Source organism: Caenispirillum bisanense (assembly GCF_039523075.1).
Classification (GTDB): Bacteria; Pseudomonadota; Alphaproteobacteria; order Rhodospirillales; family Rhodospirillaceae; genus Caenispirillum; species Caenispirillum bisanense.
The window spans coordinates 1-49,187 of the sequence record NZ_BAAAEP010000035.1 but is presented as its reverse complement, the minus strand read 5'-3'; the positions used below and the strand labels follow the sequence as shown (position 1 = coordinate 49,187).

At 68.8% G+C, this 49,187-nt stretch carries 37 protein-coding genes and 1 pseudogene; 18 read left to right on the top strand and 20 right to left on the bottom strand.

Annotated elements, in window-relative coordinates; genetic code table 11:
* The 4 genes from ABD056_RS15375 to ABD056_RS15360 form a co-directional block, all read right to left on the bottom strand.
* On the bottom strand, positions 1-576 hold a 576-nt coding region (locus tag ABD056_RS15375), incomplete at its 3' end, for a helix-turn-helix domain-containing protein (protein ID WP_343868013.1).
* Between the two features lie 154 nt (positions 577-730).
* Positions 731-3,055 carry a phosphoenolpyruvate--protein phosphotransferase gene (gene ptsP / locus ABD056_RS15370; RefSeq protein WP_343868009.1) on the bottom strand — a complete coding sequence of 775 codons (2,325 nt, stop codon included), beginning with the start codon at positions 3,053-3,055 and terminating at the stop codon, positions 731-733.
* A gap of 69 nt (positions 3,056-3,124) precedes the next feature.
* On the bottom strand, positions 3,125-4,141 hold the full coding sequence (locus tag ABD056_RS15365) for an NAD(P)H-dependent flavin oxidoreductase (protein ID WP_343868011.1): 1,017 nt from the start codon (positions 4,139-4,141) through the stop codon (positions 3,125-3,127).
* 44 nt (positions 4,142-4,185) lie between these two features.
* Positions 4,186-5,409: an aspartate kinase gene (locus ABD056_RS15360; RefSeq protein WP_343868007.1), complete on the bottom strand. Its 1,224-nt coding sequence runs from the start codon at positions 5,407-5,409 to the stop codon at positions 4,186-4,188.
* Between the two features lie 226 nt (positions 5,410-5,635).
* On the opposite strand from ABD056_RS15360, the gene ubiG reads away from it, so the two are divergent.
* The 3 genes from ubiG to ABD056_RS15345 are packed head-to-tail and all read left to right on the top strand — an operon-like array spanning position 5,636 to position 7,015.
* Positions 5,636-6,388, top strand: a complete 753-nt coding sequence (gene ubiG / locus ABD056_RS15355) for a bifunctional 2-polyprenyl-6-hydroxyphenol methylase/3-demethylubiquinol 3-O-methyltransferase UbiG (protein WP_343868005.1) — start codon at positions 5,636-5,638, stop codon at positions 6,386-6,388.
* A 40-nt stretch (positions 6,389-6,428) separates the two neighbouring features.
* Positions 6,429-6,710 carry a type II toxin-antitoxin system RelE/ParE family toxin gene (locus tag ABD056_RS15350; protein ID WP_343868003.1) on the top strand — a complete coding sequence of 94 codons (282 nt, stop codon included), beginning with the start codon at positions 6,429-6,431 and terminating at the stop codon, positions 6,708-6,710.
* An 11-nt stretch (positions 6,711-6,721) separates the two neighbouring features.
* Positions 6,722-7,015: a HigA family addiction module antitoxin gene (locus ABD056_RS15345; RefSeq protein WP_343868002.1), complete on the top strand. Its 294-nt coding sequence runs from the start codon at positions 6,722-6,724 to the stop codon at positions 7,013-7,015.
* Positions 7,016-7,031: 16 nt separating this feature from the next.
* Here the strand turns inward: ABD056_RS15345 and ABD056_RS15340 are convergent, their stop codons facing one another.
* Complete coding sequence (locus ABD056_RS15340; RefSeq protein ID WP_343868001.1) at positions 7,032-8,486, bottom strand: TrkH family potassium uptake protein; 1,455 nt, start codon at positions 8,484-8,486, stop codon at positions 7,032-7,034.
* Between the two features lie 21 nt (positions 8,487-8,507).
* Positions 8,508-9,020 carry a DUF1178 family protein gene (locus tag ABD056_RS15335; protein WP_343867999.1) on the bottom strand — a complete coding sequence of 171 codons (513 nt, stop codon included), beginning with the start codon at positions 9,018-9,020 and terminating at the stop codon, positions 8,508-8,510.
* A gap of 99 nt (positions 9,021-9,119) precedes the next feature.
* Here ABD056_RS15335 and ABD056_RS15330 point away from each other — a divergent pair, with 99 nt between their 5' ends.
* Together ABD056_RS15330 and ABD056_RS15325 are read left to right on the top strand one after the other, a co-directional pair.
* On the top strand, positions 9,120-9,686 hold the full coding sequence (locus tag ABD056_RS15330) for a class I SAM-dependent methyltransferase (RefSeq protein WP_343867997.1): 567 nt from the start codon (positions 9,120-9,122) through the stop codon (positions 9,684-9,686).
* A gap of 119 nt (positions 9,687-9,805) precedes the next feature.
* A complete protein-coding gene (locus ABD056_RS15325) occupies positions 9,806-11,023 on the top strand; it encodes a DUF2325 domain-containing protein (RefSeq protein ID WP_343867995.1) in 1,218 nt (405 codons plus the stop codon).
* A 212-nt stretch (positions 11,024-11,235) separates the two neighbouring features.
* On the opposite strand, the gene ABD056_RS15320 is transcribed toward ABD056_RS15325, so the two are convergent.
* The 8 genes from ABD056_RS15320 to ABD056_RS15285 all read right to left on the bottom strand — a co-directional run bounded on the left by ABD056_RS15320 (position 11,236) and on the right by ABD056_RS15285 (position 32,210).
* The gene (locus ABD056_RS15320) at positions 11,236-12,807 is read right to left on the bottom strand and encodes a SpoVR family protein (RefSeq protein ID WP_343867993.1); all 1,572 of its coding nucleotides are present in this window, start codon (positions 12,805-12,807) and stop codon (positions 11,236-11,238) included.
* Positions 12,804-14,114: a YeaH/YhbH family protein gene (locus ABD056_RS15315; RefSeq protein ID WP_343867991.1), complete on the bottom strand. Its 1,311-nt coding sequence runs from the start codon at positions 14,112-14,114 to the stop codon at positions 12,804-12,806. The genes ABD056_RS15320 and ABD056_RS15315 overlap by 4 nt, the downstream gene beginning before the upstream one ends.
* 42 nt (positions 14,115-14,156) lie before the next feature.
* The gene (locus tag ABD056_RS15310) at positions 14,157-16,103 is read right to left on the bottom strand and encodes a PrkA family serine protein kinase (RefSeq protein ID WP_343867989.1); all 1,947 of its coding nucleotides are present in this window, start codon (positions 16,101-16,103) and stop codon (positions 14,157-14,159) included.
* Positions 16,104-16,584: 481 nt separating this feature from the next.
* Positions 16,585-26,232, bottom strand: a complete 9,648-nt coding sequence (locus ABD056_RS15305; protein WP_343867987.1) for a hypothetical protein — start codon at positions 26,230-26,232, stop codon at positions 16,585-16,587.
* A gap of 30 nt (positions 26,233-26,262) precedes the next feature.
* Positions 26,263-26,742, bottom strand: coding sequence for a hypothetical protein (locus ABD056_RS15300; RefSeq protein ID WP_343867985.1), 480 nt, complete (start codon positions 26,740-26,742; stop codon positions 26,263-26,265).
* Positions 26,743-26,838: 96 nt separating this feature from the next.
* Positions 26,839-28,212 (bottom strand): HlyD family type I secretion periplasmic adaptor subunit, encoded by a 1,374-nt coding sequence (locus ABD056_RS15295; RefSeq protein ID WP_343867983.1) that lies wholly within the window; start codon positions 28,210-28,212, stop codon positions 26,839-26,841.
* Between the two features lie 15 nt (positions 28,213-28,227).
* Positions 28,228-30,462, bottom strand: a complete 2,235-nt coding sequence (locus ABD056_RS15290) for a peptidase domain-containing ABC transporter (protein ID WP_343867981.1) — start codon at positions 30,460-30,462, stop codon at positions 28,228-28,230.
* Entirely contained in the window at positions 30,459-32,210 is a 1,752-nt protein-coding gene (locus tag ABD056_RS15285; RefSeq protein ID WP_343867980.1) for a peptidase domain-containing ABC transporter, read from the bottom strand. Before ABD056_RS15285 ends, ABD056_RS15290 begins: the two co-directional genes overlap by 4 nt.
* Positions 32,211-32,568: 358 nt before the next feature.
* Here ABD056_RS15285 and ABD056_RS15280 point away from each other — a divergent pair, with 358 nt between their 5' ends.
* On the top strand, positions 32,569-33,141 hold the full coding sequence (locus tag ABD056_RS15280) for a metallophosphoesterase family protein (protein WP_343867978.1): 573 nt from the start codon (positions 32,569-32,571) through the stop codon (positions 33,139-33,141).
* Between the two features lie 66 nt (positions 33,142-33,207).
* Here ABD056_RS15280 and ABD056_RS15275 read toward each other — a convergent pair whose 3' ends face one another.
* Positions 33,208-33,555 carry a DUF1476 domain-containing protein gene (locus ABD056_RS15275; protein ID WP_343867976.1) on the bottom strand — a complete coding sequence of 116 codons (348 nt, stop codon included), beginning with the start codon at positions 33,553-33,555 and terminating at the stop codon, positions 33,208-33,210.
* Between the two features lie 143 nt (positions 33,556-33,698).
* Here ABD056_RS15275 and ABD056_RS15270 point away from each other — a divergent pair, with 143 nt between their 5' ends.
* The 6 genes from ABD056_RS15270 (at position 33,699) to ABD056_RS15245 (ending at position 39,016) form a co-directional block, all read left to right on the top strand.
* Positions 33,699-34,448, top strand: coding sequence for an NRDE family protein (locus ABD056_RS15270; protein ID WP_343867975.1), 750 nt, complete (start codon positions 33,699-33,701; stop codon positions 34,446-34,448).
* 144 nt (positions 34,449-34,592) lie between these two features.
* The gene (gene purC / locus ABD056_RS15265; protein WP_343867973.1) at positions 34,593-35,360 is read left to right on the top strand and encodes a phosphoribosylaminoimidazolesuccinocarboxamide synthase; all 768 of its coding nucleotides are present in this window, start codon (positions 34,593-34,595) and stop codon (positions 35,358-35,360) included.
* A gap of 88 nt (positions 35,361-35,448) precedes the next feature.
* Complete coding sequence (purS, locus tag ABD056_RS15260; RefSeq protein WP_343867971.1) at positions 35,449-35,691, top strand: phosphoribosylformylglycinamidine synthase subunit PurS; 243 nt, start codon at positions 35,449-35,451, stop codon at positions 35,689-35,691.
* An 87-nt stretch (positions 35,692-35,778) separates the two neighbouring features.
* Positions 35,779-36,468, top strand: a complete 690-nt coding sequence (purQ, locus tag ABD056_RS15255) for a phosphoribosylformylglycinamidine synthase subunit PurQ (protein WP_343867969.1) — start codon at positions 35,779-35,781, stop codon at positions 36,466-36,468.
* Positions 36,465-38,690, top strand: a complete 2,226-nt coding sequence (purL, locus tag ABD056_RS15250; RefSeq protein WP_343867968.1) for a phosphoribosylformylglycinamidine synthase subunit PurL — start codon at positions 36,465-36,467, stop codon at positions 38,688-38,690. Before purQ ends, purL begins: the two co-directional genes overlap by 4 nt.
* An 86-nt stretch (positions 38,691-38,776) precedes the next feature.
* On the top strand, positions 38,777-39,016 hold the full coding sequence (locus ABD056_RS15245; RefSeq protein WP_343867967.1) for a BolA family protein: 240 nt from the start codon (positions 38,777-38,779) through the stop codon (positions 39,014-39,016).
* 95 nt (positions 39,017-39,111) lie between these two features.
* On the opposite strand, the gene ABD056_RS15240 is transcribed toward ABD056_RS15245, so the two are convergent.
* Positions 39,112-39,942 carry an aldo/keto reductase gene (locus ABD056_RS15240; RefSeq protein WP_343867966.1) on the bottom strand — a complete coding sequence of 277 codons (831 nt, stop codon included), beginning with the start codon at positions 39,940-39,942 and terminating at the stop codon, positions 39,112-39,114.
* A 1,066-nt stretch (positions 39,943-41,008) separates the two neighbouring features.
* On the opposite strand from ABD056_RS15240, the gene ABD056_RS15235 reads away from it, so the two are divergent.
* Both ABD056_RS15235 and ABD056_RS15230 read left to right on the top strand, forming a co-directional pair.
* Positions 41,009-42,235, top strand: a complete 1,227-nt coding sequence (locus ABD056_RS15235) for a glycosyltransferase family 4 protein (protein ID WP_343867964.1) — start codon at positions 41,009-41,011, stop codon at positions 42,233-42,235.
* 215 nt (positions 42,236-42,450) lie between these two features.
* A pseudogene (locus tag ABD056_RS15230) lies at positions 42,451-42,579 on the top strand (integrase core domain-containing protein); the annotation flags it as partial.
* A gap of 9 nt (positions 42,580-42,588) precedes the next feature.
* Here ABD056_RS15230 and ABD056_RS15225 read toward each other — a convergent pair.
* Together ABD056_RS15225 and ABD056_RS15220 are read right to left on the bottom strand one after the other, a co-directional pair.
* Positions 42,589-43,008: a DUF4170 domain-containing protein gene (locus tag ABD056_RS15225; protein ID WP_343867962.1), complete on the bottom strand. Its 420-nt coding sequence runs from the start codon at positions 43,006-43,008 to the stop codon at positions 42,589-42,591.
* A gap of 115 nt (positions 43,009-43,123) precedes the next feature.
* A complete protein-coding gene (locus ABD056_RS15220) occupies positions 43,124-43,573 on the bottom strand; it encodes a rhodanese-like domain-containing protein (protein WP_343867960.1) in 450 nt (149 codons plus the stop codon).
* 124 nt (positions 43,574-43,697) lie between these two features.
* Here ABD056_RS15220 and trmFO point away from each other — a divergent pair, with 124 nt between their 5' ends.
* Positions 43,698-45,080, top strand: a complete 1,383-nt coding sequence (gene trmFO, locus ABD056_RS15215) for a methylenetetrahydrofolate--tRNA-(uracil(54)-C(5))-methyltransferase (FADH(2)-oxidizing) TrmFO (protein WP_343867958.1) — start codon at positions 43,698-43,700, stop codon at positions 45,078-45,080.
* An 85-nt stretch (positions 45,081-45,165) separates the two neighbouring features.
* On the opposite strand, the gene ABD056_RS15210 is transcribed toward trmFO, so the two are convergent.
* Together ABD056_RS15210 and ABD056_RS15205 are read right to left on the bottom strand one after the other, a co-directional pair.
* Positions 45,166-45,360 (bottom strand): hypothetical protein, encoded by a 195-nt coding sequence (locus tag ABD056_RS15210; RefSeq protein WP_343867957.1) that lies wholly within the window; start codon positions 45,358-45,360, stop codon positions 45,166-45,168.
* A gap of 227 nt (positions 45,361-45,587) precedes the next feature.
* Positions 45,588-46,475: a squalene/phytoene synthase family protein gene (locus ABD056_RS15205; protein ID WP_343867955.1), complete on the bottom strand. Its 888-nt coding sequence runs from the start codon at positions 46,473-46,475 to the stop codon at positions 45,588-45,590.
* A gap of 93 nt (positions 46,476-46,568) precedes the next feature.
* On the opposite strand from ABD056_RS15205, the gene ABD056_RS15200 reads away from it, so the two are divergent.
* Genes ABD056_RS15200 through ABD056_RS15190 form a run of 3 tightly spaced genes read left to right on the top strand, consistent with a single transcriptional unit; the run spans position 46,569 to position 49,113 of the window.
* Positions 46,569-47,423, top strand: coding sequence for a squalene/phytoene synthase family protein (locus tag ABD056_RS15200; RefSeq protein WP_343867953.1), 855 nt, complete (start codon positions 46,569-46,571; stop codon positions 47,421-47,423).
* On the top strand, positions 47,420-48,286 hold the full coding sequence (gene hpnD, locus ABD056_RS15195) for a presqualene diphosphate synthase HpnD (protein ID WP_343867951.1): 867 nt from the start codon (positions 47,420-47,422) through the stop codon (positions 48,284-48,286). The genes ABD056_RS15200 and hpnD overlap by 4 nt, the downstream gene beginning before the upstream one ends.
* On the top strand, positions 48,283-49,113 hold the full coding sequence (locus ABD056_RS15190) for an FAD-dependent oxidoreductase (RefSeq protein WP_343867950.1): 831 nt from the start codon (positions 48,283-48,285) through the stop codon (positions 49,111-49,113). Before hpnD ends, ABD056_RS15190 begins: the two co-directional genes overlap by 4 nt.
* Positions 49,114-49,187 lie beyond the last annotated feature (74 nt).

Genomic DNA, 49,187 nt, shown 5'->3' with positions numbered 1-49,187 from the left:
GGACGCCGTGTCGGCCGGGGCGGCGGGCGCCTCGGCCGGCGCCGCGGCACCGGGGGCACCGTCGGCGGCGGGAGCGGTGGTTTCCGCCGGCGGCGGCGCGTCGGGCGCGGTGGCCAGCAGGCTGGAGAAGCGTTCCGGCACGTCCTGGATCAGCTCCGCCATGGAGCGATCCTCGTTGGACATCCAGTACCAGCCGCCATACACCACGGCGCCGACCACGGCGGCCATCAGGATCATGGCGCCGGTGGGCAGGCCGCCTTCGCTGACCGGGGTGGGAAACTCCAGCTCCGCCTTGCGCGGCACGATGGAGGTTTCTTCCTTGTAGCGGCGGACGATCTCGCCGCCGTCCAGGCCGAGGTAGTCGGCATAGGCGCGCACGAAGCCGACCGCGTAGGTCGGACCCGGCAGGTCCTGGTGGCGGCCTTCCTCGATGGCCTGCAGGAAGGTCAGGCGGATGCGCAGGGCCTCGGCCACCTGGGCGATTTCCAGCCCGTGATGCTCACGGTTGGCGCGCAGCAGCGCACCGACGCTTTCCCGCGGCGAGGCATCGACGGACGGCATGTGTTCGGCGTGCACCAAGGCGCAATCTTCCCTAAGACAACTGGGCGAGCCCCTCTCCCGCAGCGGCGGGGCGGGGCACCGCCGGAAAAAGGCGGACGATCCGTCCGGATTACGGCCAACAAGCTACCAAAAGCCGGCAACGCCTAGCAATACATACCCGGCGCCCCGGTCAGGAAAGGGCAACCCCGTGATCCTGCGCGAAGAATCGCAGCTTTTCGCGCACGCTGCGGTCGGGCAGGTCCATGAGGCCGCGGACGTAGTCTTCCGCCGCCCCCACGTCCAGGCTGCGCAGCATCATCTTGACCGGGCCGATGCCGCCCGCCGTCATGGACAGGGTGCGGATGCCGAGGGCGATCAGCGCCAGCGCCTCCAGCGGCCGGCCGGCCATCTCGCCGCAGATGGACAGCGGCGTGCCGGCGGCCCGGCACTGGCGGGCAATCTGATCCACCGCCCGCAGCACCGCCGGCGACAGGACGTCGTAGCGGTCGGCGATCTTCGGATTGCCGCGGTCGCAGGCGAACAGGAACTGCACCAGGTCGTTGGAGCCGAGCGACACGAAATCCACCCGCGGCAGCAGCTGCGGCAGCTGCCAGATCAGCGCCGGCACCTCCAGCATGGTGCCGACCTTCAGGCCGGACGGCATCGCCTCGGGCCCGTGCAGGCGGGCCTCGCGCTCCAGCTCCATGTCGAGCAGGCGGCGGGCGGCCACCAGTTCGGCCACCTCGGAGATCATCGGGAACATCACCCGCAGCTCGCGCCCGCGCGCCGCCCGGATCAGCGCCCGCAGCTGCGCCCGCAGGATGGCCGGGCGGTCGAGGGAGATGCGGATGGACCGCCAGCCGAGCGCCGGATTGTCCTCCGGCTGGCCGTGCCAGTAGGGCAGCACCTTGTCGGAGCCGACGTCGAGGGTGCGGAACACCACCGGCCGGTCGCCGGCGGCATCCAGGATGCGGCCGTAGAGCTGCGCCTGATCCTCCACCTGCGGCAGGCTGGCGCGGGCCATGAACGGCACCTCGGTGCGATAGAGGCCGATGCCGGTCGCCCCGGTCTCGTCCAGGTGCGGCAGGTCCATCAGCAGCCCGGCGTTCAGCATCAGCGTCACCGGGATGCCGTCGCGGGTGACCGCCGGCTCGTTCTTCAGCGCTGAATAGGCGGCGAGCTTGCGGCGGCGGTGTTTCAGGCTCTTTTCAAAGGCTTCGCGGACGTCGTCGCCAGGGCGGATGAACACCTGCCCGTGGTCGCCGTCGAGGATGACCGGGTCGTAGGGCTCCACCTTGGTCAGCACGCCGGCCACCCGCGCCACCACCGGAATGCCGAGGGCGCGGGCAATGATGACGGCATGCATGGTGCGCGAGCCTTCCTCCATCACCAGGCCGCGCAGCTTGGTGCGGTCGTAGTCCAGCAGCTCGGTGGGGCCGAGGTTGCGGCACACCAGCACCGCATCGTCGGGCAGGGCGCCGCGGCTGGCCGCCTGCTCGCCGCCCACCAGGTGGAACAGCAGGCGGTTGGCGAGGTCTTCCAGGTCGTGCAGGCGCTCGCGGATGTAGGGGTCGCTGACGTGCGCCATGCGCACGCGGGTGTCGTCGTGGACCTTCTGCACCGCCGCCTCGGCGGTCAGGCCGGAGGCGATGGCCTCATTGATCTTGGTGATCCAGCCGGTGTCCTCGGCGAACATGCGGTAGGTTTCGAGCACGTCGCGGAAATCGCCGAAGCCGTCGCCGGCATGGCTCTTGACGGTGTCGTCGTCGAGCATGCCGTCCACTTCGGCGCGCAGGGTGGCGAGCGCCGCGCGCACCCGCTCCAGCTCCGCCTCCGGGTCTTCCGACACCAGCCGGCCGACCCGCACCTGCGGCTGGTGCAGCACCGCCACGCCGATGCCGACGCCGGGGTTCAGGCCCATGCCTTCCAGGCGCAGCGGCAGCAGGGCGTTGCCGTCCACCGGCAGCAGTTCCTGCCGGTTGACCAGCTGCGCCACCGTCAGCAGTTCGGCCGTCACCATGGCGACGGTTTCCAGCGTCTCCACCTCTTCCTCGTGGTAGACCCGCTCCTCGCGGTTCTGCACCACCAGCACGCCGACCACGCGGCCGCCGCGCACGATGGGGACGCCCATCAGGGAATGATAGAGTTCCTCGCCGGTTTCAGGCCGGTAGGCGAAGGCCGGGTGGGACCAGGCATCGGCCAGGGCGATGGGGCGGGCATGGGCGGCGATCTCGCCCACCAGGCCCTCGCCCACCCGCAGGCGGGTGTTGTGGACGGCGGACTGCAGCAGGCCGTGGGTGGCGAACAGCTCCAGCACCTCGCCGGCGCGCATGACGTAGCAGGAGCAGACCTCGGCGGCATAGCTCTCGGCGATCAGGGTGACCACCTTGTCGAGCCGTTCCTGCGGCTGGCCGCTGCCGGCCATGACGTCGCGCAGACGCCCCAGCAGGCGGCGCGGCCCGCTGGCGTCGTAGCTCACATTGGCCATCCGGCCGGAGCCGTCGTGGGTGCGCATCGGTCGCCCCCTGCCCCTTCCCCTGTTGCGTCACCCCCCTGCCCGGGGGAGTCTTCTGCCAAGGCTGCGTCAGGCGACCTTCGCCTGCAAGGATTCGATGGCCTGGGCGATCAGTTCGGCAATGATTTCAGCCGTCGGCTGTTCCCGCGTCACCAGCCCGACCGACTGGCCGGCCATCAGCGAGCCGTATTCCACGTCGCCTTCCACCACTGCCCGGCGCAGGGCGCCGGCCCAGAAATGCTCGATCTCCAGCTGTGCCGTCTTCTGGTCGATCTCGCCGCGGCGGAAACGGTCGATGACGTCCCGCTGGGTCTCCAGGAACTTCTGCGTGCCCTTGTTGACCAGAGCGCGCACGGGGATGACCGGGAAGGCCGGGTCCAGTTGCACCGTCGGCACCGCGTCGCGGGCGCTGGCGCGGATGAACGCCTGCTTGAAGTTGGGATGGGCGACGCATTCGGTGGCGCAGACGAAGCGGGTGCCGATCTGCACGCCGGCCGCGCCCATCTCCAGGTAGCTCACCACCGCCTCGCCGCGGCCGATGCCGCCGGCCACGAACACCGGCACCTCGCGGGTGTGGGGCAGGATTTCCTGCACCAGCACGCTGGTCGACACCGGGCCGATGTGGCCGCCGGCTTCCGCCCCTTCGATCACCAGGGCATCGACGCCGGACCGCACCAGCTTCTTCGCCAGCACCAGGGCCGGCGCGAAGCAGACCACCCGGGCGCCGGTTTCCTTCACCCGCTTGATGGCGGCAGTCGACGGCAGGCCGCCGGCCAGCACCACATGCCCCACCCCGTTGTCGGCGCAGACGTCGATCAGCCGGTCGAGGTCCGGGTGCATGGTGATCAGGTTGACGCCGAAGGGGCGCGCGGTCAGCGCCCGCGTGCCCTTGATTTCGGCGTCCAGCAGCTCCGGGCTCATGGAGCCGCAGGCGATGACCCCGAAGGCCCCGGCGTTGGAGATGGCCGCCACCAGGTGACGTTCCGACACCCACGACATGGCGCCGCCGAGGATCGCGACCTCGCAGCCGAGGAACTCGCGCCCCTGCTGCCACAGCCGATCCAGGCGCTGCCGCGCCGCTTCCAGACTCGTCACCCGGTCTCTCCCAGCTTGCCGAAGACGGACGCGGCTTACGCCGCGTCCAGGCCGTATGCGGTGTGCAGGGCGCGCAGGGCCAGCTCGGTGTAGTCCTCGGCGATCAGCACCGACACCTTGATCTCGGAGGTGGAGATCACCTGGATGTTGATGCTCTTGTCGGCCAGGGCCTGGAACATGGTCTGGGCGACACCGGCGTGGCTGCGCATGCCAACGCCAATGACCGAGATCTTCACCACGTTGCTGTCGGCCATCAGGCTCTGGAAGCCGAGCGACTCCTTGTTGTCCTCCAGCAGCTTGACGGCGCGCTGCAGATCGCCCTTGGCGACCGTGAAGGTCAGGTCGGTGGCCTTGCCGTCGTCGGACACGTTCTGCACGATCATGTCGACGTTGATGTTGCCGGCGGTGAGCGGGCCGAAGATGGAGGCGGCGACGCCGGGGCGGTCGGCAACCTTCACCAGGGTGATCTTCGCTTCGTCGCGGGAGTAGGCGATGCCGCTGACCAGTTCTTTTTCCACGATCTCGTCCTCGTCGCAGACCAGAGTACCAGGGGTGTCGGGGGCGAAGGTGGAGCGCACCTGCAGGCGCACCCGGTGCTTCATCGCCATCTCGACGGAGCGGGTCTGGAGCACCTTGGCGCCGAGCGACGCGCTCTCCAGCATTTCCTCGTAGGTGATCTTGTGCAGCTTGCGGGCCTTCGGCACGATCCGCGGGTCGGTCGTGTAGACGCCGTCGACATCGGTGTAGATGTCGCACAGGTCGGCCTTCAGCGCCGCCGCCATGGCCACCGCCGAGGTGTCGGAGCCGCCGCGGCCGAGGGTGGTGATGCGGTTGTCCGGGCCGATGCCCTGGAACCCGGCGATCACCGGCACCTGGCCCTGGGCCATGCGCTCCAGCATCAGCGTGGTGTCGATGTCGAGGATGCGCGCCTTGCCGTGGGCGTCGTCGGTGCGGATCGGGATCTGCCAGCCGCACCACGAGCGGGCGTTGACACCCAGCTCCTGCAGCGCCAGGGCCAGCAGGCCGATGGTCACCTGTTCGCCGGTGGCGACGACGGCGTCATATTCGCGGGCGTCGTGCATCGGCGCGATCTGGCGGCAGTAGTCGACCAGCTTGTTGGTCTCGCCGGACATGGCGGAGACGACCACCGCCACCTCGTTGCCGGCATCGACCTCTTTCTTGACCAGCTGCGCCACGTTCTTGATGCGCTCGATGTCACCGACCGAGGTGCCGCCGAATTTCATTACGATGCGGGCCATGGGGGAGATCGTCCCTTCCGTCCTGTGAGCGTCCCAAGCGAGGCGGCGGTGATCCGGTCTGCGCGCGATGGAAGTGCCCCCTCCCCTCGCGCTCGCCGGTTGCCCCGCCGCACGGGCGCGTATACATACTCTGTCCGTGGCAGGGAGGCAAGGGAAGCCCCGCCCGGCGGCGGACATCTTCCGCCGCGCCCCGCCCCGTCGACCCCGGCAGCCGCAGGAGCCCGCCATGACCGTCGCCACCGCCGCCCGTTCCACCGCATCCGCCGAGGAAATGGCCAAGTTCGAGGCCATGGCCGATGCCTGGTGGGACCCGGAGGGCAAGTTCCGGCCGCTGCACAAGTTCAACCCGGCCCGCATCGCCTTCATCCGCGACACCCTGGCCGCCCACTTCGGCCGCGACATCACCGCCGAGCGCCCGTTCGACGGCCTGACGCTGCTCGACATCGGCTGCGGCGGCGGCCTGCTGTCGGAGCCCATGGCGCGCCTCGGCTTCACCGTCACCGGGCTGGACGCGGTGGAGAAGAACATCGGCGTCGCCCGCGTCCACGCCGCCCGCTCCGGCCTCGCCATCGACTACCGCTGCCAGCTGGCCGAAGGCCTGCTGGCCGAGGGCGCGGCCTTCGACGTGGTGCTGAGCATGGAAGTGGTGGAGCACGTGGCCGACGTGCCGCTGTTCCTGCGCACCTGCGGCGAACTGGTGCGGCCGGGCGGGGCGCTGATCGCCGCCACCCTCAACCGCACCCTGAAGAGCCTCGCCCTGGCCAAGATCGGCGCCGAGTACATCCTGCGCTGGGTGCCGGCCGGAACCCACGACTGGCGCAAGTTCGTCAAGCCGTCGGAACTGGCCGACGGCCTGCGCGCCGGCGGGCTGGTGGTGGAGCAGCTGCGCGGCATGACCTACAACCCGCTGATGGACAGCTGGTCGATCACCGGCGACCTCGACGTCAATTACATGCTGAGCGCGGTGAAGCCGGGGTGAACGTGTTGCGTTCATAGACGCGACGCGGGTATACTGCACGATGATCCGTGACTTCATCGACAGGGATGCCGAAGGCCTCTTCCATGGTCGGCTGTCGAAGCGCCTGCCGCCGGACATTCAGCGCAGTGCCCAGCGCAAGCTGCGGCTGCTGCATCAGGCGCGGGAGCTGCGCGACCTGCTCGCGCCGCCCGGCAACCGGCTGGAGGCGTTGAAGGGCGACCGCGCCGGCCAGCACAGCATCCGGATCAACGGGCAGTGGCGGATCTGCTTCGTCTGGCGCGACGGCGGCGCCGAGCGGGTCGAGATCGTCGACTATCATTGAGGAGGGCACGCGTGCGCGACCTACCCCCCATCCATCCCGGCGAGCAGCTGCGCGAGGAATTCATGGTGCCGCTCGGCCTCTCGGCCTATGCCCTCGCCAAGGCTCTCGACGTTCCGGTCAGCCGCATCCAGGCGATCATCAAGGAACGGCGGGGCATCAGCGGCGACACGGCCTTGCGCCTCGCCCGCTACTTCGATACCACGCCCGAGTTCTGGCTGAACATGCAGCGCGATTTCGACCTGGAAACCGCTGCCGTGGCCTCCGGCGAGGAGATCCGCCGCAAGGTGACGCCCCGCGCCGCCTGAGCTGCTCCGGCGCCGCTCAATCCCGCCAGAAGCGCGGCGCCAGCAGGACCAGGACGGTGAAGAACTCCAGGCGGCCGAGCAGCATGCCGGCGCTCAGCAGCCATTTGGCGCCGTCCGGCAGGGTGGCGAAGTTGCCGGCCGGGCCGATGATCGGGCCGAGGCCGGGGCCGACGTTGGACACCGCCGTGGCGGCGCCGGAGATGGCCGTCACCCAATCGAGGCCCCACAGGCCCAGCAGCAGGGCGATGCTGCCGACGGTGCCGACGTAGACGAAGAAGAACAGCAGCACCGATCCCGCCACTTCCTCGCCGATGGGCTGGCCGTTGTAGAGCCGGGGCGCCACCGCGTTGGGCGAGATCAGGCGGCGCAGGTGGCTGGTGAACAGCGTCCACGACACCTGGAAGCGGAAGATCTTGATGCCGCCGGCGGTGGAGCCGTTGCAGCCGCCGACGAAGGTCAGGGCGAAGAAGGCCGCCACCGCGAAGGCGCCCCACAGGGTGTAGTCGGTGGTGGCATAGCCGGTGGTGGTCACCACCGACGTCACGTTGAAGGCCACCAGGGTCAGCGCCCGGAAGAAGCCGATCCCCTCGTCCACCGCCAGCCAGGCGGCGAGGAACAGGGTCACGAAGCCGAGGAAGCCGACGAAGGCCTTCACCTGGCTGTCGTGGATGAGCGGGCGCAGGCCGCCGCGCACCATCTTCAGGTAGAGCACGAAAGGCAGCGCCCCGGCGGCCATGAAGATGGTGCCGATCCAGTGGATGAGCGCGCTGTCGAAATGCCCCATGGAGGCATCGGAGGTGGAATAGCCGCCGGTGGACAGGGTGGTCATGGCGTGGTTCATCGCCTCGAACGGCGTCATGCCGGCCAGGCTGTAGAGCACGCCGCACACCACGGTCAGCACCACATAGACCGCCAGGGTCGCCAGCCCCAGTTGGTTCACCTTGGCCATCACCTTCTCCGACCGGTCGGAGCTTTCCATGCGGAACAGCTGCATGCCGCCGACGCGCAGGAAGGGCAGCAGCACGATGGCCATGACGATGATGCCGATTCCCCCCAGCCACTGCAGCACGCTGCGCCACACCAGCACGCCCGGCGGCGCGGTATCCAGCCCGATGAGCACGGTGGACCCGGTGGTGGTCAGGCCGGAGATGGCCTCGAAGAACGCATCGGTGTAGCTGAGATCAAGGCGGGAGAAGACGAAGGGGATGGCCGAGAAACCGGCGGTGAACACCCAGCCGAACACCGTTAGCAGAAAGGCCTGCCGCAGCGACATGGTGATGGTGCTGGTGCGGTTGGTGGTGATCAGCATGCCGCCGACCAGCACCGTGAAGCCGCCGCCGATGAAGAACCCGCGCCAGTCGATGTCCCCATAGGCCAGATCGACGATGCCCGGCACCAGCATCGCCAGCCCGACGACGGTGATCAGCAGACCGATCACATAGAGGACCGGCTGCAGGGAGAGTCTGTTCAAGGCAGGGCCTTCCGAAGGGCGTCAGGAAACCGGGCGGCGCCAGGGGATGGTCGCGAAGGCCACCCCTTCCTCGCGCAGGGCTTCGGCTTCCTCGCGCGTGGTCTCGCCGTAGATGCCGCGGGTTTCCGTCTCGCCGTAGTGGATGCGGCGCGCTTCCTCGGCGAAGCGGTCGCCGACGTAGTCGCAGTTGTCCTGCACCGCCTTCTGCAGCTGGCCGAGCGCCTCCGCCAGCTTGCGCACGGTCTCGGCCGCCTTGCCGTGGTCGCCGGCCATCATGGCCGTGGCGGCGGCGGCAGGGGCAGGCGGCTGAGCCGCCGCGCCGGCGGCAGCAGCGGCCTCGGTCGCTGGAGTGGCGGCGCGGGTGGCGCCCTTGCGGCCGATGGCGGGAGCCATCAGCGCCTTGCGCACCTTGGTGTCGCCGCACACCGGGCACTCGACGGCGCCGGCGGCGGCCATGGAGTCATAGGCGGCGCTGTCGCGGAACCAGGACTCGAAGCGGTGCTCGTTCGAACACAGCAGATCGTAGAGAATCATGGCGGCCCGACCCGTTCAGACGTGCGCCAGCTTTACCGCAGGTGCCCGGTCGTGACAAGCTCGCCGAACAGGATGCCCTTGCCGGAGGCCTCGCCCGCCATGGATGCCACCCCCTGCCAGCAGCAGCGCAGCAAGCCCGCCGGCACCACTCCGCCGTCGCCCTGGGTGCGGCGCTGGGGCGCGCTGGTGCCGGAGGGCGGTACGGTCCTCGACGTCGCCTGTGGCTGGGGCCGTCACCTGCGCTGGTTCGCCGAGGGCGGCTTCCGCGTCACCGGCGTCGACCGCGACACCTCCCTGCTGGCGGACCTGGGGGCGCAGGCCGAGATCCTGTCCTACGACCTGGAGGACGGCTCCCCCTGGCCCTTCCCCGACCGCACCTTCGATGCGGTGGTGGTCACCAACTACCTGTTCCGCCCGCTGTTCCCCGCCCTGGCGGCAGCGGTCGCCCCCGGCGGGGTGCTGATCTACGAGACCTTCATGGTCGGCAACGAGGCCTACGGCCGCCCGCGCAACCCCGATCACCTGCTCACCGCCGGCGAGTTGCTGTCCGCCTTCCCGGGCCTTCAGACCGTCGGCTTCGAGCAGGGCAAGGTGGACACCTGCGGCACCGGCGTGGTGCAGCGGCTGGCGGCGGTGCGCACGGCGGAACCCGTCCCCCTGCCCTGACCCCGTCCCCTCCCCCTTCCCGCCCCTCGTCCCGCCCGGAAAAAGGCCTTGCCTCCGGATCCCGCCTGTGTTGAGAATGATTATCAGTTTCATAACTCCGCAGCCGAGCGAGGTCCGCCGTGTCCCTCATCCGCCTTCAGATGACGCGCCGTCGCATCGACGAGATTCCGGGCAAGTGGCATTGCAGCATCATCGGCACCTGCCTGCCGCTGGCCGATCTGCGCAAGATCGCCGCCAAGGCGCGCATGGACCTTTCCGCCAGCGCCGATGACTACCACGTCCATGGCGCCGTGGTGCATCACTGCGGCTCGTCCCGCCTGCTGTCGCGGCTGGTGACCAAGGCGCTGGACAAGCGTTTTCCGGCCCACATCGCCCGCTTCGCCCGCGCCGAGACGGAGGCAGACCTCGCCGCCCTGTGGAAGCAGCATGTGGACAGCGGCGACGTACCCGGCGCCTACTGGGCGCTGATGTCGCACCCGGTGGATTGCGGCCTGCTGCGCCAGCATGCCTATGGCGAGGTCCACATGCTGTCGCACCTGTCCGGCGCCTCGCAGCGGGTGGACATGCGCCGGCAGGCGGAGCTGGAACGCCAGCTGGCCGACCGCGCCGCCGAGGTCGAGGCCCTGGGCGCCGAGCGCAGCCGCTGGCGCACCACCGAAGCGGCCCTGCGCCACGATCTGGCGATGATGGACCTGCACCGCCGCCGGGCGGAAGACCTGGAGCAGCGGCTGGCGGACCTGGAAAGCGGCGCCGCCATCACCGAGGCGCGGCAGGCCCTGCGCGACGAGAAGGCGGAAAGCGACCGCCTGCGCCTGCGCGTCGACCGCCTGACCGGCCAGCTGGACCGTCTGCGGGAGGAAATCGGCGAACTGACCGAGCACAACGCCCGCCTCGTTGCCCGCACCGCCGACCTGGAACTGCGCCTGTGCGAAACCGCCGGCTGCCCCATCGCCGGCCGCCCGGCCGCGCCGCCGGCCGCCGCCAACGACGAGCCCTTCGACCTCGCCCGCCGCCGCATCCTCTATGTCGGCGGCATGGGGCGGACGGTGGCCCACCTGAAGGCCATCGTCGACCGCCACAACGGCGAGTTCATCCACCACGACGGCGGGCTGGAGGACGGGTCGGAACGGCTGGACGGCGCCCTGTCGCAGGCCGACGCGGTGCTATGCCCGGTCACCTGCATCAGCCACGACGCCGTCGACCGCATCAAGCGCAGCTGCCGCCGCTCGTGCAAGGCCTTCATGCCGCTGCCGAGCCACAGCGTCTCCACCTTCGTGCGGGCGCTGCGGGTAGTCGGCCGCGGCCCCCTGCCCTACGTGCCCATGGCGGCGGAGTGAGGCGGAGGCGGGGCTTTTTAACCACCAAGACACCAAGACACCAAGGCGGAGGAGCCTGCCGGCGCATCGTCACCCGGCCTTGGCGCTTCACCACGTCTTCGCCGAAGGCATGAATACTCTGCTGCGCAGGGCGTGGCGGGGACCGGCGCCTCCCGCCTGCCCCCGCCTCTTGGTGTCTTGGTGTCTTGGTGGTTCAAAAACCCACCCCGGCCTTAGGCGAACCGCCGCCGCGGCACCGCCTCGTGGTCTTTCATGACCATGCCGGTCACCGCATCCACCTCCTGCAGCACCACGTCGTAGCCCCACAGGTTGGCGAGGTGGCGCAGCACGGCCTTGGCGCCGGCCTCGTCCAGCAGGATGCCGTTCACCACCCGGTGTTGCAGCACCAACCGGCGGTTGCCCGCCAGGTCGACGTCGATGACCTGGATGTCCGGGTCCGCCCAGGCGATGTCGTACTGGCGCGCCAGCATCTCCCGCACCCGGCGGTAGCCGCGTTCGTTGTGGATGGCCGCCACCGCCAGCACCGGCTCGTCGGCATCGTCCTCCAGTTCGAACAGGTGGAAGTCGCGGATCACCTGCGGGCCGAGGAACTGCAGCACGAAACTCTCATCGCGGTAATTGGCCCACACGTCGCGCAGCACCGCCATGGGGTCGCCCGATCCGGCGATGGCGGGGAACCACTCGCGGTCCTCATCGGTGGGGTGCAGGCACATGCGCTCGATGTCCTTCATGATGGCGAAGCCGAGCGCGTAGGGGTTGATGCCGGAATAGCGCGGATCGTCGAATTCCGGCTGGAAGACCACGTTGGTGTGGCTTTGCAGGAACTCCAGATAGGCGCCGTCGGTGATCAGGCCGCGGTCGTGCAGGCGGGTCATGATGGTGTGGTGGACGAAGGTGGCGCAGCCCTCGTTCATCACCTTGGTCTGGCGCTGCGGGTAGAAATACTGGGCGATGTTGCGCACGATACGCAGGATTTCCCGCTGCCAGTTCTTCAGGTTGGGCGCCGTCTTTTCCAGGAAGTAGAGCACGTTCTCCTGCGGCAGTTGCAGCAGGGAGCGGCGGCGGTTTTCCTCGGCGGAGGCGTCGGCGGCGGTCTTCGGCGCCTGCGGCACGGTGCGCCAGAGGTCGTTGTAGATGCGCTCCTGATGCTCCTGCCGCTCGCGGGCGCGGAGTTCCTCCGACCGCAGGTCCGGCGTCTTCTTGCGCGGGTAGCGGAACACCCCCTGGCTGTTCAGGGCGTGGGCGGCATCCAGCAACTGCTCCACCGCCGTCTGGCCGTGGCGTTCCTCGCAATCGGCGATGTAGCTCTGGGCGAAGGCGAGGTAGTCGAGGATGCTCTCGGCATCGGTCCACTGGCGGAACAGGTAGTTGTTCTTGAAGAAGTGGTTGTGGCCGAAGGCCGCGTGCGCGATGACCAGCGTCTGCATGGTCGCCGAGTTCTCCTCCATCACGTAGGAGATGCACGGGCTGGAGTTGATGACGATTTCATAGGCGAGCCCCCGCATGCCCTTGCGGTAGAGCATTTCATGCTGGGCGAAGTGCTTGCCGAAGGACCAGTGCTTGTACAGCAGCGGCAACGCCGAGGACGAATAGGCGTCGAGCATCTGCTCGGTGGTGATGACCTCGATCTGGTTGGGGTAGACGTCGAGCCCCAGTTCGCCGATCGCGATCTCCTCGATGGCTGCGTGCACCCGGCGCAGGGTGTCGAAATCCCAGTCGGCGCCGGTGTAGAGGGGCTTGGGCCGGTCGGTGGCGACGGCAGGGGCCGCGGGCGCTGGGCTCATGTCACCTCCTTCGCTGACGGTTCGGCATCGCGCTGGAACAGGTCGCGGAACACGGGGAAGATGTCGCGGCGGTGGCGTACCTTGCGCATGGCCAGCGGTGCGCCGGGCTTGATCAGCACCTTGTAGGTGCGCCACAGGTCGGTGTCGCGGCGGATGGGGCCGGCGGGCATGAAGTCGTCGTCGCGGCCGACCTCGATATAGGCGTAGTACTGGCACACCGGCAGGATGACGTCGGCCATCAGCGCCGCCGTCTTGTGGGCGTCGATGGAGGTGTTGTCGCCGTCCGACGCCTGGGCGGCATAGATGTTCCAGTCGGAGGTGGGGTAACGCTCGCGCACCACCCGGGCCATTTCCTCCAGCGCCGTCGACACCACCGTGCCGCCGGTTTCCGGGCTGTGGAAGAAGGTGTCCTCGTCCACCTCCTGCGCGACGTGGGTGTGGCGGATGAACACCACGTCCACATGGCGGTAGCGCCGGGTGAGGAAGATGTGCAGCAGCATGAAGAACCGCTTGGCGAGATCCTTCATGTCCTCGGTCATGGAGCCCGAGACGTCCATCAGGCAGAACATCACCGCCCGCGCGATGGGCTTCGGCACGCTCTCGAACCGCTTGTAGCGCACGTCCAGCGGATCGACGTAGGGGATGCGGATGGTGCGGGCGAGCAGGCCCTCCAGCTGCTCCATCAGGTCGGCCAGCCGGCGCGGGTCCTTGCCGGTCCGCTCCAGCGCCTCGATCTCCTCCCGCAGGGCGCGGATCTCGGCGGCCCGCGGGCGCTTCAGGGCAAGCCGGCGGGACAGGCTGTTGCGCATGGTGCGGGCCAGCGCCAGGTTGGCCGGCGAGCCGGAGGCGGCATAGCCCGCCCGCTGCAGGCTGGTGCTTTCCGACGTGCTGAGGCGCCGCTTCACCAGATCGGGCAGTTCCAGGTCTTCCAGGAACAGGTCGACGAATTCGTCCCGCGACAGCATGAAGCGGAAGTCGTCCTCGCCGCCGCCGTCGGGGCTGCCCTCGTTGCCCCGCCCGCCGCCGCCGGGGGGCGGCCGCGGGATCTTGTCGCCTTCCAGATACTCCTTGTTGCCCGGCAGCACGTGGTTGCGCAATCCGCCGCTGCGGCCGTGGGCGAAGCCCGGTTCATTGACACCGTCACGCGGGATGGACAGTTCCCCGCCCTGCTCCACATCGCGGATGCCGCGCTGCGAGCTGCTTTCGTGCACCGCCTTGCGGATCAGGGCCTTCGCCCGGCGCAGGAAGCGCTGTCTGTTCGGCAGGCTCTTTCCCTTCGGATTGAGCCGGCGGTCGATGATGTGCATGAAGAGGTCCTATCCTGCCTCGCCACCGTCGCCGTCTCCGCCTTACCCGGCGTGTTTCACCCGCATGTACCACTCCACCAGGCGGCGGACCTGGCGTTCGGTGTAGCCGCGTTCGATCATGCGCTCCACGAAATCGGCGTGTTTCTTGTCGGTGTCGCTGTCCTTCTTGGAGCCGAAGCTGATGACCGGCAACAGTTCCTCCACCTGGCTGAACATGCGCCGTTCGATGACCGTGCGGATCTTCTCGTAGGAGGTCCACTCCGGGTTCTTGCCGTTGTTGCTGGCCCGCGCCCGCAGGGCGAACTTCACCACCTCGTTGCGGAAGTCCTTGGGGTTGGCGATGCCAGCCGGCTTCTCGATCTTGCTCAGTTCCTGATCGAGCAGCGCCCGGTCCAGCAGCTGGCCGGTATCGGGGTCCTTGAAGTCCTGGTCCTCGACCCAGGCGTCGGCATAGTCGACGTAGCGGTCGAACAGGTTCTGGCCGTAGTCGTGATAGCTCTCCAGATAGGCCTTCTGGATCTCGTGGCCGATGAACTCGGCATAGCGCGGCGCCAGTTCGGCCTTGATGAACTCCATGTACCGCTTCTCGGCCTCGTCCGGCAGCTGTTCCTGGCGGATGGCGTGTTCCAGCACATACATCAGGTGGACCGGGTCGGCCGCCACCTCCTGGGTGTCGTGGTTGTAGGTGGCCGCCAGCACCTTGAAGGCGAAGCGGGTGGAGATGCCGTTCATGCCCTCGTCCACACCCGCCGCATCCTTGTATTCCTGCAGGGAGCGGGCGCGCGGATCGACCTCCTTCAGGCTTTCGCCGTCGTAGACCCGCATCTTGCTGTAGGCGTTGGAGTTTTCATGCTCGCGCAGGCGCGACAGCACGGCGAAGCGGGCCAGCATCTGCAGGGTGCCGGGCGCGCACGGGGCCGCCGCCAGTTCCGAGTTGGTGATGAGCTTGTCGTAGATCTTCTGCTCTTCCGTCACCCGCAGGCAGTACGGCACCTTGATGACGTAGATGCGGTCGATGAAGGCTTCGTTGTTCTTGTTGTTCTTGAAGGTCTGCCACTCCGCTTCGTTGGAGTGGGCCATGACGATGCCCTGGAACGGGATGGCGCCGATGTTTTCGGTGCCGACATAGTTGCCTTCCTGCGTGGCGGTCAGCAGGGGGTGCAGCATCTTGATGGGCGCCTTGAACATCTCGACGAATTCGAGCATGCCCTGGTTGGCGCGGTTGAGCCCGCCCGAGTAGCTGTAGGCATCGGGGTCGTTCTGGGCGTGCAGTTCCAGGCGGCGGATATCCACCTTGCCGACCAGGGAGCTGACATCCTGGTTGTTCTCGTCGCCCGGCTCCGTCTTGGCGATGCCGATCTGGCGCAGCCGGCTCGGGTGAAGCTTGGCGACCTTGAAGCGGGAAACGTCGCCGCCGAATTCATCCAGCCGCTTGACGCACCACGGGCTCATCAGCCCGGTGAGGCGCCGGCGCGGGATGCCGTAGCGGTCTTCCAGCATCGGCCCCAGGCGTTCCGGTTCGAACAGGCCGAGCGGGCTTTCGAACACCGGACTGAGTTCGTCGCCGGCCTTCAGCACATAGATCGGGTGGGCTTCCATCAGCGCCTTCAGGCGCTCCGCCAGCGACGACTTGCCGCCGCCCACGGGCCCGAGCAGGTAGAGGATCTGCTTGCGCTCCTCCAGCCCCTGCGCCGCGTGGCGGAAGAAGCTGACGATGCGCTCGATGGTCTCCTCCATGCCGTAGAACTCGGAGAAGGCCGGATAGACCTTGATGGTGCGGTTCATGAAGATGCGGCCGAGGCGCGGGTCCTTGGCCGTGTCCACCACCTCCGGCTCGCCGATGGCGGCCAGGATGCGCTCGGCAGCGGTGGCGTACATCATCGGGTCTTCCCGGCACCCTTCAAGGTATTCGCCAAGAGACATCACGGTCTCGCGGCGGCCCTCGTAGCTGCTCACGAAGTCCCTGAAAAGTTCGTCAGCCAGAACCATCCGACTCTCCCTGCGAGGTTTGTCCGATCAGTGCGGCATGCCCGTCCGAACGTGCATGCGCCTTGCCCCCAATTCACCGCGAATTGGCACGGTCCCGTTCGACTGCTACTGGGTAAAAGAGCGCTTCAGTCTTGCGACGTTTCGCAGGCAGCGCGGACGACCCCAGGCGGGTCGGTGCTCTCTTGGCGGAGCCTGGGCGGCCGGTCCCTGCGATACCCTCGCCAGCCATGCCCTGGATTTCAGGGTAACGCCGAAGACGCTTTTCTTTCATCACTTTCTTGCGCCTCACGGGAATAATCTGGGGGCTTAGGCCGGGCGGCACCAGTGTCACCGTGAAATTTCCATGCTGGCGAAGGGGGCCCCGCCGCACTGCCGCACGCAAAAGAAGAACGGCGCAGACCCTTGTTCGGGTCCGCGCCGCTGAAAAGGTTTTGCCGTCTCCGGCCGCCCCGGGGTGAGGCGGCCGGCAGGCGCCGGTGGCTCAGGTGAGCACCGGCTCCGGCTCGCTGCTGCTGCCGCCGGCCGATCCGGCATGGTCGTCGAAGGTGACGGTGCCCGAGCTGTCGTCGCCGCCGCTGCCGCCGGCATCGCCGCCGGAGCCGCTGCCGCTGTCGGCGGAGCCGCCGTCGGTGCCGCCGGCCTTGTCGACCTCCACCTCGTAGACCAGCCCGCCGGTGCCGTCGGTGGGCGTGATGGTGATGGTGGCCGGGCCTTCCACTTCCTCGATCCAGCTGCTGCCGGCGCCGGTGCTGTCCATCATCACCAGCGTATCGGCGCCGCCGGCGGTGTCGATGACGGTAACGGCATTGGCCGGATCAGCCCCGACACCGTAGACGAACAGGTCGTCGCCGCCGGTGCCGACCAGGGTGGCGGTATCGGCCGTGGTGAAGAACAGGTTGCCGCGGGCGCCGTCGTCCAGGGTCAGGTCGTCCTGGATGTTGGCCTGGGCGGTGATGGTGCCGGTGGCCCCGGCGCTGTCGACCACGGTGACCGTGAAGTCGCGCACGCCGGCGTCCAGGGTGCCGTCGCCGCTGGTCAGGATCACGCTTTCCGCCAGCTTCTGGTACACCGCGTGGCTGGCATCGCCCGAGAAGGTGAGCGTGTTGGTGCCCGCCTCATAGCTGATGGCGATCTGCGCCCCGTCGACCTCCACCTCCAGACGCCCGTTGTAAGGGTTGAAGGTGACCGTCTGGCCAGTGATGCCGAGGGTGTCCCCCGGCTGGCGGCCGTTGGTGATGGCCACCATCATGGCCTTCAAGTAATCGCCCACGTCCACGTCGGCGATCACCACCGAGGCGCCGGTGCCGTCGCCATCCGGGAAGATGCGGATGGGATCGCCGCCGTTGCCGATGATCTGGCCGGTGGTATGGGCGCCGATGGTGGGCGCGTCGTTGGTGGGCGTCACCTCCACATCCAGGCTGGCGAAGGTGGAGGCGGTGGTGCTGCCTTCCAGCGCGCGGGCTTCGAGACCGAGGGTGATGGTGCCGTTCCAGTCGGGCGGCGTTACCATGCGCAGGTCGGCGATGTCGCCGCCGTCGATGGTCCACACCAGATCGCTGCCGATCAGTTCCGCCACATAGGGCGTGGTGCCCTTGCCGAAGAACAGGGTGTCGGCCGGCGCGCCGGTGATGATCAGCTTCAGCGTCTCGCCGTCGGGGTCGTTGAGGCGGGCGGCGAGGCCGAGGGCGATGCCGCTGGACGCCACCGGCAGGCCGTCGGCGCCGCGGGCCTGATCCTCGGCGCCCACCACCGGAGCGGTCGGCAGGTCGAGGTCGGGCGCATCGGCCACTCCCTGCACCGTCACCTTGAACGGCAGCTCGGGCGAGGTGGCGGTGGTGCCGTCTTCCTTGGTGACCACGTAGGCGGTCAGGTTGACGGTGCCGGAGAAGTTCTCGGCGCCGAGGAAGTGGGCGTTGTCGGCATGGGCCTGATCGACCACCCAAACGCCCGTTTCAGCCCCGCCGGCGGCCACCGTCACCGGGTTGCCGTCGGCATCGAACAGCGCCTTGCCGTCGCTGCCCACCTGCACCTGCAGCAGCTTGTTGCCCGCCGCATCGGTGATGGCGGCCCCGGCCGGCACGCCCTTGATCACCACCCACAGCGTCTCGCCGGTCAGGTCCGACAGCTGGGCGTTGAGGGTGAGCCTGGTGGGCGTATCCTCCAGCGCATCGGGCACGTTCTGCGGGTCGATGGAGGCCATGTCGGCCACGCCCTTGACCACCACCTGCCAGGTGCCGCTGGCCGCTTCCACCGGCTGGCGGACGTCGCCCTCCATGGTGAAGGCCTTGATCTCCAGCGTCATGGTGCCCGACCAGTCGGCCGGCGGCGTCATCTTGACGCCGGTCAGCGCGCCGTCGGCGGCGATGTTGCCGTCCTTCACCACCCACTCGGTATAAGTGACGCCGCCCACGGTGTAGGAGCCGTTGTTGCTGGCGCCGCTCAGCACCGCGCCTTCCGGAACGCCGCGGATGACGACGGAGACGTATTCCGACGCATGCGCCGCACCGCTGCCGATGCGGTCGCCGATGTTGAGGGTGGCGGTGATGTCGAAGGCGGTGTCCTCGGTCGCCATCACCGGCTCGGTCGGCAGGGTGAAGGTGCCGGTTTCCGTCACCGGGGTCACCTTGAAGGCGATCTTGCCGGCGGAGATTTCCGGGTCGGTGCCGTTGTCGCTGATGGACACCGACACGTCGAGCGTCACCGAACCGTGCCAGTCGGCCGGCGGCTTCACCGTCAGGCCCGACAGTTCCAGCGTGGTGCCGGCGGCCAGCGCCGACTTGGGATCGGCCACGTTGGCGCCGAAGGCCGACACGTCGATGCGATAGGCGCCGTCGGAGTCCTGGGTCAGCGCCACGCCGTTCAGTTCCAGCTTGGCATCGACCGGCAGGCCGGTGGCGCGGATGACGATCTTGGGCTCGTCATCGGTGAAGGTCTCGCTGAAGTTGGCCCGCTCGTTCGGGGCGATCTTCAGGGAAACGGCCACCGACTCGGTGTCTTCGGCGAAGCTCTTGCCTTCCACGTCGGACGAGATGGTGACGCCGTCGACCACCGCCTTGATGGGAATGATCTTCGGGGTGTCGCGCATGATGGTGTCGCTGCGGAAGTCGCCCTCCCCCCCCTGCACCACCACCTGCATGGTGAAGGAGATGGGCGCGTCGGAGTCCTGCGGCGGAGTCAGCTGGACCAAGCCGTTCTTAAGGCTCTCCACCGGGATGACAATGTTGCCGTGCTCGTCCTGATAGTAGGCAAAGGCGCCTTTGGTGGTGCTCGCAACGGTGACGCCAACGGTGAGGATGGTCAGGATCACCGCCGAGACGTCCGACGGAGCCGCAGCGCCGTCGCGGGTGGTGGTGCCACGCAGCACCACCGGCTCGTCTTCCTTGCCGCGCAGGTCGTACAGCTCGACGAAGTCGTCGAGCGGACCGGGCAGGGTGCCGCCACCGCTGCCGTCGCCGTCGAACCTGATCGGCACAGTGATCGGCTCGCTCTTCCAGGTGGTGACGGCATGGTCGTCGGGGTCTAGGTCGCGCACCATGGCGATGACCTTCAGGGTACCGCTGACGCCGCCGGCGCCTTCCACCTGCAGGCTGTCGATGGCATCGCCGGAGACGATCCAGCGGCCGTTGCCGGCGTTGAAGCCGCCGGTCAGGCGGGCATTCTCCGGCACGCCCTCGACGATGAGGTAACGGCTTTCCGACCCGTCGGTGTCGGCCAACTGCAGGTCGACGCCGAGCGCGATCTTGTTGCCGCTGGCGACTGCGGCATCGCTGGGCGTGACCGTGAACACTTTCGCCGGGTCGGCCACGGCGTAAATCTCTACGCTCGTTGCCAGCATCGTTATCTTCCCTTCGCCATCGCCATGGGCCGAGGTGGCCTTGACGGTGACCGGGATGTCGGCGGACCAGTGATCCGGCAGGCCGGTGATGCGGATTTCGCCCATCTTGCCGGTGGCGGCGTCGTAGAAGGTGGCGAGGTCGGGGCCGCTCAGGTCGAATTCCACCCCGCCGCCGATGTCCACCACCCGCGTGGTGGTGCCGTCGACGCCGATGATCTCCGCCTTCAGGCCGGTCAGGCCCATGTCGCCGAAGTCGACGGAGATGTGGGTGATCTGCTCCGCCTCGAACACCGTGTCGGTGGGCAGGACGGTGATGGTCACCGGCACGCCGGCGGCGCCGAAGCTGTCCTCCGCCCCGCCGCCGCTCAGCGAGACGCTGGGGGCGTCGGCCACCGGGTCGATCTGCACCTCAAGGGTATGGGTGAAGGTCTTGGTGGCGCCGTCGTTCTCCGTCACCACCAGGTCGATGGCGACGTCCTTGGTGCCGGAGAAGTTCTTGTCCGTCACCACGATGCGCACGTCGTCCAGGTGGGCGCCGTCGACCGCCCAGCGGCCGCCGCCGATGTACTTCATGAACTGCTCGGAGCCCGGCGCCATGAAGATCTCGACACCGGCCGGAATGCCGCGCAGCACCAGGGTGATGGTTTCCGAGCCGTCGGTGTCCTCGGTGCCCAGCTTGCCGAGACCGGGGTTGAACGGCCCGCCGTCTTCCTTCGCCCCGACGTCGACCGGGATCACCGAGTCGGTGACGACGGTGCCGTTCCAGGTCGGCTTGTCGACGGTGCCGACCACGGTGACGCGCACGGTGGCGTCGTTGTGGGCGGTGTCGCCGTTGCTCGACTCGGTGGAGACGGCGCGGACCGTCAGGTTGAAGTCGTCGTTGGAATGCTCCTTCGGCTCCACCTTCAGGTCGTGGACATGGTCGGTGACCACGTACCAGGTCTCGCCGTTCATCTCGACGGTTTCGGTGATCACCACGCCGCCGGCGCCGATCAGCTTGGCGCCGTCGGGCACGCCCTTGACAAAGACCGTCAGCTGCTCGGCGTTCACCTTGTCGGTGACGTCGGCGGTGATGTTGATCTTCACCGGCCCGGCGTCCTCGTTGACGCGGGCGTCGCGGACCACCAGGAAGGGTTCGTCCGCCACCGCCTGGACGATGACCTTGAAGGTTTCGGTGGAGGTGGCCGTCTTCACCGCCACGGCGCCGTCGCTGCCGGTTTCGGTGGCGGTGGCGGTGATGGTGAAGGTGGGGGCGGCATTGGCGCCGCCGCCCGACAGTTCGGTGTGCAGGTTCTTCGGCGGCACCACCACCACGGTGGCGAGCCGGTCGGGGTCGCCGCCCAGGTCATAGGTGCCGTCGCCCAGGCGGGCGGCTTCCACCACCTTACCGTCGGCGGTCTGGTAGCCGATCACCCAGCCGGCGGGCACGCCGCTGACGGTGACGCCCAGCACTTCCGAGCCGTCGCGGTCCACCAGCCTGGCGTCGATGCCGAGCGAGATGGCGGTATCCTCCCGCCCCTCGATCACCCGCTGGCCGGCTTCTTCCTTCAGGCCGGTGAGCACCAGGTCGGGCTTGTCCGCCACCGCGTCGATGGTGATGACGCGATCGGTGACCATGGTCTTCTGGGTGGCGCCGTTGGCGGTTTCCGTCACCTCGGCGACCAGGGAGTACTTGATTTCCTGGCTGCTGTGTTCCTTCGGCAGCACGGTGATGCCGCTGCCGGTGTAGGACGTGCGCGGGCTGCCCAGGTTGAAGGCACCGTCGAGCACCCAGGCGTAGACCTGGTTGCCGGCGGCATCGGTGGCCGGCACGTCGTCCGGCCCGCCCAGGACCGGGAAGCCCTTGTCGTCATAGCCGGTGACGGCCAGACGGGTCACCGCCGCGCCGCCGATGAGCACGCTGCCGACCGCCAGGTTGGGGTCCGACGACACCATGACCACCGAGGTCAGCCGTTCGGAGCCGTCGGTGTCCTGCAGGGTGACGGTGGGGGTGACGGTGATGTCGCGGCCGGCGCCATCCTCGTTGCCGCCCGCCACCGTGCCCAGGGTGACGTTGTCGGCGACCGGGGTGACCTTGAAGTTCAGCGTGCCGATCACTTCCGTCGCCGTGCCGGAGCGGGTGACGCCGGTGCCGGCGGTGGAGACGTTGCGGTCGCTTTCCCGCGATACCGCCGTGAACTCGAACGACAGGTTGTCGCCGGACCAGTTGGGCGGCGCCTGCAGGTGGACCCTGCCCCCGGAAATGTCGCTGTAGGACACTTCCCAGTAGCCGCTGCCGCCAATCGCCTTGATCTCCCCGGACGTGATGGTGTCGTCGGTGCTGATGGCAAGGCGGGAACCGGTGACGGTCGGCTTGATGCGGATGACCATGTCTTCCGAGCCGTCGAGGTCGCGCAGGGCGGCAAAGACGTCGCCGCTCGCCAGCTTGCCATCGACGCCATCGGCGTCGTCGGCGCCCCACTTCACCCGGTGCCAGTCATCTTCGGCGATGATCTTCACCGCCTCGTCGGTATCGCCATAGGGCTTGTCGGCATCGCCGAACACCCGGACGTTGAAGGTGGTGCTGGTGGTGTGGGTGGCGGCGCCGATCTGACCGCCGCCGTCGGCCGAGCCGTGTTCGGTGGTGGTCACCGACAGGGTCAGCTCACCCTTGTGGCCGGTGCTGCTGTTGACGAAGTTGTTCTTGTTTTCCGGCCACTTGGCCATGACCGTCGACTGATCGGCAGTGGTCAGGTCGACCACGCCGTCGCTGCCGACGGTGACCGTCACGGTCTGCCCGGTCACCGTGTCCTTGTACTGGATGGTGGTGTCGGCGAGCAGGCCCGAGAGCTTGACGTCGGTGACGCTTTCCGTCGCGTCCTTGGCGCTCCACGCCAGGTTCAGCTTGAACAGCTTGTCCTCGACGCCGACGCCGCTGGCCGACAGGTTGGCGGCATCGGCCTCCGCCTTGACGGTGACGTTGACCACCACCTCGTCGCTCCAGGCGGAGTCCGGCGCCGTGGCATCGGCGGCCGGGGTCTCCCAGCTGGTGCCGACATCCACATCCTCCACCAGGGCCTTGGCCTTGAAGGAGAAATCGGCGTCGTTGTGCATCTCGGTGGAGATCTTGACGCTGGTCAGCATGCTCTGCGTCAGCACGTACTTGCCGCTGCTGTCGGGCGTCAGCACCGTGCCGTTGGCCTGCAGGCGCACGCCGGCCGGCACGTCGTAGATCATGACCTTCAGCGTCTCGGTGTCGCCGGCGCTGCCGTCCACCTTGTGCTGGGCGTTGACGATGGCCTGGATGTCGATGGCCTGCCAGTTGTCGGACAGCGACGTGCGCTCCGACATCACCACGTCGGCGATGGTCAGGGTCGGCGCCTCGGTGCCGACGTGGACGTCGAGGCTGGCGGACTTCACCGCCACGTCGCCGTCGCGCGCCTCGGCGGTGACGGCATGGACCTTCAGCTGGAAGTCGGAGCTGTTGTTGAGCGGCGAGGTGACGGTCAGGCCCGCCAGCTTGTCCGCCGCCACGTCGTCGGCGGTGATGACGATGGCATAGGTGGAGCCGGCCGGCATGGTGATGCCGCCGACCGTCACCGGCGCGGTCACCGCCGTCAGGGCGGCGCCATCCTTGGCGATGACGGCGCCGGCGGGCACGCCGGTGATGTAGACCGTCAGGGTTTCCGAGCCGTCACGGTCGACCAGGGCGCTGTCGATCTCCAGCGCGATGGGCTTGTTCTCCATGCCGGCGGCGTTCTTCACCGTCAGCGTCGGGGCGTCGGCGACCGCCACCACCTCGATGCTGCCGCTGCCGCTGGAGGCGCGGACGGAGCCGTCGTTGTCGAGCACCGTCGCCACCACCGTGAACGACACGTCGGCGTCGGAATGCTCCTCCGGCCGGAAGGTCAGCCCTGCCGGTCCGTTGTAGCCGAGGGTGGCGCCGCCGGCGGTGACCGGCGTGAAGGCAGTGGCCGGCAGTTCATAGGCCAGCACCGGCTTGCCGTCGTCGCCGGCCAGCGGGGTGTCGCCGTCGAACAGCGGCGTGATGCCGTCGGCGGCATAGCCGGTGACAGCGCGGCCGGTGATCACCAGGCCGCCGAGCGACAGGGTGCCGGCGGCCAGCGCCGTGCTGCTGGACACCAGCCAGACGGAGCCGGGCTGGCTGCCGTCCTGGCCGAGCAGACGCTCGCTGCCGTCCTGGTCGATCAGGTCGATGCGCACGGCCACGGGGATGTCGGTGTCCTCGTTGCCGCGGCCGGACCCGGCGAGGGTCATCTCGTCGGCCACCGCGTCGATGGCGACGGTGACGCCGGTCACCACCGTCTCGTTGCTGTCGCCGTCGCTGTCGACCACCACGGCGCGGACGTCGAAGGTGATGTCGGCATCGGTGTGGGCGGGGCTGTCCCACTTCATCTGCAGGCCGAGGCCCGCCTGCTCGCCGTCGATGACGTAGCGGCCGCCGGTGAAGGTGACCGGCGTGCCATCGGCGTAGCGCACCAGCACGTTGGAGGGCACGTTCTCCAGGTAGACCGTCAGGGTCTCCGACCCATCGCCGAGGCGGGCGTTGATGGCCGAGTCCAGGGTCACGTTGGCCCACTGGTCTTCCAGGCCGCTGCCGCTGACGCTCACCGCCGGCGCCACCACGCCGACGTCGACGTGGATGTCGCGCGGCCCGGTCACCGCCTGCGGCACCGCCACGTCGCCGGCCTCGGTCGGGTTGGTCTCCTCGGAAACGCCATAGACCTTGAGCGTGAAGTCGCGCGAATCATCGGTCGGCGGGGTGACCGTCAGCCCGGCCAGATCGGCGGCGCTGGCGACCGGAATGGCCCAGGTGACGGTGCCGCCGACGGCGGTGACGCCGGCCGGCAGATCGGTGACGATGGCACCCTTGCTCAGCACCGCGCCGTCCGGCACGCCGGTGATGTAGACGATCAGGCTTTCCGAGCCGTCGGCATCCACCAGGGCGGCGCTGACGTCGAGGGCGATGGCGGTGTTCTCCACCCCGGCGGCGGTGCTACCAGCAGTGACGGTGGGGGCATCGGCCACCGCCGACACGGTCACGGTCACCGCCGAAACCGACTGGTTGGTGTCGCGCGCCGTCTCGCGGTCGGTGCCGACGTCCACGTCCTGCACCACGGCGCGGACGTTGAAGCTGATGTCGGCGTCGGAGTGCTCGGCCGTCGCCGGATCCCACCGCACCTGCACGTCGTTCAGGCGGTCGGTGGGGACGATGTAGCGGCCGTCGGCGTCCTGCGCCAGGGCCGTGCCGTCCTTCAGCTGGATCAGCACGTTGGCGGGCAGGTCTTCGATGTAGACGAACAGCCGTTCGCTGCCGTCGCCGGCATTCACCGCCGCCGACAGCGACACGTCGGCCCATTCGTCCTCGCGGCCGCCGCCGGTACCGCCGACCGACGGCGCCACGACGCCCACGTCGACGTTGATTTCCGCCGGGCCGGAGACGGCGCGGTCGCCGTTCAGCGCTTCCTCGGTAACGGCATAGACCTTCAGGGTGAAGTCGGCCGAATCATTGGCCGCCGGCAGCACCTTGAGGTCGCCCAGGTCGCCCGGGCTGAGCACCCAGGTGCCCACCGGCAGGGTCAGGCCGCCGGGCAGGTCCAGGGCCTCGGTCAGCTGGGTGCCGGCGCTCAGCTGGGCGCCGGGGGGAACGTCGGTGATGTAGACCGTCAGCGTCTCCGACCCGTCGGCATCGACCAGGGCGGAGTTGACCGACAGCGCGATCCACTCGTTTTCGGTGCCGGCGGAATCGACGGCGGACAGGTCGGGGGCGTCGGCCACCGCTTCGATCTGCACGGTCAGCGGAGTGGAGACGGTGGAGGTATGGCCGGTGACCTCGCGCGAGGTCACCTCCACCACCAGCGGCACCTCGCCGCTGTAGTGCTCCGGCCGCACGAACCACAGGTCGGCCAGCTTGTCGGTGGGGATCAGCCAAGCGCCGCCGCCCATGGCGGAGCCGACCGCGGCCCCGCCGCCATCGGTGAAGGAGAAGCCGTTCGGCACGCCGCGGATGATGACCGTCAGCGTCTCGTTGCCGCCGTCGGTATCGTTGGTCCCGACCGTGATGTTCAGCCGAATGGCGAGGTCTTCCACACCGGCCGCATCGGCCACCAGTAGAGTCGGCGTCTGCGCCTGGCGGGGGTCCGGCGTATCCACCGGCGTATCACCCCCGGTGGGCGGAGCGGGCGGCGTCACCACCGGCGGGTCATCGGTGACGACCTCGGGGGCGGCCGGCGCTTCCGGCTCGCTGCTGGTCGCCGGCGGCGGGGTGGAGAGGTCGATGTCCTCGCCGGTCACGAACGGCGAGGCCTGCGGCGCCGCGAAGGCCTAGTTCTGGGCGGCGGCCGGCGCCTGACCCGGCGGCAGGGAGCCGACATCGGGCTCGACCGTGCGCTGGGCTTCCTCGTCTTCCTCGTCCTCGTCATCCTCGTCGCGCGCCGTCGCCTCGCGGGCGCGGCCGACCGGCACGGCGTCGAACTCGGACTCGACGGTGTTGTCGGTCTCGCTCGGGGTGTAGGGGTCGACGATCACCGGCGACTGGTCGTCGAGCGTTTCCCCCTCGCCCGGCAGACCGGCCAGCAGGCCTTCGTTGGTGGAGCGGCGGCCGGTCTGCACATTGGCATTGGCGAAGATGTCTTCGGTGCCGCCAAGGCCGCCCCGTTCGCCCACATGCTCGACACCATCCTCCAGCGCCTCGTGGCCCTGGCCGTGGATGTGCAGGCCTTCGGCGGCACTCTGGCCGCCGTCGCCGGTACCCTCGGCGTTGGGTTCATAGACCACCTGGTTGCGATCGTCGTTCTCGGCCATCGCTTCTACTCCCCCTCGGACGTCGTGACGGCCCCGCACGGACCGCGTGGATCGGAAACAGCATGACGGGCGCGGGCTCGGCCGCGCTCGTCGGCCTCAGCGCTCGCGGAAGGCGTGCGCCAGCGACACGTAAATCGGCTTCAGCAGGTATTCGAGCAGCGTCTTCTCGCCGGTCACCACGTCGGCCTGCACGGTCATGCCCGGCAGGATGCGGTTTTCCTCGGGGTTTTCGCCGAGGTAGGCGCGGTCCATGGTCACCATGCCCTTGTAGTAGGGCTGGCCGGTCTGCTCGTCGACGTAGGTGGTGGCGGAGACGTATTCGAGCCGCCCGGCAACGCTGCCATAGCGCACGAAGTCATAGCTCGACACCTTGATCTTCACCGGCTGGCCGGCGGTGACGTGGCCGACGTCGCGGGTGGCGATCTTGGTCTCGACCCGCAGTTCGTCGTCGACCGGCACCACCTCCATCAGCACGCCGCCGGCCGGGATGACCGTGCCCGCGTTGCGCACCTGCAGGTTCTGCACATAGCCGCGCACCGGCGACACCATCTCCAGCCGCTGCACCATGTCCTGGGCGCGGCCGAGGGCTTCCTCCACCTGCACCAGCTCGGCGGTGACGGTGCCCAGTTCACCCACGGCGTCCTGGCGCTGGTTGTTGTCCAGGTCGTTGATGCGCTGGGTCAGTTCCACCACCGCCTTTTCCGAGGTTTCCTTCTGCCCTTCCAGGCGCGACAGCTCGCTTTCCGCCGCCGCCTTCTCGCGCTGGACCTCGAAGAACCGCACCTTGGAGGCATGGCCCTGCTGGAACAGGGTGCGCTGCATCTCCACTTCCTCGCCCAGCAGCGCCACCTGGCGGCGCACCGACTCCATCTGGCGGGCGGCGGCGTTGGCTTCCGCCTGCTTCTGCATGATCTCGCCTTCCAGCACGGCGCGCTGGCTTTCCCAGCGGTCGTGGCCGGCGCGGAAGATGCTCATCTGGTCGGCCATCAGGTGGGCGAAGCGCGGCTCGATGAAGCTGAAGTCGGGATCGCGGCCGAACATGAAGGCGCGCAGGCGCTCCTCCCGCAGCTTCAGGCTGGCGCGGCGGGCGCGGATCTGCTCTAGCTCCGCCGTCGCCTGCACCGGGTCGAGGCGGGCGAGCACGGTGCCGGCCTCCACCATCTGGCGCTCTTCCACCAGGATGTCGCGCACGATGCCGCCTTCCAGGTGCTGCACCACCTGCACCTTGCTGCGCGGCACGACGGAGCCGGAGGTCACCGCCACCTCGTCGATGCGGATGAGGCTGGCCCAGGCGACGAAGCCGGTGACCAGCACCGCCACCAGCAGCACGGCGGCACCGGCCAGCCAGGACATGCCCTTCTCTTCCAGCAGCACGAACTGGGCGAGGTAGCGGATCTGCCGGCTGCCGCGCTGCACCTTGCGGGGCGCGCCGCCGAGAGCGGTCGGGGAGGACGGGATGGACTGGCTCATGATCGTCTCGCGACCTCAGAAAATGCCGGCGGGCAGCCGCTCAAGCACCTGCTTGGCGGGCCCCATCATGCGGATCTGCCCCTGGTGCATCACGATCACCTTGTCACACAGGCGAAGGTGGCTGGGGCGGTGGGTGACCAGGAAGACGGTGGACTTGCCGCGAATGCGCTCCAGCACCTTCATGAACTGCTGGTCGCCGATGAAGTCGAGGCCGTTGGCCGGCTCGTCGAACAGCATCACCGGCGCCCGCTTCAGGTAGGCGCGGGCCAGCGACAGGCGCTGCCGCAGGTTGGACGGCAGGTGGGCGGAGCGGCCGTCGCCGAGGCGGGTGTTGAAGCCCTCGGGCAGCGCCTGGATGTCCTCCAGGCAGCCGGCTTCGGCGCAGGCCCAGTCCAGTTCGGCATCGCTGGCCGTCGGGTCGGCGAGGCGCAGGTTCTGGCCGATGGTGCCGAAGAACAGCTCGCAGTGCTGCGGCACGTAGGCGATGTTGCGGCGCAGTTCGATGGGGTCGACCTGACGGATGTCGATGTTGTCCAGCCGCACGCCGCCCGCCTGCGGCCGGTACATGCCGAGCACCAGCTTGAGGATGGTCGACTTGCCGGACCCGTTCGGCCCGACGATGCCGACGATCTCCCCCGGTTCCACCTGCAGGTTGACGCCGAACAGGGCCGGGTCGTTGTCGGCGACATAGCGCATGGAAACGTTGGAGAACGTCACCCGGCCGGTCCAGGCCTTGCGGACGGCGCTCTGGGCGCTCTGCACCGCCTGGCCGCCCTCGCGCCGCTCCGGCGCCAGGCGCATCAGGCGGTTGATCTGGCCGACGGAGTCGCGCATGCGCTCCAGCTGCGACAGGGTGGAGAAGCCGGCCTGCAGCGGCCGCAGCACCCACCACACCAGCATCATGGAGGCGATCAGCCCGCCCACCGTCATGTCGCCGCCCAGCACCCGCAGCACGCCCCAGCCGAGGGTGGCGATGCCGGTGCAGACGATGATCGCCTGCGACAGGCCGGCCGCCAGCGCCGTGCCCTGGGCCGACTTGAAGGACTTGATGGCGGCATCGGCCGACAGGATACGGTAGCGCTCCGCCCACACCGAACGGGCGCCCGTGCTGTTGATGTCGCGCAGGCGCGAGAAGCTCTCGACCAGGAACTCCTGCCGCCGCGACGATGCCTTGCCGGCGTCGGCGACGCTGCGGCGCATGCGCGGCCGCACGGCCAGGCCGACCAGCACGAAGGCGATCACCCCGGCCATGGGCACGAACACCAGCGGACCGCCGAGGATCGCCATCACCAGCAGGAACACCAGGGCGAAGGGGATCTCGAAGATGACGGTGGCGAGCGGGCCGGTGAAGAACTCGCGCACCACCTCGAAATCCTTCAGCCGCGCCACCTGCGAGCTGATGTTGGCCATTTCCGTGTAGGCCGGCGGCAGACCCACCAGCCGCTGGAACACGGCATTGCCGAGGATATGGTCGAGGCGCGCGCCGATGTAGGCGATCATGTGCGCCCGCAGCGCCCGCAGCAGGTAGTCGCCGGTCAGCGCGATGGCGACGCCGATCAGCATGCTGGTCAGCAGCTCCATGGAGCCGGTGGCGATCACCTTGTCGTAGACCGACATGATGAACAGCGGCACGCCCAGCGCCAGCACGTTGGCGAGCAGGCTGACCCCGAGGGCGCGGATGACCAGCGGCCGGAAGCGGCGCACCATGTCGGTGACGAAGGTGGCGCTCGGCGTCGAGGTGGCGGCGAGGCCGGCCACTGCATCCTCGTCCTCGCGGTGGAAGACGTAGAGCCGGCCGCGGCCGCGGGGCTTCGCCTCGGTGTGGTATTCCTGCGTCTTGGGGTCGAACAGCGTCATCCCCGCCTCGTCCACCCGCACCACCACCTTGGCAAGGCCGCGGTCGGGCAGGAACAGGCAGGGGGCAAGGCGCGGGTCCATGCCGCGCAGCGAACTGCGCAGCGACCGGCTGGACCAGCCCAGGTTGGCCATGACGTTCAGGAAGTCGGTCAGGTCCAGCTGGTCGGCGAAGTGGGGCAGCGCCTCCGACACCTGGCGCGGGTCGCCGTCCCAGCCCAGCGCGTCGAGCAGCGGCAGCAGGCAGCCGGCGAGGTCGGTGACGGCCTTGAAGCCGCCCAGGCGGCCGGCCACCACCTGATCGTGGGACAGGGCGGCCTGCTCGCGCGGGCGGCCCCAGCCGATGGCGCCGAAGTCGGCCGCGTCGGCGGTAGGAGTGGCGGTGGCGTCGGTCATTGCGCGACGGCTCCTTCAGCGCCGGTGGAGCGGCGGACCGACGGCGCGCCGGTGCCGAAGCGGCCGGTCAGCGACGGGTCTTCCCGCGCCGCCAGGCGGTTGCCGACGATCTCGAAACGGCGGTCGGCCAGCTTGAGCAGCGACGGCCGCAGGGTGACGAGGATGAGGGTGCGGCTGCCCTTCAGGCTTTCCAGGTGGGCGCGCAGGGCTTCGTCGCCGGGGCCGTCCATGGCGGTGTTGGCCTCGTCGAACAGGATCACCTGCGGGTCCAGCGCCAGCACGCGGGCGATGGCGATGCGCTGGCGGATGCCGCGCGGCATGGCATCGGCGGCGCCGCCGGCGATGGTGGTGAGGTAGCCGTTGGGGAAGGTCGCCACCACGTCGTCGAGCCCCAGGTCGCTGGCCGCCTGCAGAGCCCGTTCGCGCAGGTCGCGGCGGAACATGGTCAGGTTGTCGAGCAGCGAGCCGCGGAACAGGAAGGCCTCGCTCGGCAGCAGGCCGATGCCGCCGCGCTCCAGCGCTTCCGGCGCCCACTGCGACAGCGGCACGCCGTCGATGCGCACCTCGCCGGCGGTGGGGGTCATGACGCCGGCCATCAGGCGCAGCAGCGACGACTTGCCGCAGCCGTTGGTGCCGGTGATGCCGATGCACTCGCCGGGCTCCACCGTCAGCGACAGGCCCTCGAACACCGGCGGCGCGTCCTTGCCGTAGGAGAAGCCGACGTCGCGCATCTCCAGCGCCCCGACCATGGGGCCCACGTGCGGCGCCTTGGGCACCGAGCGGGTCGGCAGGGTGAACAGGCCCGAGGCCCGCTCGCGCGCCAGCGACACCGTCTGCATGCGGGTCCACATGGCGACCGCCCGCTGCACCGGCTGCACGGCGCGGCCGGCCAGCAGGGTGCAGGCGGCAAGACCGCCGACCGTCATCATGTTGTTGACGACGTAGACCGAGCCCAGGGCCACCGTCGCCACCATGACCATCTGCGAGAACATGTTGCCGAGGGTCTGGGCCGAGGCATTGCGCAGCACCACGTCGTGGTCGGCGCGGGCCACCGCTTCCTGCAGGCGCACGTAGCGCTGCGTCATCTGGCCTTCCATGGCCAGCGACTTGACGGCGTGGATGCCCGACAGCACCTCGATGTTGAAGCTGAGGCGGCGGTCGCGCACCTCGTTGTAGGTCTTGATGGCGCGGCGCAGGGCGCGGCCGTGCCACAGCATCACCAGGCCGAACAGCGCCAGCACCGCCGTCGGCACCCACACCAGATCGCCGCCCAGCAGCCAAATCAGGCCGAGGAACAGCAGCACGAACGGCAGGTCGAGGAAGACGGCGATGCCCTGGTCGGCATAGTGGTCCTTCAGGGCATAGATGGCGGACATGCGTTCCAGCAGGCCGCCGGCGCCCTGGCGCTCCACCTCGTGGACCGGCGCCTCCAGCACCCGGTTGAAAGCGGCCTGGCCGGCATTATGTTCGAACCGGGCCGCCAGCCAGCCGGTGATGGCGGTGCGCGCGCCGCGCAGCACCACCTCCAGCACCAGCGCCACCAGGATGCCGATCACCAGCAGCATCAGCGTGCCGGTGGAGCTGTTGGGGATGATGCGGTCATAGACCTGCAGCAGCGACAGCGGCAGGACCAGGCCCAGGAGGTTCAGGAAGACGGTTCCGATGGCGAGCGGCACCACCGCCTTTCCGATTCCGGAAAAGCGCCGCCAGCCGCCCCACCGCGCCCCTGTCGACTTGACGTTGCTCAAGGCACCCTCATTCCCATCATTTTGATAAAATTTTAGATTCTTACGACGTGCCGCCTAGCCCGACTGAAGTCATGGATAGAACCAAAGTCATAGAGCTACGCCACGCCAACACCCCACCCCACACGCGCAGGCTGCAAGCTAAGCCTCTGAGAAACCTAACATCCGGCCTTATGCTTCTGGATTATACGCCGGCGCAGGTTACTGAGGACTTACGACATTCGACCCTACCAGCACCGCTTTCGGCCGTCACCCCCGTTCCCCGTGGTGAGAGCCTGCCTGATAGGGCGCGGATCTGGACGAAAGGCGCGGTTTTCCGCCGCCGGTGCCCACCACCGTCGCCGTGCGTTATGCTGAGGCCATGACCGTCTTCTTCACCAGCGACACGCACTTCGGCCATGCCGGCGCCCTCGGGTTGCTGGGCCGCCGCTTCGACTCGGTGAAGGCCATGAACGCCGTCATGATCGCCCGCTGGCAGGCCACCGTCGGCCCCGACGACGAGGTCTGGCACCTGGGCGACTTCGCGCTCACCCTGGCGCCGGCGGCGCGGGCGGAAATCCTGGACGCCCTGCCCGGCCGCAAGCATCTGGTGGCCGGCAACAACGACGACGCCGACACCCTCGCCCTGCCCGGCTGGGCCAGCGTGCAGAGCTATGCCGAACTGACGGTGGACGACACGCCGCTGGTGCTCTGCCACTACCCGTTCCGCACCTGGAACGGCATCAGCCGCGGCGCCCTCAATCTGCACGGTCACAGCCACGGCCGGCTGGAGCCGATGGCGCGGCAGATGGATGTGGGGGTGGATGTGTTCGACTTCCGCCCGGTGACGCTGGCGGAGATCCGGGCCGCCCTGCGCCGCCGCAGGCGCCGCCGGCAGGCGGAGGGCGATGCGGATGCGGCCGGGGCGGACGGCAAACGGGGCGCCGCCCGATGACGGGCGCGCCCCGCTGCAATGCCGGCCGCCCGTTGCCCTGGAGGCAGCGGCGGCGGAGCCTGGACCTTACTTCTTGTCGGAGCCCGACTCGATTTCCGACATGATCTGACGGCGAGCTTCGGCGTGGAACTTCTCAAGCTTGATGCGCAGGCGGCCTTCGGTGATGTCCACCTCGTGCTGCTGCAGATCGCGGAAGACCTTGCGGATGACGTCGTCATCGCCCTTCTCTTCCAGGTCGGCTGCCACCACCGAACGGGCATAGGCCTCGGCGCCGCCGCCGGCCATGCCCATGGCTTCGGCTGCCCACAGGCCGAACAGCTTGTTCCGGCGGGCGTCGATCTTGAACTCGAGTTCCTGATCCAGCCTGAACTTCGCCTCGAAACCCTTTTCCCGTTCGTTGAAGGCGTCGCTCATGTTACGCAATTCCTCAATGGCTGAACTATAGACGGAACGGCGGCGGCTCCGGCCTTGAGGGGACCGCGGCGCCGGCAAAATGGCCGCCCCCTTATACAGCCTGCCCACCCCAACGTGTACCTAATTTTTCGGATGCTGATCTCATGTGCTCCATCGTGATCCTGCGCCGTCCCACTGATATGTGGCCGGTGGTGGTCGCTGCCAACCGGGACGAGATGCGGGACCGCCCGTGGCTCCCGCCGGCCCGCCACTGGCCCGACCGGCCGGAGGTGACGGCCGGGCTGGACGAACTGGCCGGCGGCACCTGGCTCGGCCTCAACGACGCCGGCGTGGTGGCGGCGGTACTGAACCGCGTCTCCACCCTCGGCCCGGCGCCGGGCAAGCGCTCGCGCGGGGAACTGCCGCTGGAGGCGCTCGACCATGCCGACGCCGCCCTGGCGGTGGAGGCGCTGACCGACCTCGATCCCCAGGCCTACCGCCCCTTCAACATGGTGGTGGCGGACAACCGCGATGCCTTCTGGCTGCGCTCCGACGGCGTCGAGGTGAAGGCCGCGCCGCTACCCGAAGGGGTGAGCATGATCACCGCCTTCGACCGCAACGACACCGCCGACCCGCGCATCGCCCGCCACCTGCCCCGCTTCCGCGCCGCCGCGGCGCCACAGCCGGGCGACGACCAGTGGGGCGAGTGGCCGGCGCTGCTGGCCAGCGGCGACACCGCGGCGGACGAGCGCCCCACCGCCGCCATGTGCTTCATGACCGAGCGCGGATTCGGCACCGTGTCGTCCAGCCTGATCGCCCTGCCGGCCATCGGCGCCGAGGTGCCGCCACGCTGGCTGTTCAGCGACGGCCCGCCGGACGCCGCGCCCTTCCGCCCGGTGCCCCTGCGGGGCTGAGGCGGCCCATTGGCGTTGTCTGGGGCGCCCCACCCTGCTATACAGCCCGCACCGACGACCAGGCGGGCGGGAGGTTGCTCCGGCCCGCCCACTTTCATTCCCGCTTCCGGAGCCGGTTCCCGGAAGCCTCACCGGACGACGGCCATGGCACGACGCAGAATGATTTACGAAGGCAAGGCGAAGGTTCTGTTCGAAGGACCGGAGCCGGGCACGCTGGTCCAGTACTTCAAGGACGATGCGACCGCCTTCAACAACAAGAAGAAGGGCACGATCACCGGCAAGGGCGTGCTCAACAACCGCATCAGCGAATACCTGATGAACCGGCTGAACGAAATCGGCGTGCCGACCCACTTCATCCGTCGCCTGAACATGCGCGAGCAGCTGGTGCGGGAAGTGGAGATCGTCCCCATCGAGGTGGTGATCCGCAACATCGCCGCCGGCTCCATCGCCACCCGCTTCGGCATCGCCGAGGGCACGCCGCTGCCGCGCTCCATCGTCGAATACTATTACAAGAACGACGAGCTGAACGACCCGATGGTCTCGGAAGAGCACATCACGGCCTTCGGCTGGGCGACCATCCAGGAACTGGACGAGATCATCGCCCTGTCGCTGCGCGTCAACGACTACCTCTCGGGCCTGTTCCTCGGCATCGGCATCAAGCTGGTCGACTTCAAGCTGGAGTTCGGCCGCCTGTGGCACGAGAACGGCGACATGCAGATCGTGCTGGCTGACGAGATCAGCCCCGACAACTGCCGCCTGTGGGACGCCAAGACCAACGAAAAGCTGGACAAGGACCGCTTCCGCCGCGACATGGGCAACGTGGAAGGCGCCTACCAGGAAGTGGCGCGCCGCCTCGGTATCCTGCCCGAAAGCGGGCCGTCGGACATGGCGGGTCCCGAGACCATGCAGTGAGGCACCGAAGGGCCGGCCGGCAAGATCGCGCCGGCCCTTCGCCCTCCTGCCCCCTTTGTTTCACTCCCTTTCATAAGGACGTCAGGCCGTGAAAGCCAAGGTACACGTGACCCTCAAGCCCGGTGTGCTCGATCCGCAGGGCAAGGCCGTCAGCCACGCGCTCCAGTCGCTGGGCTTCGATGGCGTGCAGGAGGTGCGCCAGGGCAAGTACATCGAACTCGATCTGGCCGAAACCGACCCGGCCAAGGCCCGCGAGGCCGTCGAGCGCATGTGCCGCGAGCTTCTCGCCAACACGGTGATCGAGAACTTCACGGTCGACCTGGAGGGCTGACGGCCACCGCCGCCGCGCCGCCCGCACCCCGGCGGCGGCGCCGGCCAGCCTCCCCCTCCCCCACCAGCCGAAGGCCGATGTGACGCCATGAAAGCCGCCGTCATCGTATTCCCCGGCTCCAACTGCGACCGCGACGTGGCGGTGGCGGTGGAGCGGGTCATGGGCGTGAAGCCCCTCATGCTGTGGCACCGCGAGACCGCCGTGCCGGACCTCGACCTCATCATCGTTCCGGGCGGGTTCTCCTATGGGGATTACCTGCGGTCCGGCGCCATGGCCGCGCACTCGCCGGTGATGCGCGAGGTCAAGGCCCGCGCCGACGCCGGCGTGCGCGTGCTCGGCATCTGCAACGGCTTCCAGATCCTGACCGAAGCCGGCCTGCTGCCGGGCGCGCTGATGCGCAACCGCGACCTGAAGTTCATCTGCCGCGACGTCCACCTGACCGTGGAGTCCACCGACAGCGACTTCACCCGCGGCTACCGGCGCGGCCAGGTGGTGCGCTACCCGGTCGCCCACCACGACGGCAACTTCTTCGCCGACGAGCAGACGCTCGCCCGCATCGAGGGCGAGGGCCAGGTGGCCTTCCGCTACGCCCACCCCGACGGCCGTGTCGACGAGGCGTCCAACATCAACGGCAGCCGCAACAACATCGCCGGCGTGTTCAACGACCGCCGCACGGTGCTCGGCCTGATGCCGCACCCGGAGCGGCTGATCGACGACCACCTCGGCGGCACCGACGGCGTGCCCATGTTCAAGTCCCTGCTGGAGGCCCTGTCGTGAGCCAGATCACTGCGGAAATCGTCGCCCAGCACGGCCTGACGCAGGACGAGTACAAGCTGGTGCTCGACATCATGGGCCGCGAGCCCAACCTGACCGAGCTTGGCATCTTCTCGGTCATGTGGTCGGAGCACTGCTCCTACAAGTCGTCGAAGAAGTGGCTGAAGACGCTGCCGACCAAGGCGCCGTGGGTGATCTGCGGCCCCGGCGAGAATGCTGGCGTGGTCGACATCGGCGAGGGCCTGGCCGCCATCTTCAAGATGGAGAGCCACAACCACCCGTCGTTCATCGAGCCCTACCAGGGTGCGGCGACCGGCGTCGGCGGCATCCTGCGCGACGTCTTCACCATGGGCGCCCGCCCCATCGCCAACATGAACGCCCTGCGCTTCGGCGACCCCAGCCATCCGAAGACCCGCCATCTGGTGGCGGGCGTGGTGGCCGGCATCGGCGGCTACGGCAACTGCGTCGGCGTGCCGACCATCGGCGGCGAGACCAACTTCCACAAGTCCTACAACGGCAACATCCTGGTCAACGCCATGACCGTGGGCATCGCCGAAGCGGACAAGATCTTCTATTCCGCCGCCGCCGGCGTCGGCAACCCGGTGGTCTATGCCGGCTCCAAGACCGGCCGCGACGGCATCCACGGCGCCACCATGGCCTCGGCCGAATTCGACGAGAAGTCGGAGGAAAAGCGGCCCACCGTCCAGGTCGGCGACCCGTTCACCGAGAAGCTGCTGATCGAAGCCTGCCTGGAGCTGATGGCGACCGACGCCATCGTCGCCATCCAGGACATGGGCGCCGCCGGCCTGACCTCGTCGTCCTTCGAGATGGCGTCCAAGGGCGGTCTCGGCGTCGAGCTGGAGCTGGACCGCGTGCCCATGCGCGAAACCGGCATGACCCCCTACGAGCTGATGCTGTCGGAGAGCCAGGAGCGCATGCTCATGGTGCTCAAGCCCGGCAAGGAAGACCTGGCGCGCAGCATCTTCGAGAAGTGGGAACTGGACTTCGCCGTCATCGGCCACCTGACCGACTCCGGCCGCATGGTGCTGAAGTGGCACGGCGAGGTGGTGGGCGACCTTCCCATCGACCCGCTGGCCATGGCCTCGCCGGAATACGACCGCCCCTACGAGATCGTGCGCGAGACCCGCGGCCTGCGCGCCAACGAGGTGCCGGAAGTGCCGTGGCAGGACGCCCTCACCACCCTGGTCGGCTGCCCCGACCTCGCCAGCCGGCGGTGGATCTGGGAACAGTACGACCACATGGTGATGGGCGACACCGTCGTCCGCCCCGGCGGCGATGCCGGCGTGGTGCGCCTGCACGGCAGCAACCGCGGCCTCGCCGTCACCACCGACTGCACGCCCCGCTATGTCGAGGCCGACCCGGTGGAAGGCGGCCGTCAGGCCGTGACCGAGGCGTGGCGCAACCTGACCGCCGTCGGCGCCCGGCCGCTCGCCATCACCGACAACATGAACTTCGGCAACCCCGAGAAGCCGGTGATCATGGGCCAGTTCGTCGGCGCCTGCCAGGGCATGGCGGAAGCCTGCGTGGCGCTCGAGTTCCCGGTCGTGTCGGGCAACGTGTCGCTCTACAACGAGACCCAGGGCCAGCCCATCATGCCGACGCCGGCCATCGGCGCCATCGGCCTGATCGACAACCTCGACCGCATGGCGACGGTGCCCTTCAAGGCCGCCGACGACGTCATCGTGGTGCTGGGCGAGACGCTGGGCGAGCGCGGCGGCGGCTGGCTGGCCCAGTCGCTCTACCTGCGCGAGGTGCTGGGCCGCGAGGAAGGCGCCCCGCCGCCGGTGGATCTGGCGCACGAGCGCAAGGTGGGCGACTACGTCCGCGCCCTCATCGGCGCCGGCCGCGTCACCGCCTGCCACGACATTTCCGACGGCGGCCTGCTCATCGCCCTGGCGGAGATGGCCATGGGCTCGGGCATCGGCTTCGACATCAAGACCGATCCGGGTCCGCGCCACGCCTATCTGTTCGGCGAGGATCAGGGCCGCTATATCGTGACGGTGAAGGACGGCGACGTCGCCGACATCGTTGCCCAGGCGGAAGAGTCCGGCGTGCCCGTGCGGGTGCTGGGCTCCACCGGCGGCGATGCGGTGGTGGTGGACGGCGTGACCGGCCCGACGGTGGCCGAGCTGCGCCGCATCAACGAAGCCTGGATGCCCGGCTACATGGCCGGCGAAGTGGTGGAACCGGCCGGCGCGCCCTGACAGGGGCGGCGCCCGGTCGGGCGGATCGATCGGAAGGACAGGCGGGCCCGCCCCGGGCCCGCCGCACGCTGACGGAGGACCTGCACATGGCGATGGAAGCCAGCGAAATCGAACGGCTGATCAAGGAGGCCTTCCCTGACGCCGAGGTGACCATCGAAGACCTGCGCGGCGACGGCGACCACTACGCCGCCCTCGTCGTGTCGTCCGCCTTCGAGGGCAAGAGCCGCGTGCAGCAGCACCAGATGGTCTACGGCGCCCTCAAGGGCAAGATGGGCGGCGACCTCCACGCGCTGGCCCTGCAGACCCAGGTGCCGCCGCCGGGCTGACGGCAACCGCCGCCTGACGACGACGAAGGCCGGACCGGGGCGGATGCCCCGGTCCGGCCTTTTTCATGTCCGCTGGGACACCGGCCGGGCCGGCGTCAGGTATCCCACTTGGGCGCCAGACCATCGGGCGAGATCTGGCGGCCGTCGGGGCGCTGCAGGGCCTTGATGGCGGCCATCTCGTCGGCCGACAGCTCGAAGTCGAAGATGTCGAGGTTGCTGCGAGCGTGGTCTTCGCTGCGGGTGCGGGGGATGGCGCAGACGCCGTCCTGCTGGATCAGCCAGCGCAGCGCCACCTGCACCTCGTTGCGGCCGCCGTGGGCGGCGCCGATGTCCCTCAGCACCGGGTCGCCCATGATGGCGCCCTGGGCGATGGGGCTGTAGGCAGTGACCGCCATGCCGTGGCCCCGCGCCGCCGCCAGCACCGGGTCCTGGTTCAGGTAGGGGTGGTATTCGACCTGATTGGTCACCAGCGGCTCCGGCGACAGCGCCACCGCCTGCTCGGTCAGCGCCACGGTGAAGTTGGAGATGCCGATGTGGCGCGCCTTGCCGGCCCGTTTCACCGCGGCGATGGCGCCCAGGGTCTCGGCCAGCTCGACCTCCGGGTTCGGCCAGTGCAGCAGCAGCAGGTCGACATGATCGACGCGCAGCCGCTGCAGGCTCTCGTCCACCGAGCGCTGAAGATCACCGTCGCGGAAGGCGCTGACCCACACCTTGGTGGTCAGCCACAGGTCATGGCGCGGCACCCCGGCTTCGGCGAGGGCCTCCCCCACCGCCGCCTCGTTCTCGTAGATCTGGGCGGTGTCGATGTGGCGATAGCCCATGTCGAGGGCGGCCCGCACCATGCGGCGGCAATCGTCGGGCACAAGGGTGAAGGTGCCGAAGCCGAGGGCGGGGATCTGGGCGTCCCGGGCGGTGACGGTCCACATGAAGCTCTGTCCTGTCGCTGAAGGGATGAACGGAGGAACGGCCGGCGCACGACGGCGGGCCCCGAGCACGCCAACGCCCGCCGCGGCGATCCCGTTGCCGGCGCCAGTATTGGCTCTGGGCGACCGGCAGATGCGACGGCGCGATGGTGGTCGAGCTGACCTGATCTCCGCAATCTCCTCCGGTTTGAGGGAGAGTGCACTGCAGGCCCCGGAGCCAGTAGGCCGGACACGCTTGATGAGGTTCGCCGGCCAGCCCTCCCGGCGCTACAGGGCGTGGGTACGCCGGCAGGTCGGACGGCCCCGCCGTCTCGCCAATCTCGCAGATGCTTTCGCGCAGGCCGGCCTGCGCCCCGCGGATGGAGCGGCGGTGGAGGTCAACCGCAGTGCCTGGAGGCCCGGCGGACGCATCCTTCACCTGCCAGATTGTCCGCACACGGCCCACCAATTCCCGCCGGCGCGCAGCCCCTCAGAGCTTTCAGCGGATGAGGTCCTTAAGCATCTCCTTGTCCGGAGACAGCTCGGCGACGATGCGCCTGGGCCGGTGCTCTCCTCCCAAAGCTGACGCAGCCGCTTTCTCTCCGAGGACATCAGGCCCCTGCATTTCCTCCGCCGGCAGTAGTAGGTCTGGATCAAGATGCCGGCCTCGCGGGAGGCTTACTCGACCGACGTCCCCTCATGGGCGTGGCGCCGGATGAACCCGATCTGCGCCTCGCGGAAGCTCGCCCCCTTCACCGTCACCTCCCGGTTGCCCGTTGTCCACGGCCACCGAGAGTTTTCTGGCCTCAAGTGGTCCAGGAAGCCGGCAGGAAGTCGGTGCTTAGGCTGGATTCCACTCCAGCCCCCAGGTTGAATCAAATCTTCCTCTTCTGTTTCCGTCAGAACACAAGGATGCTCTAACCTCAGGGGGAAGGTCATGCATCTCCTCCCAAGGACTCATATATGCTATAAACGCTCTGCCGCATCGGCAACTGGGGAGACGCCAATTGAATCACAATTCAAGCAGCCGCACCTCCGACTAACAGAGATATTTAAGTAGTTTCCAAATGCATTCGTGTGGATTAATCGCATGAACATTCTAATGGTTCATCAAAACTTCCCAGGTCAGTTTAAGAATTTAGTTAATTATTTCTCCACCTTAGAAAATCATCGCGTTGTTTTTTTAACTCAAGGTGGAGCAACCGAGCCTCCTGGGATAGAGCGCATCGTCTACCGCCCACGGCGGGCTCCGGCGGCGGGTACCCATCCATATCTTCTAAGCACGGAAAAGGGTGTACTGGCTGCACAGGAGGTAGCACGCCAATGCCTTATCCTTAAGAAGAACGGATTCTCACCCGATATAATGATCGGTCACAACGGGTGGGGGGAACTTTTATTTCTGAAGGACATATGGCCTCACACCCCTTTAGTGGGATACTTTGAATTTTTCTACAACCCCCTCGGCTATGACATGGGGTTCGACCCGGAATTCCAGCCGACTATGGATGACGTACTAAGATCCCGCGTGCGCAACAGCATTAATTTGCTTGGCCTGGCAGCCGCAGATGCTGGAATCGCGCCGACAGAGTGGCAACGGAGTGTCCATCCCTCCATCTGGCACGATAAAATTACCGTTCTGCACGAGGGAATAGACACTAAAAAGGTGTTCCCGTCTCCTGATGCAAGTATCGTCCTCGGACGGGAGAACCTACGACTCACCCGACACGATGAGATTATAACTTTTTCTGTTCGAAACCTGGAGCCTTACCGCGGGTTCCATGTATTTATGCGGGCGCTACCGATCATTCAGCACCGCCGTCCGCGCGCGAGAGTAATTTTTGTCGGTGGCGACGACGTCTCCTACGGACGCAAGCGATCTGACGGGTTGACGTGGAGGCAAGCGTTAACCCAGGAGATCAAGGACGTCGTTGACATAAACAGAATACATTTCTTAGGTCATCTGCCATACGAACATTACCTGAGGGTTCTCCAGGTCAGCCAAGTGCATGTATATCTGACATATCCTTTTGTTTTAAGCTGGTCATTACTTGAAGCCATGAGCGCGGGATGCGCGATAGTCGGCTCGGCCACGCCCCCCGTACAGGAGGTGATAGCTGATGGCAGCAATGGCTTGCTGGTGGATTTTTTTGATCGAGAAGGACTCGCAGACCGGATCGATCACATCCTGGACCACCCCACCCGCCGAGCCGACCTTAGGGCAGCTGCGAGGTCCACAATTGTGGACCGGTTCGACCTTCATACGAAAGCTCTGCCAGCCTACCTGAACTTCCTTCAACGCTGGGCCGACCGCAGCTAAAGGCAGTTGAGATGACCTACTCCCTGGCGTAGGTCACGCCCCAGGTGGCGGCATCGCTGACGGCGGTGGCCCCCGGAGATCGTGCGGTGGCCCGGATTGCGACAGCCAACCTGACCCGAGGCCACCGACGACCAAAGAGATGATGAGCCTCCGCAGCCTCGTGGCGAAGCCCCTGGCGCTGAGTTGCTGCGGGGGATGACGCTATCATCGAAGCGGCGGCCCTGCGGCGGGCGCAGGAGCGGCGGATCGACTGGCACCCAATCGCTCCGGGCAAGCCGCCCCGGACCACTTACGTGGAGAGCTTCAGCGGCTGCCTCCGCGACCAGTGCCTGAACGAGACACTGTCCTCGGCGTCAGGAGGCCTTTTCGGCCTGCTTTTCGCGGGTCTTGTCCGGGTCGGTGACGATGCTGTAGCGGTGCGTCGCGCTGTCGATGGTCTGGCTGGTGATGCCGCGCCAGAAGTCCAGCGCCTGCTGCTTGCCGAAGGGGCCGTAGACCTCGAACTTGCGGCCGTCGGCGATCACTTCGAAGTCGGTGGAGCTGTACTCGCCGCCCACCACCCAGAACTGCTGGTCGGGCAGGTCGCCCTCGTTCTTCACCACATACCGGACCATGGCGTTGTCGACGGTGCGGCCGGTGATGTCGCGCCAGAAGACGTGGGCCTCGCGCTCGGTGAAGGGGCCGTGCTTTTCCAGGGTGACCCCGGCGGCCGGCGTGGTGAAGCTGCTGTCGGCATATTCGCCGCCGATCACATAGTAGGTCTTGCTGGACATGGTGCCCCGGTCTCCTGTGGGTAGGCGGATTCGAGCCTCTGTATAAGGCTTTCCGGGCCTGGATAAAACCATGATCTTCGCGAAACCCACCCGCAAGGGCGGGGCGGCGGCGGGGTCAGCGGCGGGTGGTCGGCAGCTTCTCGCGGTTCCACTTGACCATGCCGCCGGCCACCACCTGCACCTTGTTCAGCCCCGCCCCCTTCAGCACCCGCGCGGCGGAGGCGGCGCGGCTGGCGGTGCGGCACATCACATAGACCGGAGTATCGGCATAGGGCGCCAGTTGCGGCTTCAACTCGGCCATCCGGCGGTTGAGGTCCGACAGCGGCAGGTTCAGCGCCCCCGGCACATGGCCCAGCTCGTCGCGGAATTCGTCGGGCTGGCGCACGTCCAGCACCAGGCAGTCCTCGCCGGCCTTCAGGCGCTGGCTGACCTCGCGCGGGCCGATGAAGCCGACGCCGGCCAGCAGGCGCGGGATCATCTTGATGCCGACGATGGTGAAGGCGCCGGCCAGGGCGGCGATCAGCAGTTCGCGCTGGTTGAACAGGCTGTCGAGGAAGGCGTCCACGGTGGCAGGGTTCCCGCTGGGTTCATGACGAAGCGGTCATAGAATGGGCGCTGCGGCCGGCGAGTCAATGACCGCCGCAACTCGGTGCTGGACACGGGCGCGGCGGCCGACTACATGACGCGCCATGTCCGACATGAACCCCGTCCACATCATCGGCGGCGGCCTTGCAGGGTCCGAGGCGGCATGGCAGCTGGCAAGCGCCGGCGTCCCCGTCATCCTGCACGAGATGCGCCCCCATCGCCCCACCGACGCCCACCAGACCGACCGGCTGGCGGAGCTGGTGTGCTCCAACTCCCTGCGCTCCGACGACCCGGATTACAACGCGGTCGGCCTGCTGCACTGGGAGATGCGGCGCGCCGGCTCGCTCATCCTGGCCTGCGCCGACAAGCACGCGGTGCCGGCGGGAGGCGCGCTGGCCGTCGACCGCGACGCCTTCGCCGAAGAAGTGCAGCAGCGCCTCTCCAGCCACCCGCTGGTCACCATCGAGCGCGGCGAGGTCGCCGGCCTGCCGCCGGAGGCGTGGGACAGCGTCATCATCGCCACCGGCCCGCTGACCAGCCCGCCGCTGGCCGAGGCCATCGGCCAGCTGACCGGCGAGGACAGCCTCGCCTTCTTCGATGCCATCGCGCCGATCGTCTACAAGGAGTCCATCGACTTCAGCAAGGCGTGGTTCCAGTCGCGCTACGACAAGGGCACGGGCACCGACTACATCAACTGCGCCATGAGCCGCGACGAGTACGAGGCCTTCATCGACGCCCTGCTGGCCGCCGAGAAGACCGAGTTCAAGGAGTGGGAGAAGGACACCCCCTACTTCGAGGGCTGCCTGCCCATCGAGGTGATGGCAGAGCGCGGCCGCCGCACCCTCACCTTCGGCCCCATGAAGCCGGTCGGCCTGACCAACCCGCACACTCCCGGCGTGCGCCCCTATGCGGTGGTGCAGCTGCGGCAGGACAATGCCCTCGGCACCCTCTACAACATCGTCGGTTTCCAGACCAAGCTGAAGTACGGCGAGCAGTCGCGCATCTTCCGCATGATCCCGGGGCTGGAGAATGCCGAGTTCGCCCGCCTGGGCGGCATCCACCGCAACACCTTCCTCAACAGCCCGCGCCTGCTGGACGAGCGCCAGCGCCTGAAGGCGGCGCCGCGGCTGCGCTTCGCCGGCCAGATTTCCGGCTGCGAGGGCTATGTCGAAAGCGCCTCCATGGGCCTCGTGGCCGGCCGCTTCGCCGCCGCCGAGCGGCTGGGGCTCGACCAGCCGCTGCCGCCGCGCACCACCGCCATGGGCGCCCTGCTCGGCCACATCACCGGCGGGGCGGAGGCGGAGACCTTCCAGCCCATGAACGTCAACTTCGGCCTGTTCCCGGAACTGGGGCCGGAGGATCTGGAGCGCAACAGCCGCGGCCGCATCCCCAAGGGCCGCGAGCGCAAGCTGGGCTACAGCCGCCGCGCCATGCGCGACTTCGAGGCATGGCTGGCGGCCTCGCCGCTCGGCAGCCCGGCTCCTTAAGGACCGGCAGCAGACATGACGACGGGCGCCGCGGCCAGGCCGGGCGCCCGTTCTGCTGATGCCTGACGGCCGGGCCGCTGCGCCTTCAGCGCAGGGCGGGCTTCAGGTAGAGCACGTTGTCGATGGTCTGGATCAGCGCCGGATCGGTGGCGATGGAGGCCTGGGCGCCGGTCTGGCTCCAGCCGCCGAGGTTGAGCACGCCATGGAGGACAACACTGAGGACAAGCACGCAGGCCACGGCGGCCATGTGCTGACTGACGGTGGCTTTCCGGGGGTCCATGATCACCGCCTCCCTGCTGCTACGGGGGACACATCCGACGGTCTACAGTCGAGTGTAGCCCAACAGGCCACATCGTTAAAGTACCTTCTCAAGGAGACCCCGTCAACGCCTTGTTTCATAACATTCTTTTCTTACGCTTTCCGACGTAGGGATGGCTCGTTCCCTACATCGGAAGCCAGTATGGACATCTCCCCTCCCCTCCCGCAAGCGCCGAGTCGTGGCAGACGTCAGAATCTCCCGGTCAGGGAGGCAACCGTCAAACGAAGGGGGCGGGTGTCGATGGCGGCCATCTCGGGGTGAAAGACGTTCCACCGGTGCCGCCGCAGCCGCCGCAAATAACCCTCCGCCAACAGTGCCGGCAGCAGCGCCGGCAGGGCGGCGCGCGGCACCTGGCGGCGGCGGGCGCGGGCGGCCGTCAGCTGCGCCGCCGCCTCCCCTGCCAGCCGCTCGGCCACGGCGGCGACGGCGGCATGGGGCACGCCGGCCGTCACCACCTCCGGCCCCTGGCCGTGGGCCGCAAGGTCGGCGCGCGGCAGGTAGACCCGGTTCTGCGCCGCATGGAAGGCGGCGGCGCGCAGCAGCCAGACCAGGGTCCACGCCGTCCCCACCGCCTCCGCCGCCTCGGCTGCGTCCTCCCGCCCCTTCTCCGCCGCGCCGCCGCCGGTGAGCACCCCGACGGCCAGCCGCTGCACCGCGCCGCCGGTGGCGCGGGCGTAGGCCAGCAGGGCAGCGCGGTCGGCGGGCGGATCGTCGTCCATGTCCTGCTCGCGGCCCTGCAGTACCGCCTCGAAATCCTCCGGCCGCAGGTCACGGCGGCGGATGGCCTCGGCCAGCGCCGCCGCCACCGGATGCCCGGCCGCCACGGTGCCGCCGTCGTAGACCGATGCCAGCGTATCGCGCCACCATTGCAGGCGCATGAAGCCGATCATCGGCTCGTGGACCTTCTCGCGGATGGCTGCCACCTCGGCGTTGAAGGCGTAGACGGCGAACAGGTCCTCGCGCCGGTCGGCGGGCGCGAACAGGGCGGTGGTGAAGCGGTCGCGGTCGTGACGGCGGACCTCTTCCCCCACCAGCGACAGCGGCGGTGTACGGTCGGCACGGGCAGGGTCGGCCATGGGAAATGCCTTGCAGACGACAGGGGCGGTTTGCCGGACGGGCGGCTGCTGTGTCATATATGGCCTTCCATCTCGCAGGGAAAGCCGCCACGCATGCCGGTGACCGACACCGCCAGTCCAGCCTGGACCCCGCCGACCTCCGGCAAGGGCATGGCGGACGAGAACTTTCCCGTCGCCGGCCTGCTGCTGGCGGCCCGCCACCGGCCGGTGGTGGCTGCGTATTACCGCTTCGCCCGCACCGCCGACGACATCGCCGACGACCCTGCCCTGCCGACTGACCGCAAGCTCGCCCTGCTCGACCGCCTGGAGGCGGTGCTGAGCGGCGAGGCCCCGGCCGCCGCCGCCCCGCCGGCCGCCGCCCTACGGCCGCTGCTGCTGGATCGCGGCGTGCCGCTAACAGTGGCGGCGGACCTGCTGGTGGCCTTCCGCGCCGATGCCCGCAACACCCCCTGCGAGACCTGGGACGAGCTGATGGCCTATTGCCGCCACAGCGCCGCGCCGGTCGGGCGCTTCCTGCTGCGCCTGCACGGAGCCCCGGCCGCCGCCGATTCCCCCGCCGATGCCCTGTGCGCGGCGCTGCAGGTTCTCAATCACCTGCAGGATCTGCGCGCCGACTGGACGCGCCTCGGCCGCCGCTACCTGCCGCTGGAGGATATGGCGGAGCCGGCGGACCTCGGCCGCACCCCGGCGCCGGAGCGGCTGCGCGCCCCCATCCTGGCAGCCCTGGAGCGGACCCGCGACCTGCTCGCCGCCGCCGCGCCGCTGCCGGTGCTGGCCGGCGACCGCCGCCTCGCCATGCAGAGCGCCATGGTGCTGCATCTGGCACACCGGCTGGCGGCGCGGCTGACCGCCGCCGCCCCCCACACCGAAGGCGTCAGGGCCGCCCGCCACCACTGGCTGACGGCGGCGCTGGCGGGGCTGGCGGCCGGCGCGGGGGTGAGGCCATGACCGCCATGCCGCCTCCGGCCGCGGCCGATCGCAAGGCCCTGGCGCGTGGCGTCGCCCGCGCCGGATCGTCGTTCTACTGGGCCATGCGCCTGCTGCCGCGACCGCAGCGGGAGGCGATGTTCGCCCTTTACGCCTACTGCCGCGAGCTGGACGATATCGCCGACGGCACCGCCCCGCTGGCGGAAAAACGCGGCCGGCTGGCGGCGTGGCGGCGGGAGCTGGACGCCCTTTATGCCGGCATGCCGGCCACGCCGGTCAGCCTCGCCCTGCTCGACCCCATCCGTCGCTGCCGGCTGCCGCGCGAGGAGTTCGAGGAGATCATCGCCGGCATGGAAATGGACGCCGCCGGTGTCATGCTGGCGCCGCTGCTGCCCGACCTGCGGCTGTATTGCCGCCGGGTGGCGGGCGCCGTGGGCGTGCTGACCCTCGGCATCATGGGCGACCGCAGCCGCCCCGCCGGCTGCCTCGCCCTGGTGCTGGGCGAGGCCATGCAGCTGACCAACATCCTGCGCGACCTGCGCGAGGACGCCGCCCTCGGCCGCCTCTACCTGCCGCGCGAAACCCTGGCGGAGGCCGGCATCGTCGCTGCCAGCCCCGACGAGGTGCTGGCCCACGAGGCGCTGCCCTGGGTCTGCGACATCGTCGCCGCCATGGCCGCCGCCCGCTTCCAGGAGGCACGGCTGATGGTGCCGGAGGTGGATCCGATGGCCGCCGCGCCGGCGGTGATGATGATGGACATCTACAGCCGCCTGCTCGACCGGCTGCGCGAGCGCGGCTGGCAGGCGCTGGACCAGCGCCCCGCCCTCGGCAAGCTGGAACTGGTCTCCATCGCCCTGCGGCACAAGGTGTTCGGCGCCGCATGACGGCCGGCCGCCGCCGCCTGCACGTGATCGGCGCCGGCATGGCCGGGCTGGCCTGCGCCGTGGAAGCGGTGCGGCGCGGTCTGGCGGTGACGGTGCACGAGGCGGCCCCGGCGGCCGGCGGGCGCTGCCGGTCGTTCGATGACCCGATCCTCGGCCGGCGGCTCGACAACGGCTCCCACCTCATGCTGGCGGCCAATGCCGCCACCCGCGCCCTGCTGGAGACGACCGGCGGCTGGTCGGCGGTGACCGAGGTGGCGCCGGCCTGCTTCAGCTTCCACGACCTGCGCCGCGACCACGGCTGGACCCTGCGCCCCAACCCCGGCCCGCTGCCGTGGTGGCTGGCGCGGGCCGACCGGCGGGTGCCGGGGGTGGGCGCCCTCGCCCACCTGCGCGGCCTGCTGCTGCTGGCCCTGGCGGAACCGCAGGCGACGGTGGCGGAGGCGCTGGCCGGGCCGCTGCTCGATCCGCTGTGGCACCCGGTGGCGGAGGCGGTGCTCAACACCGCGCCGGCGGAAGCCTCCGCCCGTGCCTTGTGGGTGGTGGCGCGCGAGACCCTCGGGCGCGGCGAGGCCGCCTGCCGGCCGTGGCTGTTCCCGCACGGGCTCGACGCCGCCCTGGTGGCTCCGGCGGTCGACTGGCTGCGCCGGCAGGGGGCGGAGGTGCGGCTGGCGGCGCCGGTGCGGCGGCTGGAGTGCCAGGACGGCGCGGTGACCGGGCTCGTTGATCGCGCCGGAGAGACCGAGGCGCTGGCAGGGGGCGGAGGTGCGGCTGGCGGCGCCGGTGCGGCGGCTGGAGTGCCAGGACGGCGCGGTGACCGGGCTCGTTGATCGCGCCGGAGAGACCGAGGCGCCGGCAGGGGGCGGAGGTGCGGCTGGCGGCGCCGGTGCGGCGGCTGGAGTGC

Excerpts from the sequence above, each read along its gene's own strand:
- ptsP (WP_343868009.1), bottom strand. The coding sequence starts at position 3,055 with ATGCGCACCCACGACGGCTCCGGCCGGATGGCCAATGTGAGCTACGAC.
- ABD056_RS15360 (WP_343868007.1), bottom strand. The coding sequence starts at position 5,409 with ATGGCCCGCATCGTAATGAAATTCGGCGGCACCTCGGTCGGTGACATC.
- ubiG (WP_343868005.1), top strand. The coding sequence starts at position 5,636 with ATGACCGTCGCCACCGCCGCCCGTTCCACCGCATCCGCCGAGGAAATG.
- ABD056_RS15350 (WP_343868003.1), top strand. The coding sequence starts at position 6,429 with ATGATCCGTGACTTCATCGACAGGGATGCCGAAGGCCTCTTCCATGGT.
- ABD056_RS15335 (WP_343867999.1), bottom strand. The coding sequence starts at position 9,020 with ATGATTCTCTACGATCTGCTGTGTTCGAACGAGCACCGCTTCGAGTCC.
- ABD056_RS15330 (WP_343867997.1), top strand. The coding sequence starts at position 9,120 with ATGGATGCCACCCCCTGCCAGCAGCAGCGCAGCAAGCCCGCCGGCACC.
- ABD056_RS15320 (WP_343867993.1), bottom strand. The coding sequence starts at position 12,807 with ATGAGCCCAGCGCCCGCGGCCCCTGCCGTCGCCACCGACCGGCCCAAG.
- ABD056_RS15315 (WP_343867991.1), bottom strand. The coding sequence starts at position 14,114 with ATGCACATCATCGACCGCCGGCTCAATCCGAAGGGAAAGAGCCTGCCG.
- ABD056_RS15310 (WP_343867989.1), bottom strand. The coding sequence starts at position 16,103 with ATGGTTCTGGCTGACGAACTTTTCAGGGACTTCGTGAGCAGCTACGAG.
- ABD056_RS15300 (WP_343867985.1), bottom strand. The coding sequence starts at position 26,742 with ATGGCCGAGAACGACGATCGCAACCAGGTGGTCTATGAACCCAACGCC.
- ABD056_RS15295 (WP_343867983.1), bottom strand. The coding sequence starts at position 28,212 with ATGAGCCAGTCCATCCCGTCCTCCCCGACCGCTCTCGGCGGCGCGCCC.
- ABD056_RS15290 (WP_343867981.1), bottom strand. The coding sequence starts at position 30,462 with ATGACCGACGCCACCGCCACTCCTACCGCCGACGCGGCCGACTTCGGC.
- ABD056_RS15280 (WP_343867978.1), top strand. The coding sequence starts at position 32,569 with ATGACCGTCTTCTTCACCAGCGACACGCACTTCGGCCATGCCGGCGCC.
- ABD056_RS15275 (WP_343867976.1), bottom strand. The coding sequence starts at position 33,555 with ATGAGCGACGCCTTCAACGAACGGGAAAAGGGTTTCGAGGCGAAGTTC.
- ABD056_RS15270 (WP_343867975.1), top strand. The coding sequence starts at position 33,699 with ATGTGCTCCATCGTGATCCTGCGCCGTCCCACTGATATGTGGCCGGTG.
- purC (WP_343867973.1), top strand. The coding sequence starts at position 34,593 with ATGGCACGACGCAGAATGATTTACGAAGGCAAGGCGAAGGTTCTGTTC.
- purQ (WP_343867969.1), top strand. The coding sequence starts at position 35,779 with ATGAAAGCCGCCGTCATCGTATTCCCCGGCTCCAACTGCGACCGCGAC.
- ABD056_RS15245 (WP_343867967.1), top strand. The coding sequence starts at position 38,777 with ATGGCGATGGAAGCCAGCGAAATCGAACGGCTGATCAAGGAGGCCTTC.
- ABD056_RS15240 (WP_343867966.1), bottom strand. The coding sequence starts at position 39,942 with ATGTGGACCGTCACCGCCCGGGACGCCCAGATCCCCGCCCTCGGCTTC.
- ABD056_RS15235 (WP_343867964.1), top strand. The coding sequence starts at position 41,009 with ATGAACATTCTAATGGTTCATCAAAACTTCCCAGGTCAGTTTAAGAAT.
- ABD056_RS15225 (WP_343867962.1), bottom strand. The coding sequence starts at position 43,008 with ATGTCCAGCAAGACCTACTATGTGATCGGCGGCGAATATGCCGACAGC.
- trmFO (WP_343867958.1), top strand. The coding sequence starts at position 43,698 with ATGTCCGACATGAACCCCGTCCACATCATCGGCGGCGGCCTTGCAGGG.
- ABD056_RS15210 (WP_343867957.1), bottom strand. The coding sequence starts at position 45,360 with ATGGACCCCCGGAAAGCCACCGTCAGTCAGCACATGGCCGCCGTGGCC.
- ABD056_RS15205 (WP_343867955.1), bottom strand. The coding sequence starts at position 46,475 with ATGGCCGACCCTGCCCGTGCCGACCGTACACCGCCGCTGTCGCTGGTG.
- ABD056_RS15200 (WP_343867953.1), top strand. The coding sequence starts at position 46,569 with ATGCCGGTGACCGACACCGCCAGTCCAGCCTGGACCCCGCCGACCTCC.
- hpnD (WP_343867951.1), top strand. The coding sequence starts at position 47,420 with ATGACCGCCATGCCGCCTCCGGCCGCGGCCGATCGCAAGGCCCTGGCG.
- ABD056_RS15190 (WP_343867950.1), top strand. The coding sequence starts at position 48,283 with ATGACGGCCGGCCGCCGCCGCCTGCACGTGATCGGCGCCGGCATGGCC.